Origin of the sequence: Planosporangium flavigriseum (genome assembly GCF_011947225.1) — a bacterium.
Lineage (GTDB): Bacteria > Actinomycetota > Actinomycetes > Mycobacteriales > Micromonosporaceae > Planosporangium > Planosporangium flavigriseum.
On the sequence record NZ_JAATVW010000002.1, the window covers coordinates 56,534 to 114,204 of the forward strand.

The following is a 57,671-nucleotide window of genomic DNA, read 5'->3' on the forward strand; positions in this document are numbered from 1 at the left end:
CGTCGAGTACCTCGTCGGTGTCGACGGCACGATCTCGTTCCTCGAGGTGAACACCCGGCTTCAGGTCGAGCACCCGGTCACCGAGGAGACCGCCGGCATCGACCTCGTACGCGAGCAGTTCCGCGTCGCCGACGGCGAGAAGCTCCGCTTCGACGCCGACCCGACGCCGCGCGGCCACTCGATCGAGTTCCGCATCAACGGCGAGGACCCGGGTCGCAACTTCCTGCCGGCCCCCGGCGCGGTCACCACGCTGCGCCTGCCCGAGGGCCCGGGCGTACGCGTCGACACCGGCATCGAGTCCGGCAGCGTCATCGGCGGCAACTTCGACTCGCTGCTCGCCAAGGTCATCATCAGCGGCGAGGACCGCCAGCAGGCCATCGAGCGCGCCCGCCGCGCGTTGGACGAGATGGTGGTCGACGGCATGGCCACGGCGCTGCCGTTCCACCGGGCGATCGTGCGGGACGAGGCGTTCACCGACGAGCCGTTCCGGGTGCACACCCGCTGGATCGAGACCGAGTTCGACAACCAGATCCCGCCGTTCTCCGGCGGGGCCGGAGCGGACACCGCGGCCGAACCCCGCGAGACCGTCGTGGTCGAGGTGGGCGGCAAGCGTCTCGAGGTCTCCCTGCCCGCCGGCTTCGGCGCCGCCGCCGCACCCGCAGCGGCGAACGGCCCGAAGGCGGCCCGCAAGCGCGGTTCCGGCCACAAGCAGGCCGGTGCCGCCAGTGGTGACGCGCTGACCAGCCCGATGCAGGGCACGATCGTGAAACTGGCGGTGGCCGAGGGCGACACGGTGGCCGAGGGCGACACCATCGTCGTACTCGAGGCGATGAAGATGGAGCAGCCGCTCAACGCCCACAAGGCCGGCGTGGTCACCGGCCTGACGGCAGCGGTCGGCGAGGTCGTGCCGGCCGGCAGCGTGATCTGCGAGATCAAGTAAGGGCTTCCGCCTCAGCCGCCTGCTGACGGGCCTCGGCGGTGATCGGCCGTGCCACCACCGCCGTCCCGTAGGCGCACAACTCCACCCAGTTCGGAGTGATGTCGCGGTTGTCGAAGCGCATCCCGACGACCGCGGTGGCGCCTCGGCGGCGCGCGGCGGTGACCATCTGCGCGATGGCCGACGCCCGGCTCTGCACCAGCACCTGTGCCATCTCCGCACCCTGGCCGCCGTTGAGGGTGCGGAAGCCGGCCACATAGGGATTGCGGGTGCAGGCTGTCACGCCGAGCACCTCACCCAGCACGGCCCGGATCTCGTAGCCGGGCAGACTCTCCGTTGTGACGACTAACACACGTCGAGCGTATATTCCAATTCATCGATCATGGTCATCCGGCGGAGGCGAACTCCGCCGGATGACCACTTCCACGTACGTCAGGTGGCGCTGCGTACCTGCTCCGCGGCGCCCTTCGCCTCCGACTTCGCGTCGGCCGCGGTCCGCTGCACCGCCGTCGTGGCGGTCTCCTTCACCTGTCCGACGGCCGCACGCACCGGCTCCGCCATGTCGGACTTCAACTGCTGCGCCGACTCCATGAGCGGCTCGCGTACCCGGTCGACGAGGTCACCGGCGTTGTCGCGCAGTTGCTGCGCGGCCCGGCGCTCGACATCGCTCTCCGGGATCAGCGACGCCGCGAGCAGCCCCGCGCCGAAGGCGATGATCCCAGCCGCGATCGGATTGCCCTGCGTCTTGCTCGCCACCGCCTGCGGCGCCTGGCGTACCGTGTCCGCCGCGCCGCTGGCCGCGTCGCTCACCTTGGCACCGACCTGACCTGCCATGTCGCTGGTCTGGTCGGCCAGGTGACTGGCCTTCGCGCTCGCCTGGTCGGCCAGGTGACTGGCCTTCGCGCTTGCGTGGTCGGCCAGGTAGCTGGCCTTCGCGCCGGCCTGCCCCGCCATGTCGTGCATCGAGTGGGTCGTTCCACTCGGCGCACCCATCACCTTGTCACTCACGCCGCGCACCTTCTCCTTGACTGCGGTCCAGCGGCGCTGGGCCACGCGGGTGGGGCTGGTCCGGTCGGCCAGCCGGTTCACGTCCCGGGCAAGCGCCGCCCGGGTCTGCTCGATGTCGTTCCTTATCCGGTCGGGTTCTTCAGCCATCGCGCGTCCTCCTTGATCGTCTCGACGGTCTGCCGGGGCATCGGCGAGACGGTGCTCAACTTGTTGCGCCCCTTGGCGTACAGCGCGGCCCCGACGGCCGCCCAGACGACTGCCACGATCAGCGCCGCCCACCCCAGGTCCATGACGTTGCCGAGCCCGAACATGACGGCCAGCGTGAGCAGCAGCGCCACCATGTATCCGGCGAAGCCAGCCCCGCCGAGCATTCCGGCCGCCTTGCCCGCCTTGACCGCCTCCTGGCGCAGCTCAGCCTTTGCGAGCTCCACCTCCTGGCGGAACAGGTTCGACAGGTCGTTGCTGATGTCGCTGATCAGCTGGCCGATCGATGTTTCCTTCTGCTCGGTGTGCAGCGTGTCGCCCCGAGACGGGTACAGGCCGGTCATCGCGGGCCGTCCAGGGTCGCGTCGTCAACACGGGACCGCTTCGAGCCGTCGGAGACTCCGCGTTCGAACGACGTTCCGGCCCCGATCGGTTGCGTCACCGCGGTGGGCCGGCCGGTCCCGGTCGCGAGGTACTCGGTGCCGACGTCCGGTTCCGACGCGGCGGTCGGGTAGTCGCGGGCGGTCGCGGACAACGGCGGTTCCGCGGACACGCTCGTGCTCTTCGGGTTTTCCGGCCCCCAGGCGGTTGTGGTCGTGGGGTAGGTCGTGGAGTACGACTCAGCCCTCATCCGTGGGATGTCCTCCGCACGGACCGCCTCACCCCCGGGCGCGCCGGCCGTCGACGACTGCGACGTCTCCGTCGTCGCGCTGAAGGCGCCCTTGCCGAGGCGCCCGACCACGAAGCCGGTGGCGAGAGCGGTCGCGAGGAACGCGCCGGGACGCCGCCGGGCGAAGTCCTGCACTTCGCTCAGGACGCCCTCCGGGCCGTGCTCGGCCAGGTAGTCGGCCATCTGCCGGCCGCCCAGGGCTACGCGGGAGACCACGGTACGCGCGGGAGAGTCGGTGCCGTCGGACACCATCCCGTCCAGTTCGTCGGCCATGCTGCGGATGCCGTCGACGAGCCGGTCGTTCTGGCTGCGAACCTGCGTGCCCACCTGGTCGCGAAGCTCGGCGGCCACGCCGCGGGCCTGGCTGGACACCTCGTCGGTAACCTGGCGCGCCTGCTGCTTCGCGGTGTCGGTGACGTTGCCGGCCGCTTCCGTGGCGGCGTCGGTGGCTTCGCCGACCGCCTGGCGCACGGGCGCTGCAGCGGCGGGGGCCCGTGCGCCGGTGTAAGCGTCGTCCATGTTGACCTCCCGTGAATTGCGATTCAGGTTGTGCCGTTTGGCTACCCAATTCAGCCGGATCCACACGGACGACTATTCAGAAATTCGGATCAGGCGAGCCGGCGTACGCCTATGTACGACGCGCGCTACCTGCAGGATCACCCGTTTGACGCACGATTGCTTCATCCTCCATATAGGACGCGGAATTTATTGTCCCCGGTCGGCACGGTCTCCGGGATACGCTCACCCCACGGCGCCTTCGGGCACGGGGAGGTACGCGATGACGGACACGACCGGACTCCTGGAAATCACCTCAGCAGCCGAACTGCGGGATCTGCTCGGTGAGCCGATGCCGCGGGCGGCCACCAAGGACCGGGCGCGACTGCACGAACGCGACCGGGAGTGGCTGGCCGCGTCGCCGTTCTGCCTCATCGCCACCGCCGGCACGGACGGCACCTGCGACGTCTCCCCCAAGGGCGACCCGCCGGGGTTCACGTACGTCATCGACGACACCACCATCGCCGTCCCGGAGCGCCCGGGTAACCGCCGCGCGGACGGCTTCCTCAACATCCTGGCCAACCCGCACGTCGGCCTGATCTACCTGATCCCCGGCCGCCGCGAAACGCTGCGGATCAACGGCCGCGCGCGGCTGGTGCGGGATGCGCCGTTCTTCGACGAGCTGGTCGTCAAGGGGCACCGGCCCCAACTGGCGCTCATCGTGGAGATCGAGCAGATCTTCTTCCACTGCGCGAAGGCGTTCATGCGCTCGTCGCTGTGGGAGCCGGCGACCTGGAACCCGGACGTGCTGCCGCCGCACGCACAGCTCGTCAAGGAGGTCCAACGGGCTCCGGAGACCCTGGAGGAGCTGGAGCGCTACTACGGCCCGGAGTACGCCGAGCGCCTCTACGGCTAGGCGGGTCCGCCCGGCGGGTACGGTCTACCGATGCCCGAGGGACACACGATCCGCCGACTCGCCGACCGGCACCTGGAGCTGTTCGGCGGCCAGCGCGTCACCGCGGAGAGCCCACAGGGGCGCTTCGCCGCCGGGGCAGCGCTGATCTCGGGCACGGTCCTGGAGTCCACCGACGCGTACGGCAAGCACCTGCTGCACCGGTACTCCCGTGACCGGACCCTGCACATCCACCTCGGGCTGTACGGGAAGTTCACCGACGGGCCGGACGCCGCGCCGCCGCCGGTCGGCGAGATCCGGCTGCGGCTCATCACCGGTGACCACTGGCTCGACCTGCGCGGGCCGACCGCGTGTGAACTGCTCACCCCGCCCGAGGTCAAGGAGCTGATCGGGCGGCTCGGCGCCGACCCGCTGCGCGACGACGCCGACCCCGACGCGGCGTACGCGCGGATCCGGCGCAGCGCCAAACCGATCGGCGCGCTCCTGCTCGACCAGGCGATCGTCGCCGGCACCGGACTGATCTTCGTGATGGAGACGCTCTTCCGCGCCGGCCTGCCGCCGACGATGCCGGGCCGGTCCCTGTCGCCGGAAGGCTGGCGGGAGATCTGGTCCGATCTGCAGGTGCTGATGCGAGCGGCCGTCGGGGTGGGCAGAATCGACACGGTGCACGCCGCACACACCCCGGAGGCGATGGGTCGCCCACCGCGGGTGGACCGGCACGGCGGCGAGGTGTACGTGTACCGCCGCGCCGGGCAGCCCTGCCTGGTCTGCGACGCCCCGGTGCGGACGGCGCCGCTGGCGGGGCGCAACTCGTACTGGTGCCCGACCTGCCAGGTGTTGTGACCGTGGGCGCGGCGCTGGAGCTCTACTTCGACGGAGTCGCCGAGCGGCGCATCCACGTCCTCTGGAACGCCCTCGCCGCGGCCGAGGTGCCGACGCTGCGACAGCTCAGCCGCCGCCACCGCCCGCACCTGTCGCTCGTGGGCGCGGAACTGCTCGACGCGCCGACGGTCGCCAAGGCGCTCGCCGACCTACCGGCGGCGCCGCCGCTGCGGCTGTCGTTCCAGTACGCCGGGCAGTTCGTCGGCCGGGTGCTGTTTCTCGGGCCGGCACCGAGCACCGCGCTGCTGACCCACCAGGCCGCGGTGTGGCGGCGGCTGTGCGAAGCGGGTATCGAGCTGTCAGAACTGTACGCGCCGGGCGTGTGGGTGCCGCACGCGACGATGTCGATGCGGGTGCCCCGGCCGGTGCTCGCCGAGGCCATCCGTCGCTGCCTGGAGTTCCTGCCGATCGAGGCGACCATCTCGTCGGCGGCCGTGGTCGACCACAAGCGCGACGTCCGGGTCCCGCTGCCGTAGGAGGGCCGGCACACCGCCCTTGATGCGGCAACAGGCGCGAGCCGCCGGCCAACGCTCGCGCGCAGCGCGGAGGGACCGTCGTCCTCAATGACGACGAGAACGTCAATCGAACTCGTGCTGCATCAGCTGGCGGGCCGCCTCCGCGATCGAGCCCGAAATCGACGGGTAGATCGTGATCGTGTGGGCCAACTGGTCGACGCTCAGGTGGTTCTCGACGGCCATCGCGATCGGCAGGATCAGCTCGCTGGCCTTCGGCGCCACCACGACACCGCCGACGACGAGGCCGGAGGCCGGGCGGCAGAACACCTTGATGAAGCCGTCCTCCAGGCCCATCATCTTGGCCCGCGCGTTACCGGCCAGCGGCAGCATGACCGTACGCGCCGGCACCTTGCCGCTGTCCACGTCGGCCTGGCTGACGCCGACCGAAGCCAGCTCGGGATCGGTGAAAACGTTGGAGGCCACGGTCTGCAGCTTCAGCGGCGCGACCGCCTCGCCGAGCGCGTGCCACATCGCGATCCGGCCCTGCATGGCGGCGACGCTGGCCAGCGGCAGTACGCCGGTGCAGTCCCCGGCGGCGTAGATGCCGGGCACGTTCGTACGCGACACTCGGTCGACCGTGACGTACCCGCCGCGGCCGATCTCGACCCCGTACTCCTCCAGGCCCAGGCCGGCCGTGTTCGGGATCGCACCGACGGCGATCAGCACGTGGGAGCCCTCGACGGTACGACCGTCCTCCATCTCGACCACGACGCCGTCCGCGGTGCGCCGGGCGGCCGAAGCGCGGGCCCGACCCATGATCTTCATGCCCCGGGACCGGAAAACGTTCTCGATGACGACGGCGGCGTCCGGGTCCTCGGTCGGCATGACGCGGTCGCGGCTGGAGACCAGCGTCACATCCACACCGAGGGCGAGGTACGCCGACGCGAACTCGGCGCCGGTCACACCGGAACCGACGACGACGAGGCGCTCGGGGAGTTCGGTCAGGTCGTACACCTGCCGCCAGTCGAGGATCCGCTCACCGTCGGGGCGGGCGGACGGCAGTACCCGCGGGGTCGCGCCGGTCGCGATCAGGACGGCCGTGGCATCGACGGTGTACTCAGGCTCGTCATCGGCCGGGGTCACCACCACCCGGTGAAGATGCCCGGCCGTGTCGGTGCCCAGCTTGGCGGTGCCCTGCACGAAGCGGACGCCGGCCTTGGTCAGCTTCGCGCAGATGTCGCTGGACTGGGCCGCGGCCAGCCGCTTGACCCGGCCGTTGAGCACCGACGCGTCCACGCGAACGTTGTCGAGGCTGGCGCCGCGGATGCCGAACTCCTCGGTGTCCCGATAGGCGGTCACCACGTCCGAGCTGGCGATGAACGTCTTCGACGGTACGCAGTCGTGGAGCACGCACGCCCCACCGGCGCCCTCCCGCTCGACGACGGTCACCTCCGCCCCGAGCTGTGCCGCGACGAGCGCGGCTTCGTAGCCCGCAGGCCCTCCACCAATGATCACAACGCGATTCACATGCCAAGGGTAGAGCGCAATCCGAACGGAACGGGCTTCGCACCGGATATGCCACCGACACGCTCCGCACAGTTCTCCCCCGGGCGCGCCGGACGATATCGTCGGCGCGTGCGTCACTACGCCGCGTACGGCTCAAATCTTGACCCCGCCCGCATGCGGGCCTACTGCCCGCACTCCCCCATGGTGGGCGTCGGCTGGATCGAAGGCTGGCGACTGACCTTCGCCGGCGAGGACGTCCTCGGCTGGGAGGGCGCGGTCACCACGCTCGTGGAGTCGCCCGGCGACCGGGTCTTCGTCGCGCTCTATGACGTGCACCCCGAGGACGGCAAACAGCTCGACGAGGTCGAGGGTGTGACGGCCGGCACGTACCGCAAGATCCACGTACGGGTCGCCACGCTCGACGGCGACGTGACCGCGTGGGTCTACGTGTTCACCGGGTACGAGGGCGGCGCGCCGACCGCCTGGTACCTGTCGGAACTCGTACGCGCCGCGGAGAAGGCGGGTGCCCCGGCCGACTACATCGAGCAGCTACGCGGCCGCCCGACCCGCGACGAGAAGTCCTAGCGGAACTCAGGTCCCCGGTTCGCAGACCAGTCGTACGTCCGGCCCGGCCGGGCGGGAACCTGCCACTCCCGGTCGGGGCGGCGGTCGGCGCGCGGGTCCGTCAGCAGCTGCCGCGCCGCCTCCAGCAGGTCGACCAGCTCGTGGCGTTCACCCGGCTCCAGCGTCCGGTAGGCCTCGCCGGCGATCCGGTCGGTCAACGCCTCCGCCCACGCCCGCTTGCGCATCAGCGGGGCAAACGGAGGGAAGGGTGGATGCCAACCGAACGCCGTCGCCCCCGACTCGCCGTCCGGCCCCGCGACGATGGCCTCCAGCGGAGTGAGCGCGCTCGCGCGTACGGCCTGGATGTGCGCGCCTCCGCGATGCTCGCGCATCAGGTGGAGCAGGACGGCCGCCCGGGCGCCGAGACAATCCTCGGGTACGGGCATCGCCCGCCACGCGGCGAACAACGGCATACCGGACGGATCGGCGTCCACCACGACCCGCTCCGCCAGCTCCACCAGGCGGGACAGCCCGGACAACGACGTCAGCTTCTCCCTGCCCCACCGCGCGCACTCGGCGGCACTGTGTCCGGCGACCTCAGCGGGCGGCGCCACCTTGCGAGCCGCTTCCCAGCCGTCCCTGACCGCTTCGACCGCGACGAACGCCATCGCCGCGGCGGCGGTGTCCGGGCAGACGTCTCCCAGCGCCCCGGCGCGGCCCGCCACATAGAACGCCCAGCCGGTCAGGCCGAGCTGACGCGCCTTGCGGGTGGTCGGAGGATCCTGCCTGAACGCGCCGCCGAGTTCGAGTACGGCGTTCTTGACAAAGGACGCAGTCTGGTCGGGCGTCACGCCGCTCATTGTGCCGTTATCGTCGCATTACGTCACGCCTACTGGTCGGTTTCCAAACCGTCCAGTACGGCTTCCGCCTTCTCGATCCGTCGACGCGCCGCGGTCACCCGCCGCTCAGCCAGCGCCCGTGCAGCCTCCGCCTCGGCCAACTCGGTACGCGCCGCGAGCAGCTCACGGTGCGCGGCCGCCCGGGCTCCCCGGCGCGCGGCAGCGGCAGCCCTCTCCGCGGCGCGACGCTCAGCGGCTGCCGCCTTCTCCGCTGCCGCCTTCTCCGCTGCCGCCTTGGCCGCTGCTTCCTCGGTCCCGGCCTCCTTGGCCGCCGCTTCCTTGGTCCCGGCCTGCTGCTCCTCACCACCCTGGATCAGGCGGAGCTTGGGGCGGGGCGTCTCGCCGAATCCGGCGTACGCGACGGTCCTGGCGAGCCGACCGGCGCGTACCTGCTCGGCGACCACCGGATCGGCGAGCGCGGCGGCGAGGGTCGCCTCGATCTCGGCAGCCGGCAGGTTGCCCCGGCCCGCGAGCTGAATCGCCTCGCGGACCAGCCCGGCGACGGCCGCCCGCCGCCGGATCGACAGCTCCCGCAGCTCCTCACCGCGCAGGTCGCGCTGGGCCGAGCGCAGCGCCTCCCCCAGCTCGATCAGCTCGGCCATCAGCTCCGGCCGCTGCCGGGCGAGCCGGTTCACCGCCCACGCGCCGACCGTCGGCCGGCGCAGCTTCGCAATCTCAGCAGCGAGCCGGCGGTCACCGGCCGCCTTGGCCCGCTTCGCGGCGACGTCCCGGGCCGCCACGAAGTCCTCGGGCGGCAGCGCATAGAGCTCGCTCGTCGCATCGGCGAGTTGGTCGGCATTCACTCGCCTATCTTCGCCCAGTACAGAGCTCAGGCGGGCGTAGTCGGGCGTAGTCGGGCGGCAGATAAGTCCACCGATGCTGGCGGAAGGCGCTTTACTACACCGCGATCTGCTGGCCGGGCTCCAGCCGCGCGTACTCCGTACGCGCAAGGTTTTTCATGTTGCTGTCGGTGACCATGAAGCCGGTCTGGCTGAGCACCGCTTCGTGGATGGCGTACGCGCGCCGCGGTGCCACCTGGCGGACGAACTCCACCGCCTCGGCGAGCTTCATCCACGGCCCCGCCACCGGAACGAACAGCGTGTCGACATTGGCGTCGGTGGGCACGTCGAACGAGTCCCCGGGGTGGTAGACGCCGCCGTCGCCACCTGCGGCTTCGACGAAGAACCCGATGTTGGCGACGCGCGGTAGCTCCGGGTGGATGATCGCGTGCAGGCCCCCGTACGCCCGGACGTGGAGCCCCGCCGCGGTGAACTCGTCGCCGGCGACCACCGGCTTGGCCGAACCGGCGAGGTCGCCGAGCTTCGCCACGACGTCCGGGTGCGTGTACACCTCGATGGTCGGCCGCTTGCCGAGCGCATCGGCGAGCTTCTCCACATCGAGGTGGTCGAAGTGCTCGTGGGTAATCAGCACCGCGTCCACCCCGTCGAGGGACTCGGGCTCCGACAGTTGACCCGGGTCGATCACCAAGACACCACCGTCGTGCTCCAGCCGTACGCAGGAGTGGGAGAACTTCGTCAACCGCATCGTGACCTCCTCGCATCGAAACCGGTACCTGCCAGCCGGAACCGCGGCAGAGGCCGGGCACGTCGGACGGGCGGCTGCACCGGAGCTGACCCTACCCACGGAGGAGATATGTCAGTCATACGGCCGTCCGGACGGTTCGCCGCCACGACCCTGGCATGCACGTCGATGGCGATGATCGTCGCCGGCTGCGGGGCGAGCGACAGCAGTACCAAGAGTTCGAGCGCCCCAGCCACGCGGCAGGACGCGGCGCAGGGCAAAAGTGAGGCCGGACCGGCGACGGCCCGGGGCGGCGGCCCGGACGGGAAAGCCGACTCCGGGATCCCGAAGCAGGTCCCGGTCGATTCCCGGGCGCTGATTTTCACCGGCACCGTCACGATCCGGGTCCCCGACGTGGGGCGCGCCGCGTCGGACGTGAGCGCGCTCGCGACCGCCGCCGGCGGTTTCATCGGGGGCGACGATCGCACCAGCGATCAGGATCGCTCCCAGGCCCGGCTCACCCTCCGGGTACCGTCGGCCCGCTTCACCGAGGTGGTCAGCGGCATCAGCAAACTGGGCCGCAACGGCAAGGACGAGAGCCGGCAACTATCCACTCAGGACGTCACCGACGAGGTGACCGATGTGGACGCTCGCATCGCCACCGGGCAGGCAAGTGTGAACCGGGTCCGCGAGCTTCTCGCCAGGGCACAGAACATCAGCGAGATCGTGTCACTGGAGTCCGAACTGGCGCGCCGCGAAGCCGACCTGGAGTCCCTGAAGTCCCGCAAGCGCAAGCTTGACGACCTCACGGCGATGTCGGCAGTCACCGCCGTCCTCCTCGGACCGCAGGCCGCAGTGACGAACAAGCCCGAAACCGGGTTCCTGGCCGGGCTCAAGGCCGGCTGGCACGCGTTCACGGCCTCGATGCAGGTGCTGCTCACCGTACTCGGAGCGCTGCTGCCGTTTCTGCTCGGTGCGGCTCTGCCGGCCCTGGCCGTGGTGTGGGCACTACGCCGGAGACGCCGTCCGCGCCCTTCCCGTCCGGATTCCGAACCGACAGCTCCCGCGTCCCCGGCACCCGCCGCGACGGAGTGACGTGTGGGGGTCAAGCGCGCGGGCGCTTGACCCCCACACGCCTAGAAAGCGCCGGCGGACAGGGCGGCCAGCGCGGTGTGCACCATGACCCGTACCCCGTAGCCGATGGCCCGCTCGTCAACGTCGAACGCCGACTGGTGGATGTCGAACTTCACGTCCGAGCCCGGAATGCCACAGCCGAGACGGATCATCGCCCCGGGCACCTGCTCCAGGTAGAACGCGAAGTCCTCGCCGCCCATGCTGATCTCGGCCTCGACCACCCGATCCGGCCCTAACGCGGCGCCGGCCGCCCCGGCGATGATCGCCGTGGCGAGCCGGTCGTTGACCACCGGCGGCACGCCCCGGGTGTACTTGACCTCCACCTCGGCGCCGGTACCGGCGACGACGTCGTGGATGAGCTTCGTGATCAGTTCCGGCACCTCGCGCCAGGCATCCCGATTGAGCACCCGCACGGTGGCCCGAGCGTACCCCTCGATCGGGATCGCGTTGGCGGCCTCCCCGGCCCGGATGGACCCGAAGACCATCGAGACACCGGCGCGCGGGTCGACCCGCCGGTCGAGCAGCGACGGCACGTCGACCACGACGCGCCCCAGCGCGTGTACGAGGTCCGCGGTCAGGTGCGGCCTCGCGGTGTGGCCGCCGCGCCCGGTGAGCTTCACCTCCACCTTGTCGGCGGCGGCGGTGAACGGGCCGGAGCGCACGCCGACCAGGCCCACCGGCAACTGCGGATAGCAGTGCAGCGCGAAGATGGCGGCCACATCGTTGAGGCCGCCCGCGGCGATCACCTCGGGCGCACCGGACGGCATGTGCTCCTCAGCCGGCTGGAACAGCAGCCGCACCCGGCCAGGCAGCTCGTCGCGCTTGGCGAGCTGGGCCAGGGCCAGACCGACTCCCAGCAGTACCGTCGTGTGCACGTCATGGCCGCAGGCGTGGCAGACGTTCTCGACGGTCGACCGGTAGGGCACGTCCTTGGTGTCCGGCAACGGCAGCGCGTCGAGGTCCGCCCGCAGCGCGATCACCCGGTCGCCCGTGCCGACATCGCAGATCACACCGTTGCCCTTGGGTAACAGCCGCGGCGAGAGGCCGGCAGCGGCGAGTTCACGCGCGACCAGAGCGGCGGTCTCAAACTCCTGACCGGAGAGCTCCGGGTGGGCGTGAATGTGGCGTCGTACGGCTACGAGCTCCGCCCCTCGCGAAGCGAGCCAACGGTCGAGCTGGCCTGGCAGCGGATCGGCCCCGGCCGGCGTTTCGGGCCAGGAGGACGTCAGCGGGCTGCCCGGTGGCAGCGACAACGCACTCGTCACAGTGAGTTCTCGATCTCGTTCGTATTGATCAGCGCGCCCCGCGCGCGCCGCGGACAGCCTAGCCCCGTTATTGTGACGGAGCGCAACATCATTCTCGTAGCGACCGCGTAGCGCTACGTCACGAAAGCCCTGGTAGGGGCGATTTGGGGACGCCGGACTCGCCGCAAATTCGCTATCGGCCACTGACACGTGCGCCACTCCTCCTACAACGCGTGACGGCCGAAGCGGTCACGTATGGATTCATGATCGACAATTATCGCTAGGTCCGACGACGCATTTATCCAGCCGGACCAGCTACAGGTCAACAGAGTGTGACGGCGGCGGGCAGGGGCTGGCACGGCTTTTGGCGTCCAGCCACGCGAGTAGTCCGTCACCGCCTTCACCCGCCTGCCCATGTCGGCAACATTGCGGGTGTCAGGAGTAAGCCTCACTCTCGTTGCCCTGGTATACGGAAGCAAACATCGGACGGTGCGCCCTTTCGTGCCGTTCTCCGGAATCCGCCACGTCAGACACGTAGTACAAGGTTAATTATCCGCTTTGTCATTCCAGACGTTTACTGCAACTTCCGTCACTTTGTCGCCGGCCCGATCGAGCGCCCCCACGAGCCGTCAACAAGGCGTCACCTTGCGCACCCGAGTGCCCAGCACTGTCCACAGGGCACGGTCGCGTTGCCACCGGCGCGGTCGGGTGGCCTACCCGGCGCGGTCGGCGTCATCCACAGGGCACGGCGGCGTCATCCACAGGGTCAGCGACGACTGTGCCCCGGTCGCCATGCTCGACCGCGTGCCTCGACCCCCTCGACGGCCGGCACCGCTCGCCGGCACGCTCTTTCTCGGCCGCGACGCCGTGGCCAGCGGCCTACTTACCCCCGCCGACCTGCGCAGCAAGGCCTGGCAACAGGTGCTCCGGGGTATCTACGCCGACGCCACGATCACCCCGACACACGGGCTCCGATGCCTGGCGGTGACACGGTTCATTCTGCCGCCGGGTGGCGCGATCGCGGGCCGGTCCGCGGCGTACCTGTACGGAGTTCCGCTGGTCGGCGCCGACGAACCGGTCGACGTCCTCGTCCCCTACGGCGTTGACGTGCGTCCTGCCGGCGTACGGGCGCACCACACGCCGGTCGACTCCAGCGACCTGCGCATCCTCCGCGACATCCCGGTGACCACGCCAACACGTACCTGCTTTGACCTCGCTCAGTGGGCTGCTGGCTTGGTCGAAGCTGTCGTCATGATCGACGCGCTCGCCTCGCGTCGCGTCGTTTCGGTGCCGGAGTTGGAGACCTATGCCCGGGAACGGGCTGGACAGCGCGGCTGGCGTCGACTGCTCGACGCGGCGCTACTGGCGGACGCTGGGGCGGCGTCCCCGCCGGAGTCGCGGCTGCGGGTCCGGCTTGTTCGCGCCGGCCTGCCCCGGCCACAGACTCAGGTCGTGATCACGCGGGGTGGTCGGTTCGTAGCCCGCTCGGATCTCGGTTGGCCCGAGTATCAGGTGGCGGTCGAGTACGACGGCGTCTGGCACGCCGAGTCGTCGACCCAGATCCACGCTGACCGGCGCCGCTTGAACGACATCGTCGCGACCGGCTGGGTCGTCCTGCACGTGACCGCGAAGCGCTTACGTGACGATTTCGACGGATTCGTGCGAGAGCTGAGAGCGGTGCTGCGCGCCCGGGGCGCACTGTGACCCGTCAAGATCCGCATCCGCACCGGTCAAGACCCACACAGTTTGGGCCAAACTGCGGCCTCCCGGCACCGATATAGCAGCAGTTTGGCCCAAACTGTTGAGATCTTGAGGGGCGGCGCGGCGTGCGGGGCGTGGTCCGGAGCGAGTCCGTCAGAAGCGGTCGCTCGGCTGGTACAGGCCCCACACCTCGCGCAGGGCGTTGCACACCTCGCCGACCGTGGCCTTCGCCCGCAGCGCCTCCTTCATCGGGTACAGAACGTTGTCCGTACCCTCGGCGGCCGCCCGCAGTTCGGCCAGCGCACGCTCGACGGCGGCGTTGTCTCGGTCACTCCGCAGCGAGGCCAGGCGCGCGGCCTGCGCGGCCTCGATCGTGGGGTCGACCCGCAGCGGCTCGTACGGCTCCTCGGAGTCGAGGGTGAACCGGTTGACGCCGACGACGACCCGGGAGCCGCTGTCGATCTCCTGGGACACGCGGTACGCCGACGTCTCGATCTCGCGCTTCTGGAACCCGGCCTCGATCGCCTCGACGGCCGACCCGAAGTCCTCGACCCGCGCCATGAGCGCGACCGCGGCCTCCTCGATCTCCGCGGTCATCGCCTCGACCACATACGAGCCGGCGAAGGGGTCGACGGTCGCGGTGAGGTCCGACTCGTACGCGATGACCTGCTGGGTACGCAGCGCGAGCCGGGCGGCCTTCTCCGTGGGCAGCGCGATCGCCTCGTCGTACGAGTTGGTGTGCAGCGACTGGGTGCCGCCCATGACCGCGCCGAGCGCCTGCACCGCGACCCGGATCAGGTTGACCTCGGGCTGCTGGGCGGTGAGCTGGACGCCCGCGGTCTGGGTGTGGAAGCGCAGCATCCACGACTTCGGGTTCTGGGCGCCGAACTCCTCGCGCATGATCCGCGCCCAGATGCGCCGGGCCGCGCGGAACTTCGCGACCTCCTCCAGCAGGGTCGTGCGCGCCACGAAGAAGAACGACAGGCGCGGCGCGAAGTCGTCGACGTTCAGCCCCGCCTCGATCGCCGCTCGCACGTACGCGACGCCATCGGCCAGGGTAAATGCGATCTCCTGGACGGGCGTGGCGCCGGCCTCGGCCATGTGGTAGCCCGAAATGGAGATCGTGTTCCACTTAGGAATCTCCTTGCGGCAGTACGCGAACGTGTCCGACACCAGCCGCAGCGACGGCTTGGGCGGGAAGATGTACGTGCCGCGGGCGATGTACTCCTTGAGGATGTCGTTCTGGATCGTGCCGTTCAGCGCGGATCCCGGCACGCCCTGCTCCTCGGCGACCAGTTGGTAGAGCAGCAGCAGCACCGACGCGGGTGCGTTGATCGTCATCGACGTCGAGACCTTGTCCAGCGGAATCTCGTTGAAGAGCACCCGCATGTCCTCGATCGAGTCGATGGCGACGCCGACCTTGCCGACCTCGCCGTGCGCGATGGACGCGTCGGAGTCGTACCCCATCTGAGTGGGCAGGTCGAACGCGACCGACAGGCCCGTCGTGCCGTGCGAGAGCAGCTGCCGGTAGCGGGCGTTGGACTCGGTGGCGGTGCCGAACCCGGCGTACTGGCGCATGGTCCACGGGCGGGACGTGTACATCGTCGGGTACACCCCGCGGGTGTACGGGTAATCGCCGGGTTCGCCCAGCCGTTCGGCCAGGTCGGCCGGAAGATCGGCGTCGCGGTAAACCGGCTTGACGGGGAAGCCGGACTCGCTGTGGCGGGCGCCATCGGACGAAGGGTTACCCTGGGTCATACCCGCTGATGTTAAGCGCCCGTTAAGGCGTTGACCGGCCCGCCCCGGTGAGGGATAGCGCACAAAATCCGGTGCGGGGGCCACCCGGATCCGGCCGTCGCCCCCCGTGGGTGGAGATTATGGTTGCGAATTTGAATCCGGCTTCCCCTGCCGGCGGGGTAACCGGCAAGATATGGGAGTTGGCCGGAAGATCTCGTTTTTCGCCAGCCACCCTCGCACGGTCCCGATCTGACACGAACCCGGAACTACGGTTAGAAGCCAGTGACGACTCAGCTCCCGACGTGGCACGGCGAACCCGTGCCGCCATCCGGCTCCACGGCGACCAGCAGCGCACGGCGCAGTCAAGACTCGGGTGACGACACGACGGCAATGGAATCTCCGATGGACCGACCGTCCGACGACTACGCCCAGGACCGCACCGAGGCGCAGCCGCAGGTCACGACCGACCGCCGCGCCGGCGATCCGCCGGGAAGCACCAGAGGCGCGCCGGGCACGGTGATCGGCACGCGGTACACGTTGCGCACGGCGATCGGGCACGGCGGCATGGGTACGGTCTGGCGCGCGACCGACACGCTGCTGCGCCGCGACGTCGCGGTCAAGGAGGTCCTGCTCCCGCAGGGCATGGCGGCCAGCGACCGGGACGCGATGTATCAGCGGACCCTGCGCGAGGCGCGCGCCGCGGCCGCCCTGTCCCACCCCGCCGTGGTGCAGGTCTACGACGTGGTGACCGACGGCGGCCGGCCGTGGATCGTGATGGAGCTGCTGCAGGCGCGCAGCCTCGCGGAGATCATCGTCGAGGACGGCCCGCTCGCGCCGCGGGCTGTTGCGAAGATCGGTATCGCGCTGCTCGGCGCCCTGGAGATGGCGCACGCGGCGGGCGTACTGCACCGCGACGTCAAGCCGGCGAACGTCCTCATCTGCAACGACGGCCGGTGCGTGCTCACCGACTTCGGCGTGGCACGGATGCCGTCGGACAGCGAGCTCACAACGCCGGGGATGGTCCTGGGCTCCCCGCACTTCATCTCGCCGGAGCGGGCGATCGGCGCGCCGTTCGGACCGCCCAGCGACCTGTTCTCGCTCGGCGTGACGCTCTACACGGCCGTCGAGGGCCGCCCGCCGTTCGACAAGCCGGACCCGATCGAGACGATGCGCGCGGTCGTCGAGGAGCAGCCGGCGTCGACCGTACGCGCCGGCGTCCTGGCCGGCGTGCTGCACGGACTGCTGGAGAAGGACCCGGCCCGCCGCTGGGACGTGCCGACCGCCCGAGAAACCCTGCGCGAGCTGCTGTTCGGCGCGCTGACCAGCAACGCACCGTCGCACCACCAGACGGACCCGTACGCGGTCGTGCGGCCGGTGCCGTACACGCCGCCGACCCCACCGGCGAACCCCGGCGGACAGATCGGCGGCAAGGCGATGCTGGCCCCCGGGGAGAGCGTCAGCGGCGCGATCCGCCGCCGGCAGACGACGGTCTCCCGTACGCCGGCGCAGCGCTCCCCCGCCGAGCCGGCCGCCAGCGATTCCCGTACCGCGGCGCTGCCCGCGACCGGCGAGTTCCCCGCGGCGGCCGGCAACGTGTACGGGGCGCCCGCCGGCACGCCGGATCGGACCCGCCTGGACACGTCGGCCCGGCGTGGTGCCGCGCTGCTCGCCAGCACCACAGCCGGAGTCCGTGAGGCCTCGGGTAGGGCGGTCACCGCGCTCCGCGGCCTGTCGCCGAAGGGGCGCCTGGCCGTGACCGCCGGCGCGGTCGTCGGCGTCCTGCTGCTCGGCATCGTTGTCGGCACGACGATGGCCGGCGGTGGGGACACGGGCAAACCGGTCGCCAAGCCGACGGTGGACACCAACAAGCCCCTGATTCCGGTACAGGAGTACCGCGATCCCAAGGGTGTCGTGGTCAACGTGCCGCAGGGCTGGCGGCAGTCGCCCCCGAAAACCGGCGGCTACATGGACTTCGTCGACCCGGCCAACACCGAGCGGTGGGTGCGCATCAACGTCGAGAAGACCAGCCAGCCGACCGGTCGTGCGGTGCTGGAGGCGGCGGCCCGCCGCTTCCAGGCCCCCAGCGGTGGCTGCCCCGGATACCAGCAGGTGCAGTTCGGCGACACCAAGCTGGCCGGGGTCGACGGCGCCGCGTTCGAGTACACCTGCGCCCCGCCCGGCAAGCCGCTGCGGCACGGGCGGTGGACCGCGATCGTGGTCAACGGGCTGACGTACCAGGTGACGCTGTCCGTGCCGGAGGCCGATTTCGGCACGAGCAAATCGATCAACGACGAGATGACCCGGTCATTCCGGCTCGTTGCCTGAGCTAAGATCCGCCGGGTGACGACCGCCGACGATCTGGCTGCCGCGGCGCGGAGCTGGCTCGACGACGACCCCGACGAGTCCGACCGGACCGAATTGCGGGCCGTCCTCGACGCCCTGCCGGCCAGCGCGGCCGACCTGGCCGACCGGTTCGCCGGCCCGCTGCGCTTCGGCACCGCCGGGCTGCGCGGCCCGCTTCGCGCCGGCCCCAACGGGATGAACGTGGCCGTCGTCCGCACTGCGGCTGCGGGCCTCGTGCGCTGGCTGGACGCGCGCGGCGTGGCCGGGCCGGTGGTCATCGGGTACGACGCCCGGCATCGCTCGCACGCGTTCGCGCAGCTGACGGCCCGGGTCGTGACCGGAGCGGGACGGCGGGCGCTGCTGCTGCCCCGGCCGCTGCCGACGCCGGTACTGGCGCACGCCGTACGCGCGCTCGACGCGGCAGCCGGGGTCATGGTCACCGCCAGCCACAATCCGCCCCAGGACAACGGGTACAAGGTGTATCTGGGCGCGGCGGCCGGCGGGCCGGGCGGCGCCGGGGCTCAGCTCGTGCCACCGGCCGACGCCGAGATCGAGGCGATCATCCGGGAAACCGGCCCGGCGAACCGGATCCCGCTCGGCGAGCCGGGCGAGATGCTGGGCGAGGAGATTGTCCAGTCCTACTTGGACGGTGCGGCGGCCGTGGTCGCGCCAGGTGCTCCGCGTGACATCGTCGTCGCGTACACCCCGATGCACGGGGTCGGCGCCCGGGTGTTCACCGAGGCGATGGCGGCTGCCGGATCCCCGCCGCCGCTGATCGTCGCGGCGCAGGCCGAGCCGGACCCCGAGTTCCCGACGGTGGCGTTCCCCAATCCGGAGGAGCCGGGCGCGATGGATCGCGTCATCGCACTGGCCCGCGAGCGCGGGGCAGACCTCGCGATCGCCAACGACCCGGACGCCGACCGGTGCGCGGTGGCGGTCGCCGACGCGGGCGCTCCGGGCGGCTGGCGGGCGCTGCGCGGCGATGAGATCGGGGTGCTGCTCGCGGACCACCTGATGCGCCGCGGTGCCCGCGGCCGGTACGCGACCACGGTCGTCTCGTCGTCGCTGCTGGAAAAGCTGTGCGCCGCCCGCGACGTGCCGTACGGCGAGACCCTGACCGGGTTCAAGTGGATCGTGCGGGCCGGGGCGCCCGGCGTTCCGGGCCGCTCAAGCGGCCCCGACGCGCCCCTGGTGTACGGCTACGAGGAGGCGCTCGGCTACTGCGTCGCGCCTGAGCACGTACGCGACAAGGACGGCATCAGCGCCGCGCTGCTGGTCTGCGAACTGGCCGCCGGCCTGAAGGCCGAGGGGCGCAGCGTGCTCGACCGCCTCGACGAACTGGCGGCCGAGTTCGGGGTGCACGCCACCGACCAGGTGTCGGTGCGGGTGGCCGACACGAGCGAGATCACCGCAATGATGCGCGCGATTCGGACGCGGCCGCCCACGTCGCTGCTGGGCGAGCCGGTGACGAGCGTGGACGACCTGCTTCCGGAGACCGACGCGCTGGTGCTGCGCACCCGTTCCGCCCGCGTCGTGGTGCGCCCCTCCGGTACGGAGCCGAAGCTCAAGGCGTACCTGGAAGTGGTGGCGCCGGCCACGGACGGCGACGTGCCGACGGCGCGCGAGCGCTCGGCGTCCGCGCTGGTGGCACTGCGCGCCGAGACCCGCGCGGCGCTCGGCCGGTAGCCCTCAAGATCCGCGCAACCTCAGAAGCGGGGCATGCCGCCGAACTGGCGGTCGCCCGCGTCGCCGAGGCCCGGCACGATGAACTTGCTCTCGTTGAGCCCCTCGTCGATCGAGGCGGTGACCACGCGCAGCGGCAGGCCGGAGCGCTCCAGTCGGGCGAGGCCCTCCGGGGTGGCGAGCGCGCACAGCACGATGATCTCGGTGCAGCCGCGGTCGGCGAGCAGCCGGCAGCCGTGTTCGAGCGAGCCGCCGGTGGCGAGCATCGGGTCGAGGACGAACACCGGCTGGCCGGTCAGGTCGGCGGGCAGCGACTCCATGTACGCCCGGGGCTCGAACGTGTGCTCGTCGCGGGCCAGGCCGACGAAGCCCATCGAGGACTCGGGCAGCAGCGACAGGGCCGCGTCGGCCATGCCGAGGCCGGCACGCAGGACGGGTACGAGCAGGGGCGGGTTGGCCAGTCGGGTCCCCTCGGTGGTCGTCACCGGGGTCTGCACGGGGTACGTCTCCACCGGATACGTTCGGGTCGCCTCGTACACCAGCATGGTGGTCAGCTCATGCAGGGCGGCACGGAAGAGACCGGGCTCGGTGCGAGCGTCGCGCATCGCCGTCAGGCGCGACTTGGCCAGTGGGTGATCAACTACGAGTACGTCCACGGGCAGCAAACCTAGCGCGCCCGGGTTTCGACGCGTGCGCGGCTATCCAAGATCGATTGTCGGGGGCGTGCGTACACTGTCCGGCATGACGGCAACGGTGGCGTCAAACCTGTCCGAGGTGGCCCGCTCGGACGCCGCGCTGCGCGCCTTCCTGCACGGCCTGCCGGGCGTCGATCAGGTCGGCGCGGATCAGCGGGCGGCGATGCTCGGCACCCGGTCGATCAAGACGACCGCCAAGGCCTGGGCGCTCGATCTGGCGATCCGGATGGTCGACCTGACCACCCTCGAAGGCGCCGACACCCCGGGCAAGGTCCGCGCACTGTGCGCCAAGGCGCTGCGGCCGGACCCGGCGGACCCGTCCTGCCCCTCGGTGGCCGCCGTGTGCGTCTACCCGGCGATGGTGCCGGCGGCGGCGCCGCTGCTCGCGGGTCGCGCCCATCTCGCCAGCGTCGCGACCGCCTTCCCCGCCGGCCAGGTGCCGCTGTCGGTCAAGCTCGCCGACGTGGAGTCGGCGGTGCGCGACGGCGCCGACGAGATCGACATGGTGATCAACCGGGGCGCGTTCCTGTCCGGCCGCTACCTGGAGGTCTTCGAGGAGATCCGCGCGGTCAAACAGGCCTGCGGCGACGCCCACCTCAAGGTCATCCTGGAAACCGGTGAGCTGGCGACCTACGACAACGTCCGCCGCGCGTCCTGGCTCGCCATGATCGCCGGCGCCGACTTCATCAAGACCTCCACCGGGAAGGTGGCGCCCGCGGCCACCCCACCGGTCACCCTCGTGATGCTGGAGGCGGTGCGCGACTTCCGGGCGGCGACCGGGCGCCAGGTCGGCGTCAAGCCCGCCGGCGGTATCCGCACCGCAAAAGACGCCATCAAGTACCTGGTGCTGGTCAACGAGACCGCCGGCGCGGACTGGCTGCATCCGGACTGGTTCCGATTCGGCGCGTCGAGCCTGCTCAACGACCTGCTGATGCAGCGCACCAGGATGTCGACCGGCCGGTACTCCGGCCCCAACTACGTCACGTTGGACTGAGGCCATGGCTTTCGAGTACGCGCCGGCACCGGAGTCCCGTTCCGTGGTGGACATCCGCGCCTCCTACGGGCTGTTCATCGGCGGCGAGTTCGTCGACGGCTCCGGCGGCCGGATCAAGACGGTCAACCCGGCGACCGAGGAGGTGCTCGCCGAGGTCGCCGAGGCCGGCTCGGACGACGTCGACCGGGCGGTAGCCGCCGCGCGCACGGCGTTCGACCAGGTATGGGGGCCCATGCCGGGCCGGGAGCGGGCCAAGTACCTCTACCGCATCGCCCGGATCGTGCAGGAGCGGGCGCGCGAACTGGCCGTTCTGGAGACCATCGACAACGGCAAGCCGATCCGGGAGTCCCGCGACGTCGACGTGCCGCTGGTCGCCGCGCACTTCTTCTACTACGCGGGCTGGGCCGACAAGCTGCGTTACGCCGGGTTCGGGGAACGCCCCCTGGGCGTCGCCGCCCAGGTCATCCCCTGGAACTTCCCGCTGCTCATGCTCGCCTGGAAGATCGCCCCGGCGCTGGCCTGTGGCAACACCGTCGTACTGAAGCCGGCCGAGACCACGCCGCTGACCGCCCTGGCGTTCGCCGAGATCTGCCAGCAGGCCGAGCTTCCGCCCGGCGTGGTCAACATCGTGACCGGCGCCGGCGAGACCGGCCGGCTGCTGGTCGAGCACCCGGCCGTGGACAAGGTCGCGTTCACCGGCTCGACCGAGGTCGGCAAGCAGATCGCACGCTCGGTCGCCGGCTCACGCAAGCGGGTCACCCTGGAACTCGGCGGCAAGGCCGCCAACATCGTGTTCGACGACGCACCCATCGACCAGGCCGTCGAGGGCATCGTCAACGGCATCTTCTTCAACCAGGGGCACGTCTGCTGCGCCGGCTCCCGGCTGCTCGTCCAGGAGTCGATCGCCGGCGACCTGCTGGACGCCCTGAAGCGTCGGATGGCCCTGCTGCGCGTCGGTGACCCGCTGGACAAGAACACCGACGTCGGCGCCATCAACTCAGCCGTCCAGCTCGAACGGATCCGGCGGCTGTCGGAGATCGGCGACGCCGAGGGCGCCGAGCGCTGGACGGCACCCTGCGAGCTTCCCGACCGCGGGTTCTGGTTCGCCCCGACCGTGTTCACCGGCGTCTCCCAGGCGCACCGGATCGCCCGCGAGGAGATCTTCGGGCCGGTGCTGTCGGTGCTGACGTTCCGCACCCCGGCCGAAGCTGTCGAAAAGGCTAACAACACGCCGTACGGGCTGTCGGCCGGGATCTGGAGCGAGAAGGGCTCCCGCATCCTCGCCGTCGCCGACAAGCTGCGGGCCGGGGTGGTGTGGGCCAACACGTTCAACAAGTTCGACCCGGCGTCGCCGTTCGGCGGATACAAGGAGTCCGGGTACGGCCGGGAAGGCGGCCGCCACGGTCTGGAGGCCTATCTTGATCGCTGAGGAGCCGCCTGCGGAGACGGCCGAGCATGCTGCCCGGCTGGCGATTCGTAAAACGTACAAGCTGTTCATCGGCGGGGCGTTCCCGCGCAGCGAGTCCGGGCGCTCGTACCCGGTGCGCTCGGCATCCGGAGACTTCATGGCCAACGCGGCGCTCGCCTCCCGCAAGGACGCCCGGGACGCCGTCCGCGCGGCGCGCTCGGCGTTCGCCAAGTGGTCCGGCGCCACTGCGTACAACCGGGGCCAGATCCTGTATCGGATCGCCGAAATGCTGGAGGGGCGCCGCGCTCAGTTCATCGACGAGGTGGCCGCAGCCTCGGGAGACGGCGTGTCGGCGGCGTCCGAGGTGGACGCCGCGATCGACCGGTGGGTCTGGTACGCCGGCTGGTCAGACAAGATCGCCCAGGTGCACGGTGCCGCCAACCCCGTCGCCGGCCCCTACTTCAACCTGTCCACGCCCGAGCCGACCGGCGTCGTGGCGATCGTCGCACCCGCCGAATCGTCGCTGCTGGGGCTGGTGAGCGTCGTCGCGCCCGCGATCGTGCCGGGCAACACCGTGGTCGTGGTGGCCAGCGAGGAGCGGCCCCTGCCGGCGGTCACGCTCACCGAGGTGCTCGCCACCTCCGACCTGCCAGGCGGCGTCGTCAACCTGTTGACCGGGCGGGTCGCCGAGATCGCGCCGTGGCTGGCGAGCCACATGGACGTCGATGCGCTCGACCTCGCCGGAGTGCGCGACGCAGGGCTTGCCACCGACCTCGAAATCGCGGCCGCCGAAAACCTCAAGCGGGTACTCCGACCTGTGCCGGCATCGTCCGATTGGGCAGCCGATCCCGACGTTCAGCGCATGCTCACCTTCATGGAGATGAAGACGGCCTGGCACCCTAAGGGGATCTAGACACAGGTTCAAGTCGCCCATTGGGGGTAACCGCACAAGGAGTGCGGTACGACTAGGGTGTCTGTGCGCAAGACTGGCCGTCGCGACGGTCGCGTCGGTCCGCGCATCGATCAGCGATACGGAGGTCGCCGTGGCCCGCCAGCCGTCGGGAACAGGAAGCGCCGAAGAGTCGTCAGCGGCACCCCCGCGAGCCCTGGACGCCGACGCTTTCGAAGAGGACGACCCGATGGATGACGAAGCCGACGACATCAACCCGACGGCCGCCGGCCGGTCCGCCGAGACTGATGCACTGTGGACGGACGTCCGGGTGCAGCCGGTTGAGATCGCACTGCCATCCGGGGTGGGTTACACGCTTCGGGCGTACCGGTTGTCGACCGAGGTGCGCGCGCCCGAGATCAGCGGCCGGGAGGAAGACTTCCCCGAGCCGTCGACCGCTCGCGTGGCCGCCGACGAGGACGAGGCGGAACTGGGCGGGATCGACGAAGCCGAGTTGACCGCCCAGGCGCTGGCCGCAGGAGACCAGGAGGGCCGGCACCGCACCGGCGACGAGGAAGGCGCCGAGCGCGCCGAGGCGGACGTCGAAGCGGCCCCCGAGGAGGAGGCCACCGAGACCGAGGAGGCGGCCGCGCCGGAGGAGGTGCCCGTCTTCCTGGCCGAGGACGGAAAGCTCCTGCTGTTCCGCAGCCCGGAGGGGCTCGTCGAGTACGTCCGGCACGCCACCGAGCACGAGCTCGCCCAGCTTGACACCTGGGCGGAGGTCCGCGAGCGCATCGAACCGGAGGACATCGTCCCGCTCGAGGAGGACCGCTACGAGCTGGACCTGGTGGTGGAGAACCTGCGCGGCGGCCACGACGTGTGGGACCCAGCACTGATCGTCCAGGCCGGTGAGGTCGCCCGGGACGTCGCGTACGCGCTGCGGATACAGGCCGTCATGACCGCGCTCGCGCCAGGGTCACCGCTCGACGATCTGGACGAAGGCCTACGGACGGTCGAAGCGGGTGGCTTCGGGGCCTTCTTCGCACGTCGCCGACTTCGCAAAATTGACCCCCAAACTACGGCGGCGCTGAGCTGGCGCACGGTCATCGGCAAGATCTCTGGCGCTGTGGACTGGCGCGATTGACCCCTGACCAGGGAGCATCATCCCGATGAGCACAGGAGGTGTCTCATACAAGCTAGGCCGGCCGGCCGAGTGGGTATGACACACCACAGCGACAAGGTCGAGTCGTACCACCGACCACGCAGGTGAATAGTGAAAGCTGTAGGGGTTGACCTCTGCGGCTGGCACCGGGCGGGACCAGGGACAGGGGCCGGCCAGGTGTGTTCCAGGCTCATGACGACTGTCCCGAGAGGAGGACGACGCGGTGGCGCTCGTACGGGTGTACTGCGGTCTGGCGTCGGCAGACCTGAACTCCACGCCACCGGGCTCCGAGACCTGGCTCACCGTCGCCGTTGTCGACGACGCCGGCCGCCTCCTCGACATCTGCGACATCAGCGACGACGCCCCCGGCTTCGCGGAACTGGGTTCCCTTCTCGCCGAGCGCTCGAACGGGCTGGAGTCCGTCGCCATCGCCGCCGCCAGCGACGAGCACATCGTCACCCGGCTCCTCACGGCGGCCGGCCGCTACCTCGCATTCACCGACGAGGACTCGGCCGAGGACTACGCCGAGCGCTTCGGTAACCCCGATTCCGCCGACGAGGTCCAGTCCAGCCCGGCCGAGCGGCGGGCCATCGGACTCGCGCGGGCCCTGCAGGCGGGTGTGCTGTCCGCCGTCGCCCAGCCGACCCCGCGGGACCTGATCGCGATCAAGCCGGTCCTCTCCGCGCACGCCGCGGTCACCAACGGCCGGCAGGGCGCCGCCGCGACCCTGCGCGAAGTGCTCCGGGAGCTGTACCCGGCCGCGCTGCGCGCGTTCCCCGACCCCGCCGAGGCGATCCCGCTCGCCATCCTCGACGCCCTGCCCGAGCCCGGTCCGCTCGGCACCAACTCCCACGGGCGCGGCCGCGACACTCAGGCCATTGCCGAACTGGCCGAGGCGGGCGTGGCCGACTCGAACACCCTCACCGAAGCCGTCAGCGCGCTGCGCCTGGCCATCGCGGAGACGCCCCGCCGCACCGGGATGAACCGCTCGATCACCAGCGCTGTCGCCGAGACCGTACGCCAGTCGGTCGCCGCCGTCCGCGCTTGCGACGCGGGCGCGGCTGCCCTGGTGTCGGTGCTCGCCGCCCGCATGCCGGCCAGCACCGGGGCGACGCCGGCCCAGCAGCCGTCCCGTTCCCGTAGCCGCGCTGCCGGCACGTCCGCTGCCGGCACGTCCGCTGCCGGCACGTCCGCCTCGCAGCCGGCGAACGCCAAGGCACAGACCGCGCCGGCCCCGGCAGCCCAGATCGCGGCGGCCACCACGGCCCCAGCGCCGTCGGCGCCCGCCGCCGCTGGCCCCGCTATCCCCGCTGCCACATCGGCGACGCCGGCGGCCACCGGCGCCCACCGCGCTGCCACCTCCGAGATGCCTACCGTCGAGCCCGCACCGCGTACGCGCGCCGCACGGCGAGCCGCCGAGAAGCAGGCCGAGGAGCAGTCGGCCGCACAGACCCCAACGCCCGTACAGACCCCGCCGGTCGCCCCGGTCCCGGTCCACGTGCCGACGCCGCCGGTGCCGCTACAGACGCCTCCCGCACCGATTCCGGTGCCGCCGCCGACGGCGGTGCCCACCCCGGTCCACCCGGCGGCCCAGGCGCAGCCGGAGGCTCCGGCCGCCCGGCCGAAGCAGACGCCATCCGTACCGCCGCCGGGCCTGACGCCGACCTACCCGACGGGGCCGCTGCGGCCACTCGCACCCGAGCCGCTCTCCACCACGGCTTCCAAGCCCTCGACGCCGGAGTTCACGCTGGCGCCCGGGAAGGTCCCGTCCTCGCCGCTACCGGCCGAACCGGCGGCCAGCGCGTCGACGCGGGCCCCCGGATACACCGGCGACGTCGGTACGCGGCCGGCCGTCGACGTACCCCCGCCGGGATCCCGTACCAACTGGCCCTTGGCGGGCGAAGAGGCGCGGGAGTCCGACGACGCCGTGCGGACGGGCATGCCCCGCGTCGACTTCTCCCGCAACCTCGACCTCCCCTCCGGCGAGAACCAGATCGCAGACCTGGGCGAGCGTGAGCATCGGATCGTGCCGCCCTGGCAGTCGAACGACCTACCGGCCGAGCCGCCCGCGCTGCGGCTGGTCGAGCCGGCGCCGCTGGCGGATCCGGCGCTGTCGAGCGAGCCGCTGCGGTACCCCGACGAGGTCAGCGCTCCCCACGTCGAGCCGGCTGCGCTCCGCATGGAGCCGCCCGCGCTCCGCCTCGTGGAGCGCAACGGCGGTCTCAGCAGCGCCCTCAACGCCGCTGCCGACGACCGGCTCGCCAGCAGCACCAACGGCGACGACCTGCCGAGGCGCCGGGTCGAGTTCCGGGAGCCGAGCGCCGAGCAGGCGGAGCCGCCGGCAAAGGATCCGGTCGACGGCGACCTGTTGATCTTCGCTGAGGCCCGGTCGGCCTGGTTCACCGACCACTTCGGCGAGGACGACACCAACCTCGAATTCGGCAACGCGTCCGATGAAGGGTGGCGCGCCGCCAAGCACGCGGCTGAGCCGGCCGTCGGCGCGGAGACCGAGTCGGGTCTGCCCCGCCGGGTGCCGCAGCAGAACCTCGTGCCGGGCTCCCCGATCGGGGCGCCCGAGCGTCCGCTGCGCGTCGTCCGCGACCCCGCGCAGATCGCGGCCCACACGTCCGGATATTTCCGCGGGTGGCGGCGTGGTCAGGAGGTCGGCGGCTACCGGGTCGGTGGGCGGCCGGGACGCGAGTCGTCCGGCGGCTGGGACTTCAGCCGTGACCAGGACGGCGACGACGAGCGCGGCTACGAGTACCGGTCGGCCCGCCGCTGAAACGACGACGTGACCACCCTCCACGCTGGGCGGTGGTCACGTTACTGATCCGGCCCCGGACGCTTCGAGCGTCCGGGGCCGGATCAGTTGTACGAAAGGGAAGCCTCAGGCCGGCGTGGGCGTACGGGTGCGTCGCATCGTGAGCACGTACTCGACCAGAGAGATCAACACCTGCTTGGTCGACTCGCGGGTGCGGGCGTCACAGGAGACCACCGGTACCTCCGACGAGATCGCCAGCGCCTCACGTACATCGTCGACGTTGTGGTACTGCACTCCGTCGAAGCAGTTGACGGCGATCAGGTACGGCAGCCGACGGTGCTCGAAGAAGTCGATCGCGGCGAAGCAGTCGGCGAGACGGCGGGTGTCGACCAGGACAACCGCGCCGATGGCACCTCGCACCAGCTCGTCCCACATGAACCAAAACCGCGTCTGGCCGGGCGTGCCGAACAGGTAGAGAATCAGGTCCCGGTCGATCGTGATCCGGCCGAAGTCCATGGCGACCGTGGTCGTCAGCTTGCCGGGCACCTGCCGGGTGTCATCGACGCCCACACCCGCAGATGTCATGATCGCCTCGGTGGTTAGTGGCGTGATCTCCGAGACCGAGCCCACCAGCGTGGTCTTGCCGACACCGAAACCACCGGCGATGACAATCTTCGCTGACGTGACCCGCCCGGACGACGAGCGGTGCGGCGTCATGTCAGAGCCTCCGAAGTCCACTCAGCACCCTTTCCAGCAGTTCTGTGCCCACCCCGTCGTTGTCGTCGAACGAGGTCGGCTCGTACACGGCGACCAGTCCCTCCGCCGCCATGTCCGCAATGAGAACCCGTGCCACGCCGAGCGGCAGTTGCATCCGCGCGGCGATCTCCGCGAGCGACTGCAGCCGGCCATCGCACAACGTGGCAATGTACTGCTGCTCCTGCCCTTGCGCGTGACCCCGCCCACCGGCGGTACGTCCCCGCACGGTGGTCTCGATCAGCGCCTCGATCGCAATCTCCAGCCTCGGCCGGGTGCGGCCACGGGTGACGGCGTAAGGCCTCACCAGTGCCCCGCTCGGTTCATCACGCTGGGCCATATTCGCCGTTCACCTCCTCACTCCTCGGGCCGGGAATTACACGTGCGGCTGGTCGCTCCAGCGGCCTTTCAGCTTAGAAGCGAAGCGGCCGGCCGCGGCGCGGGTGTCAGTGCGTCACCGACCCGGTCGACCAGCAGCGCCATCTCGTACCCCACCTGGCCGACGTCGCATGCCCGGGCGGCGAGCACCGCGAACGACGAGCCGTCGGAGATCGACATGAGGAAGAGGAACCCGTTGTCCATCTCCACGACGGTCTGCAGCACCGCACCGCCCTCGAAGCAACGGGCGGCCCCCTGGGTCAGGCTGACCAGGCCGGACGCGATCGCGGCGAGCTGGTCGGCCCGGTCCCGCGGAAGGTCACGCGATGAGGCCAGGAGCAGTCCGTCGGCGGAGACCGCGATCGCGTGTGCGACACCGGGTACGCGATCGGCGAAGTTGGTCAACAGCCAACCGAGATCCTGCGTTGTCGTCATGCTTCTTGCTCCTTGCCACCTTGCGAACTTTGTGGTCCGGCCGTGGTGTGCTCCGGGGTTTTCGCATCGCCGGATTTGCTACTCCGGCCGCGCTGAACGCCACGGTGGTACGCCGACAGCAAGCCACGCACAGCTTCCGGCGTGCGCTTGTGCGCGCTGACAGTACCCTTCTCGACCCCACCTGGGACAAGTTGGGACATGGGTACGCGCTTGGGCAGACCCGTAGCGGTGGTGGTGAAGTCCTGCTGCTCCGCAATCGCCGAGGCGGCCTTCCAGCCTTCGTCCGCCGCAGTGCGCCACGCTGGCGACTCCGCTGCCGCCTGGCGCTCCGCCGGCTCCGGCTGGGGTTCGGTCGACGCTACTGCTGGTGCAACGGACTCCTCGGGGACCTCCGTCGCCGCTGCGGGACGGCTCGTCGAGGCCTCGACCGGTGCCTCGGCGGGCTCGGGTGCAGCGGATGGAGTCGCCTCGGACTCGTACGCCGGCTTCTCCTCCGCCGGCGCTCCGTTCGTCGGTGCTCCGTTCGTCGGCACCGTCGGCTCCGACGTGGCACCGGGCTTGTGGAACCAGGCCGACTCCAGCTCCCGGAAGATCGGCAGCTCCATCGTCTCGTCAGCGAACCGCTGGGCGGCGGTGCGCCGGTCGTGCCCGGCCCCGTCCGCCGGCTGCTCAACGTTCTGCTCCCAGTCGACGCGCACCCGCGGCATCTCCGCCGTCATGTCGAGGGCGGCGGAGAACGCCGTCGGCACCTGGGGTGGCTCCGCTCCGGTGACGATCTCGGACTCGGCCTGCTTGGGCACTGGCGGCCAAGCGGGCGGCGTGGCGGGAGCGGCACTGACCGGCCGGCTGCTCCCCGCGTCGACGGGGCGCAGGGCGGTGGGCGCCGATGGCCCGACGGCCGCCTCCGGCAGTGCCGGGACACCGTCCTCGGCCTGCGCCCCGGCCTGTACCGGCCGTTGGCGCGGGATCCCGGTATCGCCACCGGCCGGGCCCTCCGACAGGGGGGGCTCGACGGTCGGGCGCCGATGCGGTAGCGGAACACGGTCCTGCGGCAGCGGAGTTTGCTCGTGCGACAGCGGAGCCTGCTCCTGCGGCCAGGCCGGCGGCTGGGTGACCCCAGCCTCCCCCGCTCCGCCGATGAGATCGGACCACACCGGGGGCTGTCCACGGCCCGGCATCGCGATCGGACCGACATCACCGCCGGTCGAGGGTGCGCCACTCGTCGAGGGCGCACTGCTGGTCGGCGACGCACCGCTGTCCGCGGGCGCACCGCTGGTCGGCCAGGATCCGCCGAACAGGCCGGGTGCCCCCTGGCCACTGTCGGTGAAGGGGCGGGAGTTGACCTGACCGTCCGGGCCGGCGAACGGACCGCTGGCGGAGCCGTTGAGGGCCGGACCGGGTGTGGCGGCACTCTGGTCGGCACCGATCCAGGGGCTCGCGCCGACGACCGGGAAAGCACCAGTCGTGCTGACGGGGTCGCCCGACGGGACGGTGGGCGCGACAGCGGACGACGCGCTTTCGAGCGCCAGCGGCTGTCCGTACGGCGACCGCTCCTGGCCGCCGCTCGCGCTGTCGGCACCTGCCAGCTCTCGCGAACCCGCGACCGGCACGCCACCGCGACCGGCGAGGGCCCGCGGCACCAGCACACTGGCCGGCAGCGTCAGGTCGGCGATGGTGCCGCGCTCGCGCGCCGGCCGCAGCTCGACCTTGACACCGTGCCGGGCGGCCAGTCGCGCGACCACGACGAGGCCCATCATCCGGGAGACGGCGACATCCACCATGGGTGGGTTGGCGAGGCGCTCGTTGAGCTCCCTCAGCTGATCCGGCGAGATGCCGATACCGCGGTCTTCAATGATGAGAACAGCCCGGTCGCCGACCCGCCGCGCCTCCACGACCACCGGCGAGTCCGGCGGGGAGAAGGCGGTGGCGTTGTCGAGAAGCTCGGCGATCAGGTGGACCATGTCGTTGACCGAGTGCGCCGCCATCTCGACATCCCGGTCGATCATGCCGAACTCGATCCGGGTGTAGTGCTCCACCTCCGACTGGGCGGCGCGCAGCACGTCCATCAGCGGCGCGGGTTCGCGCTGGATACGGGTCGAGTCGGCGCCGGCGAGCACCAGGAGGTTCTCGTCGTTACGGCGCATCCGGGTCGCCAGGTGGTCGAGCTGGAACAGCTCGGCGAGCCGGTCCGGGTCCTCCTCGCCGCGCTCCAGCCGGTCGAGGTGGCCGATGAGTCGGTCGACCAGGATCTGGCTTCGACGCGCCAGGTTGACGAACATCGTCGCGACGCTGGCCCGCAGCGCCGCCTGCTCGGCCGCGGTGCGGACCGCCTCCAGGTGGACCGCGTTGAACGCCTCGGCCACCTGCCCGAACTCGTCGTTGCTGCGAACCGGCAACGGCTCGGCGATCTGGGCCGCGAGCTGTTGCGGCGAGGCCTGGGTGGCCAGCTGCGGGTCCCGCAGCCGGGCGACCGCTTGCGGCAGGCCGTACTGCGCGACGGTGAGCGCGCCGTGGCGCAGTTCACGGAGCGAGCGGGCCATCGAGCGGGCGACGATCCAGGCGAAGAGGATCGACAGCATCAACAGCCCGAGCAGCAGGCCGACCTGGAGAACCATCCGCTGCTGCAACCGGTCTCGCAGGTCCGCAGCGTGGCCGACGACGTGCTCGTCGAGTGCGACTTCGACCCTACGAACCAGACTGGCCTGACCGACCATCGCCCGGTCCCACTGGGTCGGGGTGAAGATGTCGGCCGGGAACTCGTCGGTGCTGAGACCGGAGATGATGCTCTGGTAGGTCTCCGCCTCCCGGCGGTCACCGCCGGTCACGGTCTTGTCGTACAGCGTCCGCTGCTCCGGCGTGGCGAACGACTGGAACTGCCGCAGCGCCTGCTCCTGGCCCTTGAGGGTGCCGATGAACGTCACCTTCATCTGGACCGGCATCGAGCGCTGCAGCAGCGCCTGCAGCACGACCACGCGCTCCTGGGCCAGGTGCTCTTTACTCTGGGACAGGGCTGCCGAGGCGCGCATGTCGCCGCCCAGCTCCTGGTCGCCGGCGAGCTGAGCCGCCGAGCCACGAATGGCCACCAGGTCACCGATGAGCGTCTGGTACCGGAAAATGGCGTTGCTCAGCGTCGTCGGCTCAGCGACGTTCTGCTGGCCGCTGCTCTTTATCTGCTCGCGCTGCTTGGTCAGATCCGACAGCTGGGTGTCGATGCGGTTGAGCTGGCCGCGGAAGTCGGCGGGGAGATTGGCGAGCGCGGAGCGGCGCTGCCGGTACCGCTTGTACGCCTCGGTGGTGACGGCCGTCTGGCGCTCGAACGCGGCACGGGAGTCATTGCTCGGGGCACCGAGCAACAGGGTGGACGCGGCCCGCTCGTTCTGCAGCTCGTGCACCAGCGCGCCGCTCTCGGCCGTGAACCCGGACAGCAGGCGTGCCTGGTCGGCATCGTTGGCCCGGTGGTAGTTGTCGATCAGACCCAACATGCCGACCACGACGGTGGCGATGGTGGGAACGACCATGATGAGCCCGAGCTTGGACCAGATTGGCGCATTTCGCAGCCAACCCATCGGCAGGCGCAGACGCGAGAACTTCTCGGTCCCCGCCGTTGGCCGTTTGCTCACCTCACCGCCCTCCGAACCGGCGCCTGACGAACAGCAGGCACCCGCGACCGGCCGACCCAAGTTCGAGCCAGACCTCCGAGATTCCACCACGTCTGATGGCAAGAAGAAAGCCCAGCGGACCCTCCCCTAGCCGCGCTAGTAAACCCCACGATGGCCGTAGGCAGCGAAATCACCCCTCAGGATCCCGTACAGAGGAACAGAAAGTCGTAAATGTCTGGACCGACCTTGTGGGTTCTTTGCCACGGCTTGCCCATAAGCGCCGATGTTGACCAGCGCAAACAGCCTAAACGGCCGGCTGCGCGACCATTACCCCAGGAGCTTGACGTACGCGGGCTTGATGACCTCATTGATCAAGGTGAGCCGCTCGTCAAACGGGATAAACGCGCTCTTCATCGCATTGACCGTGAACCATTGCAATTCGCCCCAACCGTACCCAAACGCTTCGACCAGCAGGGCCATCTCCCGGGTCATGCTGGTGCGGCTCATCAGCCGGTTGTCAGTGTTGACCGTCACACGGAACCGCAGATCCCGCAGCAGACCGATCGGGTGCTCCGCCACCGACGGGGCGGCCCCCGTCTGCACGTTGGACGACGGGCACAGTTCAAGCGGGATCCGCTTGTCCCGTACGTACGCGGCGAGCCGGCCCAACTTCCCGGTCACCGGGTCGATGTCGTCCACGATCCGCACGCCGTGCCCGAGCCGGTCGGCGCCGCACCACTGGATCGCCTGCCAGATCGACGGCAGCCCGAACGCCTCCCCCGCGTGGATGGTGAAGTGGAAGTTCTCCCGCTGCAGGTACTCGAACGCGTCCAGGTGCCGGGTCGGCGGGTAGCCCGCCTCGGCGCCGGCGATGTCGAACCCGACCACGCCGGAGTCGCGGTAGCGCACCGCCAGCTCGGCGATCTCCATCGACCGAGCCGCGTGGCGCATCGCCGTGAGCAGGGTCCCCACTCGGATGGGCGTACCCGCAACCGCCGCCTGCCTGGACCCCTCGGCGAAGCCGGCGAGGACCGCCTCCACCACCCCTGGCAGGGCAAGGTCGCGCTCCAGATGCTGCTCCGGGGCGAACCGGACCTCCGCGTACACCACCCCGTCCGCGGCGAGATCGAGCGCGCACTCGACCGCCACCCGGTGCAGCGCCTCGGCGGTCTGGGTCACCGCCACGGTGTGCGTGAACGTCTCCAGGTAGCGCTCCAGCGACCCCGAGTCCGCCGCCCGGGCGAACCACCCTCCCAGCTCGCCCGCGTCGGTACTGGGCAGCGGGTGCCCGACGGCGTCGGCCAACTCGATGATGGTCGCCGGACGCAGGCCGCCGTCGAGGTGATCGTGCAGCAGCACCTTCGGCGCCAGCCGGATCTCTTCGTAGGTGGGTGCAGGCATCCCCCGACCCTACGGCCATGATGGTCGGGTGCGCGCAGACATACTGAAGTACCTGCGCTGCCCCGTGTGCTCGGCCGCGCTGCACGGCGCGACGGGCGCGGTGCGCTGCGACGAAGGGCACAGCTTCGACCTCGCCCGGCAGGGATACGTCGACCTGAGCGCGGGCCGACTCACCCATCCCGGCGACACCGCCGAGATGATCGCCGCCCGCCAGTCCCTGCTCGCGGCGGGGCACTTCGGCGTACTGACGGAAGCGCTCGTCGCGGCGGTCGGCGACCGGCTACCGGGCCTGGTGGTCGACGTGGGCGCCGGCACCGGACAGCACCTGGCGGGGCTGCTGGAGGCCCGCCCGGAGGACCTGGGCATCGCGATCGACGTCTCCAAGCCGGCGCTGCGCCGCGCCGCCCGCGCGCACCCGCGCCTCGCCGCCGTACGCGCCGACGCCTGGCGCGGCCTGCCGGTGGCCGACGGAGCGGCCGATGTCCTGCTCGACGTGTTCGCGCCGCGCTCGGGGCCGGAGTTCCGCCGGATCCTGCGGCCCGACGGCGTCCTGGTCGTCGCCACCCCGGCACCCGAGCACCTCGGCGAACTCGTCGAGGCGCTGGACCTGGTACGGGTGGACCCGGCCAAGTCCGAACGGCTGTCCGCCACGCTCGACCCATGGTTCGTCCGCGACGACGAGCGGCGCTACCGGTGGTCGCTGCGGCTGACGGCCGACGAGGCGAAGACCGCCATCGCGATGGGGCCGAGCGCCTGGCACACGGACGCCGAACGGCTGGAGAGCCTGGGGGCCGGACCGATGACGGTCACCGCCGCGGTCGACGTGACCCGCTGGCGGCCCCGCTCATGACAGGTCGATCTCGTCCCAGGCGGGCGGCGGGTCATGGTGCGGGCCGGTGAACACGACCGCCCACTCCAGCGCCCAGCGGCGCTGGCCGATCCCGTTCGAGTCGAGCGGGCCCGGCAGTCCGGCCCGCCGGCGCTCCGCCTCCAGGTGCGCCCAGTCCAGGCAGTAGTACAGGTCCAGCAGCGCGGCCGCCTGCCGGGCATCCCGCGGCGCGGTGAGGGTACGCGAGAGCCAGTCCGCGTACGACTCGCCGCGTGGCAGGTCGGGTAGCCGCTCGACGAGCCCGTCCGGCGACGGGCGCAGCGGGTCCAGGTCGAGGGCGATGCCGAGCACCCAGGCCAGCGCGAACACGGCTTCCAGGTGCAGCACGAAGATGGCGGGGTCGCCCTCGCCCGTCGTCACGAACCGCCGCTCGGGCCCGGTCAGCCGGTCGTCGAGGTGGGCGTCGAGCAGCCACCCGAGCGCGAGCGTGGGCGGCATGCCGAAGCAGCGGCCCAGCAGCACGTTCAGTACGGCGACCCGCGCCTCGATCTCGGGGAGCGGGCGCAGGTCGACGGTGTCACCCGGGTCCCACACCAGCGGGAAGTTGGGCGGCGGCAAGGGCAGGCCGAAGCGCCGCAGCTCCGCCAGGCTCGCCTTCCGGACGTCGTGCGGATCCGGCGCGGGTACGGCCATTTACTCGGGGTCGCGCCGGGCCAGGTCGGGCGCGAACGCGGGCCGGCACACGGCCACGTACTCGGCGCCGGAGTCCGGCGGCGTCGCGTACCGGATGCGCTCGCCGGCCCTGGTCACGACGGCCCGGCCGGCCTTGACCTCGACGGTGCCGTCCGGCGTTTCGACGGTGACCCGGCCGCGCAGGACCAACGTGTACTCGTCGAACTCCGGGGTCTGGAACGGCTCGGTCCAGCCGGCCGGCGCGACCATGTGCGCGATCGACACCGCGTCCTCACCCGTGTTCACCCGGCCGACGTACTCGTCGATGACCTTGCCGCCGGGCACCGGCACCCGGGTCGCCTTCTCGATCAGTTCCGCCACGACGCCTCCACCGCTAAGGGCGCCACTCGCGCGCCACCTCGGCCGGCGGGGTGCCCACGCCGGCCCAGCTCAGGGTGCCGTCCGCCTCGACCACGATCACGCGGGAGGTGCGGGCCCGGCCCCAGGCTACCGCCGCAGCCGCGTCGGACCAGGTCGGCGCCTCCTGCAGGATCCCGGACGCCTCGTCGGCGTGGGCGGCGCGCTCCCAGTACGCGGTCCACACCGGCTGACCGCCGGCCACGTCGCGGTGCACGAACACCGCGCCGTGCCCCACGAACTCGAGCAGGCGGCTCGGGATGGTCTCCGGCGCCGGCTCGGCGACCTGCCGGCTACGGCCGAGATCGCCCGCGTCGAACGCGTACGGGAGCAGTTCCGCCATCGACACCGGCCCGGTGGCCGTCTCCACCAGGCACCGCGGGCCGCCGTGCTCCCACAGCAACTGCCGGCAGCGGCCGCAGGGCATCAGCGGCACACCGTCGCCGTCCACGCAGGACACCGCCACCAGCCGGCCACCGCCACTCAGGTGCAGCGCCGAGACCAGGCCGCACTCGGCGCACAGGCCCACCCCGTACGAGGCGTTCTCGACGTTGCAGCCGGTGATCACCCGGCCGTCGTCGACCAGGCCGGCCACGCCGACGGGGAACCGGGAGTACGGCGCGTACGCCCGGTGCATCGCCTCGACGGCCGCCGCGCGCAGCGCGTCCCAGTCCACGTCCACGTAGACGCTCCCCACAGAGTTCGACTGCCTAGAAGAACACCCTTTCTCCTAGATCGCGCAGCTTAACCGCCGCGGCGGTACCGCTGACCGTCGGCAGCCGGCATCCGTAGCCGCTGGGACGCCAGCGCCAGCACCACCAGGGTGGTGATGTGCGGGGCTGCCTGCACGAACTCCGCCGGGATCGCGTCGGTCGTGGCGTACCAGAGGCCGACCAGCACGGCGGCCCCGATCGCGACGGCACCCACGGTCCGGCGCCCGCGCAGCACCTGCCACAGACCGACCGCGGCCAGGACGAAGGCCAGGAACAGCAGCAGCGCGTGCACCGACTGGCTGCCGCCGCGCAACTGCAGCGCGTCGGTGTACCCGAACAGCAGCGCGCCCGACGCGAGGCCCCCCGGACGCCAGTTACCGAAGATCATGGCCGCCAGACCGATGTAACCGCGGCCGCCGGTCTGGCTCTCCCGGTAGATGCTGGACGCGACCATCGACAGGAACGCGCCGCCGAGACCGGCCAGCGCGCCGGAGATGACCACGCCGTAGTACTTGTACCGGTAGACGTTGACCCCCAGCGACTCCGCGGCGTGCGGGTTCTCCCCGACCGACCGCAGCCGCAGCCCGAACGCCGTGCGCCACAGGACCCAGAACGTCAGCGGCACCAGCAGCGCCGCGACGATGGTCAGCGTCGACACGTCGGTCAGCGCGCCGCGCAGGATCCCGGCCAGGTCGCTCGCCAGGAACCAGTGCGCGCGTTCGACGCGGTCGAGCACGCTGGCGCCCGGCACGCTCAACCGCGGCAGCTCGGGCACTGGCGGCGACTGGGTCACCCCGCCGCCGGGCAGGCCCTGGAACGCCAGCTGCGACAGGTACCGGGTGGCGCCGCCCGCGAGGATCGTGATGGCTACGCCGGAGATGATGTGGTCGACCCCGAACGTGACCGTGGCGAGCGCGTGCAGCAGCCCGCCGAGGGCGCCGCCGGCGACCGCCGCCAGCACGCCCGCCCACGGTCCCCAATGAAAGCCGGCCCAGGCCCCGAACCAGGTACCGAAGATCATCTGCCCTTCGAGGCCGATGTTCACCACGCCGGCCCGCTCGGCCCACAGGCCACCGAGCCCGGCGAGGCCGATCGGTACGGCCGACTGCAGCGCCGCGCGTACCGCCCCATGGGAGGTGAGGTCGTTGGCGCCGGTGATCGCCCGGACCGCGGCCAACGCCACGAGTCCGCCAGCGATCACCAGCAACAGGATCGGCAGGCTGAACCGTCGATCGCGCGGCGGCGGCGCGACCGGTGCAGCCGGAGCGGATGCCAGCACAGTGCTCATGCCGGGACCTCACTTGGCTGCCGCGGATCCGGTTCAGAGACCGTCGCACCGGCCCGGCGCTGCTGCCCCCGGCGGCTGATCCGCTCGGCCAACTCGTACGCGACGACGACCGCCAGTACGGTCGTGCCCTGCATGATCGTGACGATCTCCTTCGGAATCTCGTTCAGGTCGAGGATCAGCGCCGACCTGTCCAGGAACGCCCAGAGCAGCGCGGCGAGCGCGATCCCGACGGGTGAGTTGCGGCCGAGCAGCGCGATGCCGATGGCCGTGAAGCCGAGGCCGCCCACCGACGTGGTGTGCGCGTGGCGCTCGCCGAGCAGTTGCGACATGCCGACCAGGCCGGCGACCGCCCCGGACAGGAGCATCGCGTACAGCACCATCCGCCTGGCGTTGACGCCGCTGGCCACGGCCGAGGTCGCGTTCTGGCCACTGGCGCGCAGGTCGAACCCGAAGCGGGTGCGGCCGAGCACGAACCAGTACGCGACCCCGACTCCGACGGCCACCACGATGAAGCCGTTGACCTCGCTGCGCGCGTCCGGGATCAGCGGGATACCGGAGATCCAGGAGTCCTTGGGCAGTAGCGGGGTCGCCACGTCGTTGCTGCCCTTGGCCTGCACGCCCAGGTGGTTGGTGGTCAGCAGGTACGCGACGAGCTGGCCGCCGATGAAGTTGAGCATGATCGTCGAAATGACCTCGCTGACGCCCCGGGTGACCTTCAGCAGCGCGGCCACGCCGGCCCAGAAGGCCCCGACCACCATGGCGATCAGCACGATCACGAGGATGCGCAGGACGCCCGGCAGCCACTGCAGGAACGGCGCCGCGCCCAGCGACGCCGCCGCCAGGCTGGCCAACCGGTACTGACCGTCGACGCCGATGTTGAACAGGTTCATCCGGAACCCGATGGCGACCGCGACGCCCCCGATGTACAGGTCGATCGACCTGTTGAGGATGCTGACGAGGGACTCCGGACGGGTGCCGTACTCGATCATGCTGCTGAACGCCGTCGCCGGGTCCTGGTTACTGATCAGCAGCGCGATCGACGAGATCGCCGCGGCGATCAGCAGGGCGCCGACGGGCGCGAGGAGTCGGGGCAGCAGCCGCACCCACGGTGCACTCATATCGGCCTCCTCACCCGCACCCGGTCATCGCCAGGCCTAGCTGTTCCGGGGTCACGGCCGCGGGATCGGCTTCGGCGACGAACCGGCCCCGGAAGATCACCTTCAGCGTGTCGGACAGGCCGATCAGTTCGTCGAGGTCGGCCGAGATGAGCAGGACGCCCATGCCCTCGCGGCGGGCCCGCTTGATGTGCTCCCAGATCGCGGCCTGCGCGCCGATGTCCACGCCCCGCGTCGGGTGCGCGGCGAGCAGCACCTTGGGCGTGTGGCTCATCTCCCGGCCGACGATGAGCTTCTGCTGGTTGCCGCCGGACAGCGCGGCGGCCGGCACGTCGGCTCCGGGCGTACGCACGTCGTACTCGGCGACGATCCGCTCGGTGTCGCGACGGGCGCCGCGGTTGTTGAGCAGCCACCCCCGCGCGTTCGGCGCCTCGGTCTGGTGGCCGAGCATGCGGTTCTCCCACAGCGGCGCGTCCAGCAGCAACCCCTGCCGGTGGCGGTCGGCGGGGATGTAGCCGAGGCCGGCCTCCCTCCGCTTCCTGGTGCCCCGCTCGCTGACGTCGACACCGTCGAGCGTGACCCTGCCGGTCGAGGGCCGCATACCCATGATCGCCTCGATCAGTTCGGCCTGTCCGTTCCCCTCGACCCCGGCGATGCCGACGACCTCACCCCGGTGGATGGTGAAGCTAACATCCTCCACAAGGGACCGCCCGCCGGCGGTGCGTACCGACAGGCCGGCAACAGCGAGGACGGGCACGTCGGTGACGGTCGACTCGCGCGCCTCCGGGCTCGGCAGTTCGCTACCGACCATCAGCGCCGCCAACTGCCTCGGCGTCACCTCGCCCGGATCGACTGCGGCGACCGTCGTGCCGCGGCGGATCACCGTGATCGCGTCGGCGACGGCGAGCACCTCGTGCAGCTTGTGCGAGATGAAGATGACCGTGAGTCCCTCGCGGGTGAGCTGGCGCAGATTCTCGAAGAGCTCGTCGACCTCCTGCGGCACCAGCACCGCGGTGGGCTCGTCGAGGATGAGCACGCGCGCGCCGCGGTAGAGCACCTTGAGGATCTCCACCCGCTGCCGGTCACCGACGCCGAGGTCCTCCACCAGTGCCTCCGGGTCGACGCCCAGCCCGTACTGCCTGGAGAGCTCGCGGATCCGGCGCGCGGCCGCCGCGCCGATGCCGTGCAACTTCTCGGCGCCGAGCACGATGTTCTCCAGCACGGTGAAGTTGTCGGCGAGCATGAAGTGCTGGTGCACCATGCCGATGCCGGCGCTGATCGCCTGCTGCGGAGAGTGGAAGACGATCCGGTCGCCGTCGATGAGGATCTCGCCGGAGTCGGGACGGTGCATCCCGTACAGGGTCTTCATGAGCGTCGACTTGCCGGCTCCGTTCTCGCCCACGATCGCGTGGATGGTGCCGCGGCGGACCGACAGGTCGATGTCGTGGTTGGCCACGACCCCCGGGAAGCGCTTGGTGATTCCCCGCAACTGCACCGCGGGAGGTTCGTCCGCTCCCGCAGCCGGCGCCGCGGGGGCCGCATCGGTGCTCATCGAATCCCCTCCCTGGCTGCCCCGTTGATGACGCTTGGCGGGGCCCAGGAGCGGACCCCGCCAAGCGTCAGTCGTATGTGCCGCCTCAGCCTGCGGCCGGCTTCTCCGGTACGGTGATCTTGCCGTCGATGATCTGCTTGCGGAAGTCGTCGAGCTTGGCCTTGACGTCGTCGACCTGGCCGCCGCTCGTCGAGTACCCGACGCCCTCGACCTTGAGGTCGAACACCGTCTTGCCGGCGGTGAACTTGCCCTCGCCCATCCCCTTGACGAAGTCGTACACGGCCGTGTCGACCCGCTTGAGCATCGACGTCATGATGACGTCCTTCAAGTCGGGCGTGACGGTGTTGTACTGGTCGGAGTCGACACCGATCGCGAGCTTGCCCTTGCCCTTGGCGGCCTTGAACACGCCGGTGCCGGACCCACCCGCAGCCTGGTAGACCACGTCGGCGCCCTGGTCGTACATGCCCTCGGCGGTGGTCTGACCCTTGGCCGGATCGTTGAAGCCGGAGCACTTGTCGGCGATGGTGGACAGATACTTGGCCTGGACCTTGATGTCGGCCTTGACGGCCTTGGCGCCCGCCTCGTAGCCGGCCTCGAACTTCTTGATGAGGTCGACCTGGCAACCCCCGATGAAGCCGACGTTGCCACTCTTGCTCTTCAGCGCTGCGGCGGCGCCGACCAGGAAGGAGCCCTGCTCCTCGGCGAAGACCAGGTTGGCCAGGTTGGGCGCGCTGACGCTCGCGTCGTCCACGATCGCGAACTTGGTGTCCGGGCAGGCCTTGGCGGCGCTGGCGATGGGGCCCGTGTCCTTGTCGCCGGCGTACGCGAAACCGACCGCGATCACCGGGTTGTACCCGCCCTCGCACAGCAACTTCAGCCGCGCGAGCTTATCGTTCTCGGTCTCGTCCTTGTTCGCTTCCAGCTCGCGGGTCTGGATGTTCAGCTCGCTCCTGGCCTTCTCCAGACCGGCTGCCGCCGCGTCGTTGAAGGACTTGTCGCCGCGCCCACCGATGTCGTAGGCCAGGCCCACCTTGACGGTCTTCTTGGACCCGCTGTCGGTGCCGCTTCCGGAGTTGCTGTTGCCCTTGCCGCCGCAGGCGGCCGTGCCGAGCGCGACAATCGCCACGCCGACGGTCGCGAGCAGCTTCATCCCACGGGATCGGCGCAAGACGATCTCCTTCCGAGTGCACCGCCACGTTGCGGTGTAGCCATCGGACGGGAGCGTACGCGGAAAATCATCTAACGCCGGGTGACGTTATAGGCCTGTAACGTGAGGGGACCGTCAATCCCTCCCTAGCGTCACAGTAGGCGGGATTGACGGTCACCGACCGCAAGAAATTCGGCCGAGCCATCTAAGGTCGGCACTTTTTCCGGGGCGCCGCAATCAGTGCCAGAACGTCGCGACCGCCGCGTTCGTCAGCGTCAGGACGACGATGCCCAGGAAGTGGCCCTTGTTGACCTCCGGCCGCTTGCGGGAGAAGAACACCATCACGAAGATCAGTACGGCGACGACGCCCTTGACGGCCAACTTGGCCGGGTCGGGCTCCTTGTCCCCGCCGCCGCGCAGCGGGGCCGCCAACGCCAGGCCGGTGACGACCTGGATCACGGAGCCCCACAGCATCGGCGCGTTGATGCGAATCCGCCCCGAGAAGTACTGCGCGAGCGCCCCACCGAGCAGCACCGCGAACCCGATCAGGTGCGCGTACCGCAGCACCAGCCGGAGAGCCTCCATACCCGCTCCTTCACCGGTTACGGGCGGCGCGCCAGCCGCGCAGCCCGAGCAGACCGACCGCTGCCCCGACCACCAGGGACACCACGATGAGCACCGCGTGCACCCACAGGAAAGAGGTCGGCGTGCTGCCGTGCCACGAGCGCGGATCGGCCCAGATCGCGACGGCGAAACGGGGCCAGATCAGCCAGCTCCACACGGCCACCAGAACCAGGAAGACCGACCACCGCCGCGACAGCACCACGGCTGCCGAGTATGCCGTACCGCCAGGGCCAGGCCGCCGGCGGCCCAGGCACCGGCAACCATCATCCGTACTGCCGCTGCGACCACACCCGCGGTGCGGATGCGCATCGATGATCTCCTTGCTCTGAGGGGTGGTCGTGGCGGGCACATTAGCAAGATATTTCGATACATGAAAGGGCTTGCAGATATCTTTCGCAAGGGCTTGCGGGCTGGGTTAAAGTGCCGCCATGACCTCCAGCGCAACCGGTAGCCAGGCGGCCACAGCCCACCCCGCCCGACCCGCACCGTCCACTTCAGGCCGGGCCCGGTTGGCCGACATCGCCCAGCAGGCCGGCGTCAGCGAGGCAACGGTCTCGCGCGTCCTGAACGACAAGCCGGGCGTCAGCGCCGATACCCGACAGTCCGTGCTGACCGCCCTGGACGTGCTCGGATACCAGCGGCCGGAGCGGCTCCGCAAACGCAGCGCCGGCCTGGTCGGCCTCGTCGTGCCGGAGCTGGACAACCCGATCTTCCCTGCCTTCGCCCAGCTCATCGAGTCGTCGCTGGCGCAGTCCGGGTACACCCCGGTCCTGTGCACGCAGACCCCGGGCGGCGTGACCGAGGACGAGTACGTGGAGATGCTGCTGGACCGGCAGGTGTCCGGAATCGTCTTCGTCTCCGGCCTCAACGCCGACACGACGTGCGACCCCGACCGGTACCGAAAGCTGATCTCCCGGCCGCTGCCCGTCGCGTTCATCAACGGGTACGTCGAGGGCGTCGACGCACCGTTCATCTCCTGCGACGACCACGCCGCCGGCAGGATCGCCGTCCGGCACCTCGCCTCCCTGGGCCACCGGCGCATCGGGCTGATCACGGGGCCGGGGCGCTTCCTGCCGGTGCAGCGCAAGCTCGCCGGTTACCGGGAGGCCATGCAAGAACTGTTCGGCGAGGTCGACGAGGAGCTCATCGAGCTGACCCTGTTCGGCGTCGAAGGTGGCGACGCCGCCGCCGTACGCCTGATCGAGCGGGGCGTCACCGCGATCGCCTGTGGCTCGGACCTGATGGCGCTCGGCGCGATCCGGGCCGCCCGCGCCCGCGGGCTCGACGTGCCGGGCGACCTCTCCGTGGTCGGCTACGACGATTCGCCGCTGATGGCGTTCACCGAGCCGCCCCTGACGACCCTGCGTCAACCCGTACGCGAGATGTCCGTCGCCGTGGTCCGCGCCCTCGTCGACGAGATCTCCGGCGACCCTGCCCCGAACTCCGAATACGTCTTCCGCCCCGAACTCGTCGTTCGCGGCTCGACAGGACCGGTGAAAACGTGACCCCTTGGTGGGAGACCGCGGCCTGGATCGCCTGAGGCGCCGCCGGTCAGCCGGTCAGCCGGGCGGCGATGTGGGCGAATCCCGCTCGGATCTGCTCCGGGCTAGGCGGCTCGGTCGGCCCGGCGACCACGGTCTCCTCGTGGCCGTTCATCAGGTAGTCGTCATCGGCGAAGTCCGGCTCGCTGTCGACCTCGACGGCGAGCCGGGCCGCGGCGATGTCGCCGCGGATCTGGTCGACCGTCACGTGCGGCTGCAGCGGCTCGACGACCGCCATCAGCTCCTCGTCGGCGACGACCGACTCGGCGAGAGCCATCGCATGCGCGCGCTCGTACGGCCCGCAGACCACCGGCTCCCACTCCTCGTCGTCGTTCAGCGGCCCGAACGTGATGATCCACGGCAGCTCGAGGGCCGGCGAGTCTGGCAGAAGTTCCAACGTCACGAGTGCACCCACGTACTAGATCATGACTCGGATGACCCTGCTTTCACACCAAGTTGTCGCTAAACCAGCAGAACGGCTGACACAGCCCGAGCGACGTCACGCGGCTTCAGGTGTTCGTCCACCGAATCGGGGGCTCGCCGGCAAGCGGCTCCAGGGCATGCTCCGCCTGCTCGGATTCCGGACCCGCCGGCTCCGACTCCGGCCCCGACTCCGGCCCCGCCGCTAGGTCACGGACGGTTCCGTGCGTACTCGTGGCGGCCAGCGCCGCGGCCAGCAGCACCAGCTGGCTGAACAGGTACATGAACACAAGCAGCCCGATGGCGCCGGCGAACACCTGGTAGGCCGGGTTGTGCTGGGTACGGCCGATGTACCACCGGCCCAGCGTCTTCAGTACCAGCATGCCGATCGTGAACAGCAGGGCCGACGGGACGAGGCGGCGCAGCGGCATGGTCAGCCGGGGAACGAGGGCCAGCAGCGCCGCGCCGAGGATGAAGTCGACCCCACCGGCGAACAGCGCGGCTGACTGGTTGAGCAGTACCCGCAGCGCGGACTGGCGCGGCTGCCCGACCAGATTCAGCACCAGGTCCTGTACCCCGCCGGCGATCGACACCGACACGATGAGCAGGACGCCGAGCGCGACCAGGACGGCGACATCGATCAGCCACCGGACCAGCCAGGGCCCCGGATGCTGGTCCAGACCCCAGATCGCCCGCTGGGTCGAGCGCAGCGTCTCCACCCAGCCGATGCCGACGAGCGCGAGGCCCACGGCGGCCAACCGGCCCAGGCTCTGCGCCGTACCGATCAGATCTTCGATCCTGACCCTCGGCAGGTTGGCCTCGAGGTAGGTCCGCACGGCCCCCACGACCAGCGGGTTGTCGCGCAGCACGTGCCCGAGGATCCCGAACAGCAGCATGGCCAGCGCGAACACCGCGAAGAAGCCGTAGTAGGCGTCGGCCGCGGCGAGGCGGTGGCCGTTGACCGTGTCGAAGCGCGCGTACGCCCTGATCAGGTGGTCGAACTTGGGCGACCGGCGGCGCGCCGCGGCGATCCGGTTCGTCGCGCCATTGACCAGGCGCTCGACGGACCGCCGCACGTCAGCCTCCCCCGTTTACCGCCGGTACCTAACGTCCATTGTCGGCGGGATCGTCTGCCGAACCCAGAACGTAGTCCCGGTGCTGGCGCCAGCGCCCACCGGAGCCGTGTTCGAAGAGCGTAAATCCCTTGACCGGGAACCGCGCCTCGAACCCCGCCAGATTCCGGAAGACGGCGTCCAGCTGCGCCGAGGGAACGTCCTGGGCCACCGTCACATGCGGGTGGTACGGGAACTTGTTCGCCCGATCGATCACGTCGATGTCCTGGATGGCCGCGTTGAGCTGTTCGCACTCGCTGATCCCGGCCGCCACCGCCACGAACACCACCTCGGTGATCGGCCGGAACGTGCCCGTGCCGCGCAGGTGCAGGGTGAACGGCGGCCGCGCGGCGGCGATCTCGGCAAGGCGCCGCTCGATCACGGCGAGGTCCGCGGCCTCGATCTCGGTGGGCCCCAGCAAGGTGACGTGCGCCGGCACGTACGCCGCCTGCGGGTCACCCGCCTCAGCCCGGGCCTTCGTCAGCTCGCCGCCCCACGGCTCCGGGATGTCGATGGCGATGCCAATCGTGGTACGCACGTCGGCTCAGCTGCTGGCTGCTGGGGCGAGGAAGCCGATGCGGTCGTACACGCGCCGCAGCGTCGCCGACGACACCGCCCGCGCCTTCTCGGCGCCGATCGCGAGCAGCTTGTCGAGCTGCGCCGGGTCCTCCAGGTACATCCTGGTGCGCTCCTGGATCGGCCGGATGACCTCGACCACCACCTCGGCCAGGTCCTTCTTGAGGTCGCCGTAGCCCTTGCCGGCGTAGGCCAGCACCAGGTCGTCGATCGATCGGCCGGTCAGCGCCGAGTAGATGGTGAGCAGGTTGGACACGCCCGGCTTGGTCTCCGGGTCGTACACGATCTCCCGGCCGGTGTCGGTCACCGCCGACCTGATCTTCTTCGCGATCCGGGCCGGCTCCTCCAGCAGCTCGATCAGGCCGTTGGGCGAGGACGCCGACTTCGACATCTTCGCGGTCGGGTCCTGCAGGTCCGTGATCTTGGCGGTGTCCTTGATGATGTACGGCTCCGGCATCGCGAACGTCTTGCCGAACGTGGTGTTGAACCGCTGCGCGAGGTCGCGGGTCAGCTCCAGGTGCTGGCGCTGGTCCTCGCCGACCGGCACCGCGTCGGCCTGGTAGAGCAGGATGTCCGCGGCCTGCAGGACCGGGTACGTGAAGAGGCCGACGCTGGCCCGCTCGGCGCCCTGCTTGGCCGACTTGTCCTTGAACTGGGTCATCCGGCTGGCCTCGCCGAAGCCGGTGATGCAGTTCAGCACCCAGGCGAGCTGCGGGTGCTCGGGCACCTGGCTCTGCACGAACAGCGTGCTCCGCTCCGGATCGATCCCGATGGCGAGCAGCTGCGCCGCGCTCACCCGGGTCCGCTGCCGCAGCACCTTCGGCTCATGCCCCGCCGTGATCGCGTGCAGATCCACCACGCAGTAGAACGCGTCGTGGCTGTCCTGCAGCGCGACCCAGTTACGTACCGCCCCCAGATAGTTACCGAGATGGAACGAGTCGGCGGTCGGCTGGATGCCGGACAGTACGCGTGGTCGGTGGTGTGGAGCCTGGGACATGTCGGCCATTCTGTCAGCCCGCTCGGGGTGACAGCGCCTTCGGGTCGCCCGAAACGGGGGTTTCAGGTAACCGTACCGGGTCCCCCGGCGTCACCCGGCGAGCTCGGGCGTACCCCCATGGGAATGGTCCGGACCAGTGTGACCCGGGCGACCCGGCGGCCATCGAGCGCCCTGACCACCAGTCGCCACCTGTCGAAGCGCACCTCGTCACCGACGGCCGGCAGCCGGCCCAGGCGGCACATCAGGAAGCCGCCGAGCGTCTCGTACGGGCCCGACGGCAGGGCGAACCCGACCAGTTCCGCGAAGTCGGCCAGGTTGAGCCGGCCGTCGACCTCGGACGGTGCCGCGCCGCCGGCCAGCAGCGGCTCGGGCGCGACGTCGTACTCGTCGTGGATCTCCCCGACCAGCTCCTCGATCAGGTCTTCGAGGGTGACGATGCCGGCGGTCCCGCCGTACTCGTCGACCACGACCGCCAGGTGGTGACGTTCCCGGCGCATCTCCGACAGCGCCGTGAGCACCTGCTTGCTCGTGGGCAGCCGCTTGACCTCGCGAGCGAGCTGCCCGACAACCTGCGCGTCGTCGCGGTCGGGGCGGATCGCGAGGTCGCGGAGGTGGACGAAGCCGACGACGTCGTCGGAGCTGCCGTCGATCACGGGAAACCGGGAGTGCCGCGCGCCCCGTACGACCCGTAACGCCTCGACGATCGGCTGCCGCGCGTCGAGGAACACCACATCCGTGCGGGGCACCATGATTTCCCGTACGTGACGGGCACCCGCCGCGAGCACCTCGGCGATGAGCTGGCGCTCCTCGCCGCGAAGCACCGTGTTCACGGCGACCAGGTCGCGTAGCTCCGCCTCGCTGATCTCCTCGCGGCCGGCGGTCGGACTGGCGCCGAGCAGGCGGGTCACCGACCGCATCCCGGCGTCGGCGCCGCGGACGAGGACGCGGGCCAGGGCGCGGCGGATCGGTCCCGGTGCGCGGGGACGATCGGCGCCCGTAGTGCTGTTGGGCCCGGGGTCCCCGGCGTGGCGCATCCCGGAATTGTAGGCGGGACGGCCTGGCCCGCCCGTACGCTGCGTTAGATGTCCCTTGGTCAAGGGTTCGGGGGTTCCTGGTGAAACTGCTCGTCACGGGCGGAGCGGGGTATATCGGCAGCGTTGTCACTGCGATGCTGCTGGACGCAGGGCACTCCGTGGTCGTGCTGGATGATCTTTCTACCGGCCACGAGGTGGCCATACCCCCCGGCGCGCAGTTCGTGCGCGGTCGGGTGCACGACGTCATCGGCGACGTGCTTACCCCGGACTTCGACGCCGTGCTGCACTTCGCGGCGTTCATCGCGGCCGGCGAGAGCGTGCAGAAGCCCGCGAAGTACTGGGACAACAACCTGGTCGGCTCGCTGCGCCTGCTCGACGCAGTGCGCTCGGCCGGCGTCCGCCGGCTCGTCTTCTCGTCCACCGCCAACGTGTACGGCGACCCGGACTCCGTCCCGATCCCGGAGACCGCGGCCACCCGCCCGCCCAACCCGTACGCGGCCTCCAAGCTGGCCGTCGACCACGCCCTGGCCGGCGAGGCGACCGCCCACGGCCTGGCGGCGGTGAGCCTGCGCTACTTCAACGTCGCCGGTGCCCACGTACGCGCCGACGGCAGCCTGATGGGCGAGCGCCACGATCCGGAGACCCACCTGATCCCGATCGCCCTGCAGGTCGCGGCCGGCAAGCGGGACAAGCTGGAGCTGTACGGCGACGACTACCCGACCGCGGACGGCACCTGCGTCCGCGACTACATCCACGTCTCCGACCTGGCCACCGCGCACCTGCTGGCCTTGTCGACGATGCAGCCGGGCAGCCACCGGATCTTCAACCTCGGCAACGGCAACGGCTTTTCGAACCGCCAGGTCGTGGAGGTCGTCCGGGAGGTGACCGGACAGCCGGTGCCGACGGAGGTGGGGCCGCGCCGCGAGGGCGACCCGGCGGTGCTGGTCGCCTCCTCGGAGAAGGCCATGCGGGAGCTGGGGTGGCAGCCGGCCAAGCCGGCGCTGCCGCAGATGGTCGCCGACGCCTGGGACTTCTTCGCCGGAGCCACGGTGAGGCACAAGACACGATGAGGCATGCCGGGCTCGCCGCTCGCGCGGCCGCGGCACTGCTGGCGCTCGGCGGTGTGCTCACGCTGGTGTCCGGGTCCGCCGTGGCGCGCAGCGCGGCGACCGGCCGCGCGCCGCTCGTGCTCGCGCACCGCGGCGGTGTCGAGAACGCCCACCAGAACACGATGGCCTCGTTCGACGACGCCATCGCGATCGGCGTCGACTACATCGAGACCGATGTGCGCCACAGCGCCGACGGGGTCGCGTTCCTCATCCACGACCCGGTGCTGCCAGGGGGCTGCACCCCGCACACCGGCACGCCCGTACGGTCACTGACCGCCGCCCAGCTCGCGGGGGTGCGCTGCGGCGGGCAGCCCGTCCCCCGCCTGTCCGACCTGGTGTCCCGGCTCCAGCGGCCGGACGCCGCCCGGATCTCGGTGTTCCCCGAGATCAAGGACGTCGACGCGCTCGGCGTCCGGAACACGCTGGCGCCGCTCGGCTGGTCGCGGGTGATCGTGCAAAGCTCCGACTACGACGCGCTGCGCCAGCTCGAACAGTCGAGCCCCGACGTACGGACATGCCCGCTGATCTGGGCTGCGGGCGGACTCGAACCGGCCCTCGCCGTCACCCACGACTGCGTCGCGCCGGAGTTCCACCTCGTCGACGCGGCCTTTGTCGCCCGGGCGCACGCCGCCGGCGCGGTGGTGTACCCGTTCACCGTCGACGACCGTGCCGCGATGCGCAGGCTGGCCGCGCTCGGCGTCGACGGCATCATCACCAACCGGCCCCGGGCCGCCTTCTGGACGGTCCGCTGAGTACGGCTACTCCGCCTCGATGATCATCCCGGCGCCGACCGTACGGTTGGTCGTCTCGTCGATGATGATGAACCCGCCGGTGGTGCGGTTGCGCCGGTACTCGTCGGCGAGCAGCGGCACGGTGGTACGCAGCTTCACCCGGCCGATCTCGTTGAGCGCGAGCCCGTTGGCGCACTCGTCGCGGTGCAGCGTATTGACGTCCAGCCGGTACTGGATGCCGCGCACGATCGCTCGGGCCGAGCGGGTGGTGTGCTTGATGGCGTACTTGCCGCCGACGGTGAGCGGGCGGGACTCGTCCATCCAGCAGACCATCGCCTCGACGTCCTGCGCCACCGCCGGCCGGTTGTTGGGCCGGCAGATCAGGTCGCCGCGGGCGATGTCGATCTCGTCGGCCAGCCGGATCGTCACCGACATGGGCGGGAACGCCTCGGCGACCGGGCCGTCGGCGGTCTCGATCGAGGCGATCGTGCTGGTGAAGCCGCTGGGCAGCACCATCACCTCGTCGCCGGGCTTGAGCACGCCGCTGGCGACCTGGCCGGCGTAGCCGCGGTAGTCCGACACCACGGTCGACTGCGGGCGGATGACGTACTGCACCGGGAACCGCACGTCGACCAGGTTGCGGTCACTGCCGATGTGCACGTGCTCCAGGTGGTGCAGCAGCGACGGACCCTCGTACCAGGGCATGTTCTCCGAGCGGGTGACGATGTTGTCGCCCTTGAGCGCCGAGATCGGCACCACGGTCAGGTCCGGCACGTCGAGCTTGGCCGCGAACGCCGTGAACTCGTCGGCGATGGACTCGAAGACCTCCTGCGAGTAGTCCACGAGGTCCATCTTGTTCACGCACAGGACAAGGTGCGGCACGCGCAGCAGCGAGCACAGGAAGGCGTGCCTGCGCGACTGCTCCAGCAGCCCCTTGCGGGCGTCGACCAGGATCAGCGCCAGGTCGGCGGTGCTCGCGCCGGTCACCATGTTCCGGGTGTACTGGATGTGCCCGGGGGTGTCCGCGATGATGAACTTGCGCCGCGGGGTGGCGAAGTACCGGTACGCCACGTCGATCGTGATGCCCTGCTCGCGCTCGGCCCGCAGCCCGTCGGTGAGCAGCGCCAGGTTGGTGTACTCGTCACCGCGCGAGCGGGAGGTCGCCTCGACGGCCTCCAGCTGATCTTCGAAGATCGCCTTGGAGTCGTAGAGCAGCCGCCCGATCAGGGTCGACTTGCCGTCGTCGACGCTGCCGGCGGTGGCGAAGCGCAGGAGGTCCATGGCCCGCGACGGGGCCTCCGGAGAGATGGTCATTTAGAAGTACCCCTCACGCTTGCGGTCTTCCATGGCCGCCTCGCTGACCTTGTCGTCGCCACGGGTGGCGCCGCGCTCGGTGATCCGGGTCGAGGCGACCTCGTCGATCACCTTCGCGATCGTGTCGGCGTCCGACTTGACCGCTGCGGTGCAGGACGCGTCGCCGACGGTGCGGTAGCGCACCCGCTCGACGAACGGCTCCTCCCCTGGGCGCAGCGGCAGGAACTCGTTGATCGCGTACAGCATGCCGCCGCGGTCGACGACCTCCCGGTCGTGCGCGAAGTAGATCTCCGGCAGCCCGATCCGCTCCCGCGCGATGTAGTGCCAGATGTCCAGCTCGGTCCAGTTCGACAGCGGGAACACCCGGATCGACTCACCCGGGTGGACCCGCGCGTTGTACAGCGACCACAGCTCGGGCCGCTGATTGCGCGGGTCCCACTGGCCGAACTCGTCGCGGAAGCTGAACACCCGCTCCTTGGCGCGGGCCTTCTCCTCGTCGCGGCGCGCGCCGCCGAACAGGGCGTCGAACTTGTACTTCTCCACCGCGTCGAGCAGCACCGGGGTCTGGATCCGGTTACGCATCCCGTCGGCGGGCTCGCGCACCAGCCCGGACGTGAGGGCCTCCGGCACGCTCGCGACGATCAACTGGACGCCCAGCTCATCGACGCGGGCGTCGCGGAACGCGAGCACCTCCGGGAAGTTGTGCCCGGTGTCGACGTGCATGACCGGAAAAGGAATGCGCGCCGGCGCGAACGCCTTCTCGGCCAGCCGCAGCATGACGATGGAGTCCTTGCCGCCGGAGAACAGCAGGACCGGACGCTCGAACTCGGCGACCACCTCGCGCATGATGAAGATGCTCTCGGCCTCGAGAGCATCCAGGTGCGAGACCCGGTAGGCAGCCGTCATCGCATCGCAACCCTTCATTGGGTACGCCTCAGCCAGTTCGCCGCGCCAGTGCGGCGAGCAGCCGGGGCGCCAGGTCCTTGCGGCACACCACAAGATCGGCAAGCAGGGGGTTCGGACGATTGTATTCCAATCCCGACCCGTCCAGTCGGGATGTGTGCAGCCCCGTGGCCGTCGCCACAGCGACCGGCGCGGCCGAGTCCCACTCGTACTGGCCACCGGCGTGCACGTAGGCGTCGACGTCACCGTCGATCACCGTGGCGATCTTCGCCCCGGCCGATCCCATGGGCACCAGTTCCGCGCCCAGGTCCTCGGCCAGGGCGGACAGGAACGCCGGCGGTCGGGTGCGGCTCGCCGCCAGGCGCAGCCGGCCGCCCGCGGCGGCCTGGTGCGACAGCGGCGGGTACGGCGGGGCGGCGGCGCCGGTCGCGAGGACGCGGTGCTGGGCCGGCAGGGCCACCGCTCCGGCCGCGAGCTTGCCGCTCTGCTGGCCGGTGCGCTGCCACAGGCCGATGTGTACGGCCCAGTCGGCGCGCCCCTCCTCGCCGAACTCGCGGGTGCCGTCGAGCGGATCGACGATCCACACCCGGTCGGCGGCCAGCCGGGACGGATCGTCCTTGCCCTCCTCGGACAGCACGGCGTCGGCCGGGCGGTAGCGGGCCAATGCGCCGACGATGAATTCGTGTGCGCGGGCGTCACCGGCGGCGCGCAGCGCGTCCATGTCCCGGTGCCCCATCTCTGCGCGCAGGCTGAGCAGCAAATCCCCAGCCCGCGACGCCAACCAGCGCGCGAATGCGGCGTCACCCGCCGGCGCACCCTCATGGTCGGCGCGGTTGACGAGACTCTGCGTCATGTCACCTTCTCAGTAGGCTCCGTGGACGGCGCCCGGCGCTCGTAACACGATAGCCAGGTCCAATGACAGCGACCACTGCTCCCGGATCGCGGGTCCGGCCTGCCGCCTGCCCCGGCGACAGCTTGGACCGCCGCCGCCAGCTCGCACTATTCACCTTTTGGGTAAAAACGCGCTGCGGGGTTACGCCGGCCGCTCGGGCCGGTCAGCCGGCGTGGTACATGTTCTGCGCGGCTTCCAAGCCTCGCTCGATGACCGCCTCCACGGCGTCCGCCGTACGGTCCACAAAGTAGTCCAACTCCTTGCGCTCGGCAGCGGAGAAGTCCGACAGCACGAAGTCGGCCGGGTCCTGCCGGCCCGGCGGGCGGCCGATACCGAACCGCACGCGGATGAACTCCTTGCTGCCGAGCGAGCGTGACATCGAGCGCAGCCCGTTGTGGCCGCCCTCACCGCCGCCGATCTTGAGCCGGAGCTGCCCGTACGGGATGTCGAGCTCGTCGTGGACGGCGATGATCTGGCCGACCGGCACCTTGTAGAACTGGGCCAGCCCGGCGACCGGGCCACCGGACAGGTTCATGTACGTCATCGGCTTGGCCAGCACGATCCGGGGCGCGTCGACACCGACGCCCAGCCGACCCTCAGCAGTCTCGGCGACGACCTTGCGGTTGCGGGCCAACCGCGCGCCGATACGGCCGGCGAGCAGGTCGGCCACCATGAACCCGGCGTTGTGCCGGTTGCCGGCGTACTCCGGGCCGGGGTTTCCGAGCCCGACCACCAGCCACGGGGCGGCTTGCGGGGACATCACGCTCCATAAGCTTCACGCCGATCCTGGATCGACGCACGGGTTTCGACCGCACGTCGATCCAGGATCGGCGCAGGAGTGGGGCGGGGACGGGTCTAGGCCGCAGCGAAACCCGCGGGCCGGACCGGTCCTGGTGCCGATCAGGCCTCGGCGGCGGGCGCCTCGGCGGGCGCCTCGGCGGCTTCGGCGGGAGCCTCGGCCCCGAGCTCCTCCGCGGTCGGCGCGGCCGAGATCACGGCCACGACCAGCTCCGGGTCGGCCGCGAGCTCGGCGCCCTGAGGCAGCGGCACGTTGCCGGCGAGGATCTGGCTGCCCGCCGCCAGGCCCTCGACGGAGACCTCAAGGCCGCCGGGCAGCCGGGTCGCGTCGGCGAGGATGCTCAGCGTGGCGTGCTCGTGTACGACCAGCGTGCCGGGCGCCGCCTCACCGATCAGCTGGACCGGCACGTCGACCGTGACCTTCTCGCCGCGCCGCACGACCAGCAGGTCCACGTGCTCGTACGTGTCCTTGATCGGGTCGCGCTGGATCGCCTTCGGGAGGGCGAGCGCGCTGCCGCCACCGGTGATGTCGACGTTGAAGAGCTGGTTGGCCCCACCGTGCCGGATCGCGGCGGCGAACTCACGCGCGGGCAGTGCGATGTGGCGGGGCTTCTCGCCGTGGCCGTACAGCACGGCGGGCACCTTGCCGGCCCGGCGGGTACGACGGGCACCACCCTTGCCAAATTCGGTGCGGGGCTCGGCGCTGATCTTGACCTCGGACACGGAAGTACTCCTGTAGTGATCTGTACTGCGGGGGCGGGCGGCGGCGGTGCTCGGGCAAGGGTGCAGAGGGCACAGCCCCGGAGCACCGCGTCGATCACGGAGCCCGCTTGGTCATCGCTCGCGCACTCAAGCGCGTGCGGCCCGCGGACACCCTCGCCGTGGCAACCGCACTAGCTTACCCGAGTCTGACCGGCGATCGCGCCGGGGGCGGCACCTCAGCCACCGCCGGCGTCGATAGCCATCCCGTTACGACAGGCCGCCGAACAAGGTCGTCACGGAGCCGTCGTCGAAGACCTCGCGGATGGCGCGCGCGATGAGCGGCGCGATCGACAGTACGGTGACCTTGTCCAACTTCTTGTCGTCGGTCAGCGGCAGCGTGTTCGTCAGCACCACCTCGCTGATCTTGCTGTTGCCGAGCCGCTCGATCGCCGGATCGGACAGGATCCCATGGGTGGCCGCTACGACGACGTCGGCCGCGCCCTCGTCGACCAGGATCTCCGCGGCCTTGGTGATCGTGCCGCCGGTGTCGATCATGTCGTCGACGATGAGACAGATCCGGCCCTCGACCTCACCGACGACCCGGTTGGCCACCACCTGGTTGGGCTTCAACGGATCCCGGGTCTTGTGGATGAAGGCCAGCGGGCACCCGCCCAGCCGGTCGGTCCAGCGCTCGGCGACGCGCACCCGGCCCGAGTCCGGGGCGACGACGGTCATCGGCCGCCCGGCGTACTTCTCCTGCACGTAGTCGGCCAGCAGGTTCATCGCGAAGAGGTGGTCCACCGGACCGTCGAAGAAGCCCTGGATCTGGGCGGTGTGCAGGTCGACCGTCAGAATCCGGTCGGCGCCCGCGGTCTTGAACATGTCCGCGACCAACCGGGCCGAGATCGGCTCCCGGCCGCGGTGCTTCTTGTCCTGCCGGGCGTACGGGTAGAACGGCAGCACGACGGTGATGCGCTTGGCGGAACCGCGCTTGAGCGCGTCCACCATGATCAACGTCTCCATGACCCACTTGTTGACCGGCTGCGTCACCGACTGCACGACGAACGCGTCGCTGCCGCGCACGGACTCCCGGTACCGGACGAAGATCTCGCCGTTGGCGAAGTCGTACGCGTCCATCGGCGTCGGCGCCACGCCGAGCACCGAGCCGATCTCCTCCGCCAGGCCCGGGTATCCGCGGCCGGAGAAAAGCATGAGGGACTTGCGGTTATCAGCGACGATGCTGCCCATCAGCGGTCTGCTTCCGTCTCGTCTGTGCCGGTCGAAGTCGCGATCATTCTTCGTCAGAGCGCGGCCCGACCTCGGCCGACGTGGTAGCCGGATGACTTACCTCACTGTCAACCGTAGCCTCGGGGCCGTCGACCGCCTTGGCCGCCATCGCCGCCTCGGCCGACGCGGTGCCGGGCCGCTTGCGCGGCACCCAGTCGTCGACGTTGCGCTGCGGCGCCCGGCCAACGCCCAGCGCCCCGGCGGGCACGTCCCTCGTGATGATGCTGCCCGCCGCCGTGTACGCGCCGTCGCCCACGGACACCGGCGCCACGAACATGTTGTCCGCGCCGGTACGGGCGTGGCTGCCGATCGTCGTGCGGTGCTTGTTGACCCCGTCGTAGTTGACGAACACCGTCGCCGCCCCGATGTTGGTGCCCTCACCGATCGTCGCGTCACCCACGTACGACAGGTGCGGCACCTTGGCGCCCGCGCCGATCTCCGCCTTCTTCGTCTCCACGAACGTGCCGACCTTGGCCTTCGCCGCGAGCCTTGAGTCCGGCCGCAGATACGCGTACGGGCCGACCTGGGCCTGCGGGCCGATCTCCGCCCCGAGCACGTGCGCCCGCACCACGACCGCGCCGTCCGCGACGACACTGTCCGCAATCGTCGTGTCCGGCCCGACGACCGCACCTTCACCGACGCTCGTCGCGCCCCGCAGGTGGGTGTTCGGCTCCACCACCGCGTCACGACCCAGCGTCACCGTCACGTCGATCCAGGTCGTCGCCGGATCGATAATGCTCACACCCGACCGCATCCACTCGAGGTTGATCCGGTCCCGGAGCACCGCCCGCAGCACCGCCAACTCGGCGCGGTCGTTGCAGCCGAGCACCTCCGTCGGGTCCACCGCCTGATGCGCCTGCACCGGGTAGCCGTCGGCGACCAGCAGGCCGACCACGTCGGTCAGGTACTCCTCGCCCTGGTCGTTGTCGCTGCCCAGCTTGCCCAGCATCTGCCGCAGGCTCGCCGCGTCGAACACGTACGCCCCAGCGTTGATCTCGCGGATCGCGCGCTCGTCGGCGGTGGCGTCCCGCTCCTCCACGATCCGCTGCACCGCGCCGGTCGCGCCGCGCAGGATCCGCCCCATGCCGGACGGGTTGGGCACCTGAGCGGTCAGGATCGTGGCGGCGGCGCCGGCCGCCTCGTGCGCCTCGACGAGCCCGACGAGCGTCGCGGGGCGCACCAACGGGAAGTCGCCGTTGACGACCACCACGCTGCCGCGGAGATCGTCGACCGACTCGGTGACCATCCGCACCGCGTGCCCGGTCCCCCGCTGCTCCGCCTGCACCACCGACCTCGCATCCGGGGCGATCTCGGCAAGGTGCCCCCGGACCTGGTCGGCGCCGTGGCCCACGACCACCATCACCTGGCAGTCAGCACCGAGGCCCTGGCGCGCCGCTGTCAGAACGTGACCGAGCACGGTACGGCCGAGCAAGGGGTGGAGCACCTTGGGCAGCGCGGACTTCATCCGCTTACCCTCCCCAGCGGCGAGGACGATCAAGGTCCGGGATGGGATTGAATCTGCCTGGT

At 70.7% G+C, this 57,671-nt stretch carries 55 protein-coding genes (2 of these 55 running past the window's edge); 18 read left to right on the plus strand and 37 right to left on the minus strand.

Annotated elements, in window-relative coordinates; translation table 11 throughout:
* Nucleotides 1-940 carry the 3' portion of an acetyl/propionyl/methylcrotonyl-CoA carboxylase subunit alpha gene (locus tag HC028_RS02950; protein WP_168073325.1) on the plus strand. It extends 815 nt beyond the left edge of the window, so 940 of the gene's 1,755 nt are visible here — the last part of the coding sequence; its start codon lies off the left edge, out of view; its stop codon occupies nt 938-940.
* Here HC028_RS02950 and HC028_RS02955 read toward each other — a convergent pair.
* The 4 genes from HC028_RS02955 to HC028_RS02970 form a co-directional block, all read right to left on the minus strand.
* Entirely contained in the window at nt 933-1,289 is a 357-nt protein-coding gene (locus HC028_RS02955; protein WP_168072458.1) for a YbjQ family protein, read from the minus strand. The genes HC028_RS02950 and HC028_RS02955 overlap by 8 nt on opposite strands.
* A gap of 80 nt (nt 1,290-1,369) precedes the next feature.
* Nucleotides 1,370-2,092, minus strand: coding sequence for a DUF3618 domain-containing protein (locus HC028_RS02960; RefSeq protein ID WP_168072460.1), 723 nt, complete (start codon nt 2,090-2,092; stop codon nt 1,370-1,372).
* Nucleotides 2,068-2,493 carry a phage holin family protein gene (locus HC028_RS02965; RefSeq protein WP_168072462.1) on the minus strand — a complete coding sequence of 142 codons (426 nt, stop codon included), beginning with the start codon at nt 2,491-2,493 and terminating at the stop codon, nt 2,068-2,070. Before HC028_RS02965 ends, HC028_RS02960 begins: the two co-directional genes overlap by 25 nt.
* Complete coding sequence (locus HC028_RS02970; RefSeq protein ID WP_168072464.1) at nt 2,490-3,338, minus strand: hypothetical protein; 849 nt, start codon at nt 3,336-3,338, stop codon at nt 2,490-2,492. The genes HC028_RS02965 and HC028_RS02970 overlap by 4 nt, the downstream gene beginning before the upstream one ends.
* Nucleotides 3,339-3,597: 259 nt before the next feature.
* On the opposite strand from HC028_RS02970, the gene HC028_RS02975 reads away from it, so the two are divergent.
* From HC028_RS02975 to HC028_RS02985, 3 genes are read left to right on the plus strand one after another with little or no spacing between them, the layout of a single operon-like run.
* Nucleotides 3,598-4,230: a pyridoxamine 5'-phosphate oxidase family protein gene (locus HC028_RS02975; protein WP_168072466.1), complete on the plus strand. Its 633-nt coding sequence runs from the start codon at nt 3,598-3,600 to the stop codon at nt 4,228-4,230.
* 30 nt (nt 4,231-4,260) lie between these two features.
* A complete protein-coding gene (locus HC028_RS02980; RefSeq protein ID WP_168072468.1) occupies nt 4,261-5,070 on the plus strand; it encodes an Fpg/Nei family DNA glycosylase in 810 nt (269 codons plus the stop codon).
* Nucleotides 5,071-5,072: 2 nt separating this feature from the next.
* Nucleotides 5,073-5,585, plus strand: coding sequence for a 2'-5' RNA ligase family protein (locus HC028_RS02985; protein WP_168072470.1), 513 nt, complete (start codon nt 5,073-5,075; stop codon nt 5,583-5,585).
* 102 nt (nt 5,586-5,687) lie between these two features.
* Here the strand turns inward: HC028_RS02985 and HC028_RS02990 are convergent, their stop codons facing one another.
* Nucleotides 5,688-7,091 carry an NAD(P)H-quinone dehydrogenase gene (locus tag HC028_RS02990; RefSeq protein ID WP_168072480.1) on the minus strand — a complete coding sequence of 468 codons (1,404 nt, stop codon included), beginning with the start codon at nt 7,089-7,091 and terminating at the stop codon, nt 5,688-5,690.
* Between the two features lie 108 nt (nt 7,092-7,199).
* Between HC028_RS02990 and HC028_RS02995 the strand changes: the two genes are divergently transcribed.
* Nucleotides 7,200-7,655, plus strand: a complete 456-nt coding sequence (locus HC028_RS02995) for a gamma-glutamylcyclotransferase (protein ID WP_168072483.1) — start codon at nt 7,200-7,202, stop codon at nt 7,653-7,655.
* On the opposite strand, the gene HC028_RS03000 is transcribed toward HC028_RS02995, so the two are convergent.
* The 3 genes from HC028_RS03000 to HC028_RS03010 all read right to left on the minus strand — a co-directional run bounded on the left by HC028_RS03000 (nt 7,652) and on the right by HC028_RS03010 (nt 10,078).
* Entirely contained in the window at nt 7,652-8,485 is an 834-nt protein-coding gene (locus HC028_RS03000) for an SCO6745 family protein (RefSeq protein ID WP_239075281.1), read from the minus strand. The two genes, HC028_RS02995 and HC028_RS03000, sit on opposite strands and share 4 nt — an antisense overlap.
* Nucleotides 8,486-8,523: 38 nt before the next feature.
* On the minus strand, nt 8,524-9,336 hold the full coding sequence (locus HC028_RS03005; protein WP_168072486.1) for a hypothetical protein: 813 nt from the start codon (nt 9,334-9,336) through the stop codon (nt 8,524-8,526).
* A gap of 94 nt (nt 9,337-9,430) precedes the next feature.
* Nucleotides 9,431-10,078 carry an MBL fold metallo-hydrolase gene (locus HC028_RS03010; protein ID WP_168072488.1) on the minus strand — a complete coding sequence of 216 codons (648 nt, stop codon included), beginning with the start codon at nt 10,076-10,078 and terminating at the stop codon, nt 9,431-9,433.
* Between the two features lie 108 nt (nt 10,079-10,186).
* Here HC028_RS03010 and HC028_RS03015 point away from each other — a divergent pair, with 108 nt between their 5' ends.
* The gene (locus tag HC028_RS03015) at nt 10,187-11,149 is read left to right on the plus strand and encodes a DUF4349 domain-containing protein (RefSeq protein WP_168072491.1); all 963 of its coding nucleotides are present in this window, start codon (nt 10,187-10,189) and stop codon (nt 11,147-11,149) included.
* A 41-nt stretch (nt 11,150-11,190) separates the two neighbouring features.
* Here HC028_RS03015 and HC028_RS03020 read toward each other — a convergent pair whose 3' ends face one another.
* Complete coding sequence (locus HC028_RS03020) at nt 11,191-12,453, minus strand: amidohydrolase (RefSeq protein WP_168072493.1); 1,263 nt, start codon at nt 12,451-12,453, stop codon at nt 11,191-11,193.
* Between the two features lie 783 nt (nt 12,454-13,236).
* Between HC028_RS03020 and HC028_RS03025 the strand changes: the two genes are divergently transcribed.
* Nucleotides 13,237-14,136, plus strand: coding sequence for a hypothetical protein (locus HC028_RS03025; RefSeq protein WP_168072495.1), 900 nt, complete (start codon nt 13,237-13,239; stop codon nt 14,134-14,136).
* 150 nt (nt 14,137-14,286) lie between these two features.
* Here HC028_RS03025 and HC028_RS03030 read toward each other — a convergent pair whose 3' ends face one another.
* Complete coding sequence (locus HC028_RS03030) at nt 14,287-15,891, minus strand: acyl-CoA mutase large subunit family protein (RefSeq protein WP_168072497.1); 1,605 nt, start codon at nt 15,889-15,891, stop codon at nt 14,287-14,289.
* 381 nt (nt 15,892-16,272) lie between these two features.
* On the opposite strand from HC028_RS03030, the gene HC028_RS03035 reads away from it, so the two are divergent.
* Nucleotides 16,273-18,195: a serine/threonine-protein kinase gene (locus HC028_RS03035; protein WP_168072500.1), complete on the plus strand. Its 1,923-nt coding sequence runs from the start codon at nt 16,273-16,275 to the stop codon at nt 18,193-18,195.
* Between the two features lie 15 nt (nt 18,196-18,210).
* Complete coding sequence (locus tag HC028_RS03040) at nt 18,211-19,899, plus strand: phospho-sugar mutase (protein ID WP_239075282.1); 1,689 nt, start codon at nt 18,211-18,213, stop codon at nt 19,897-19,899.
* A gap of 20 nt (nt 19,900-19,919) precedes the next feature.
* On the opposite strand, the gene upp is transcribed toward HC028_RS03040, so the two are convergent.
* Complete coding sequence (gene upp, locus HC028_RS03045) at nt 19,920-20,552, minus strand: uracil phosphoribosyltransferase (protein WP_168072502.1); 633 nt, start codon at nt 20,550-20,552, stop codon at nt 19,920-19,922.
* Nucleotides 20,553-20,637: 85 nt separating this feature from the next.
* On the opposite strand from upp, the gene deoC reads away from it, so the two are divergent.
* The 5 genes from deoC (at nt 20,638) to HC028_RS03070 (ending at nt 27,826) form a co-directional block, all read left to right on the plus strand.
* Nucleotides 20,638-21,585: a deoxyribose-phosphate aldolase gene (gene deoC / locus HC028_RS03050; RefSeq protein ID WP_168072503.1), complete on the plus strand. Its 948-nt coding sequence runs from the start codon at nt 20,638-20,640 to the stop codon at nt 21,583-21,585.
* A gap of 4 nt (nt 21,586-21,589) precedes the next feature.
* Nucleotides 21,590-23,014 (plus strand): aldehyde dehydrogenase family protein, encoded by a 1,425-nt coding sequence (locus tag HC028_RS03055; protein WP_168072505.1) that lies wholly within the window; start codon nt 21,590-21,592, stop codon nt 23,012-23,014.
* Nucleotides 23,007-23,906, plus strand: coding sequence for an aldehyde dehydrogenase family protein (locus tag HC028_RS03060; protein WP_203981155.1), 900 nt, complete (start codon nt 23,007-23,009; stop codon nt 23,904-23,906). Before HC028_RS03055 ends, HC028_RS03060 begins: the two co-directional genes overlap by 8 nt.
* 226 nt (nt 23,907-24,132) lie before the next feature.
* Nucleotides 24,133-25,026, plus strand: a complete 894-nt coding sequence (locus HC028_RS03065) for a DNA primase (protein ID WP_239075283.1) — start codon at nt 24,133-24,135, stop codon at nt 25,024-25,026.
* 241 nt (nt 25,027-25,267) lie between these two features.
* Nucleotides 25,268-27,826, plus strand: coding sequence for a transposase (locus tag HC028_RS03070; RefSeq protein ID WP_239075284.1), 2,559 nt, complete (start codon nt 25,268-25,270; stop codon nt 27,824-27,826).
* A gap of 105 nt (nt 27,827-27,931) precedes the next feature.
* On the opposite strand, the gene HC028_RS03075 is transcribed toward HC028_RS03070, so the two are convergent.
* From HC028_RS03075 to HC028_RS03095, 5 genes are all read right to left on the minus strand, one after another.
* Entirely contained in the window at nt 27,932-28,522 is a 591-nt protein-coding gene (locus HC028_RS03075) for a GTP-binding protein (protein WP_168072509.1), read from the minus strand.
* Between the two features lies 1 nt (nt 28,523).
* Entirely contained in the window at nt 28,524-28,898 is a 375-nt protein-coding gene (locus tag HC028_RS03080) for a DUF742 domain-containing protein (RefSeq protein ID WP_168072511.1), read from the minus strand.
* 68 nt (nt 28,899-28,966) lie between these two features.
* Nucleotides 28,967-29,371: a roadblock/LC7 domain-containing protein gene (locus HC028_RS03085; RefSeq protein ID WP_168072513.1), complete on the minus strand. Its 405-nt coding sequence runs from the start codon at nt 29,369-29,371 to the stop codon at nt 28,967-28,969.
* Entirely contained in the window at nt 29,368-32,991 is a 3,624-nt protein-coding gene (locus HC028_RS03090; RefSeq protein WP_373313819.1) for a sensor histidine kinase, read from the minus strand. The genes HC028_RS03085 and HC028_RS03090 overlap by 4 nt, the downstream gene beginning before the upstream one ends.
* Before the next feature lie 306 nt (nt 32,992-33,297).
* Nucleotides 33,298-34,371, minus strand: coding sequence for an adenosine deaminase (locus HC028_RS03095; RefSeq protein ID WP_168072515.1), 1,074 nt, complete (start codon nt 34,369-34,371; stop codon nt 33,298-33,300).
* Nucleotides 34,372-34,399: 28 nt separating this feature from the next.
* Here HC028_RS03095 and HC028_RS03100 point away from each other — a divergent pair, with 28 nt between their 5' ends.
* Entirely contained in the window at nt 34,400-35,221 is an 822-nt protein-coding gene (locus HC028_RS03100; RefSeq protein ID WP_168072517.1) for a putative RNA methyltransferase, read from the plus strand.
* Here HC028_RS03100 and HC028_RS03105 read toward each other — a convergent pair.
* From HC028_RS03105 to HC028_RS03145, 9 genes are all read right to left on the minus strand, one after another.
* Complete coding sequence (locus tag HC028_RS03105) at nt 35,216-35,893, minus strand: DUF4272 domain-containing protein (protein ID WP_168072519.1); 678 nt, start codon at nt 35,891-35,893, stop codon at nt 35,216-35,218. The two genes, HC028_RS03100 and HC028_RS03105, sit on opposite strands and share 6 nt — an antisense overlap.
* A complete protein-coding gene (locus HC028_RS03110) occupies nt 35,894-36,253 on the minus strand; it encodes a cupin domain-containing protein (RefSeq protein WP_168072521.1) in 360 nt (119 codons plus the stop codon).
* Between the two features lie 13 nt (nt 36,254-36,266).
* Complete coding sequence (locus HC028_RS03115) at nt 36,267-36,971, minus strand: cytidine deaminase (protein ID WP_168072523.1); 705 nt, start codon at nt 36,969-36,971, stop codon at nt 36,267-36,269.
* A 62-nt stretch (nt 36,972-37,033) separates the two neighbouring features.
* Nucleotides 37,034-38,290, minus strand: coding sequence for an ABC transporter permease (locus tag HC028_RS03120; protein WP_168072525.1), 1,257 nt, complete (start codon nt 38,288-38,290; stop codon nt 37,034-37,036).
* Entirely contained in the window at nt 38,287-39,408 is a 1,122-nt protein-coding gene (locus HC028_RS03125; protein WP_168072527.1) for an ABC transporter permease, read from the minus strand. The genes HC028_RS03120 and HC028_RS03125 overlap by 4 nt, the downstream gene beginning before the upstream one ends.
* A 10-nt stretch (nt 39,409-39,418) precedes the next feature.
* Nucleotides 39,419-40,957, minus strand: a complete 1,539-nt coding sequence (locus HC028_RS03130) for an ABC transporter ATP-binding protein (protein WP_168072529.1) — start codon at nt 40,955-40,957, stop codon at nt 39,419-39,421.
* 85 nt (nt 40,958-41,042) lie between these two features.
* Entirely contained in the window at nt 41,043-42,125 is a 1,083-nt protein-coding gene (locus HC028_RS03135; protein WP_203981147.1) for a BMP family lipoprotein, read from the minus strand.
* A gap of 216 nt (nt 42,126-42,341) precedes the next feature.
* Nucleotides 42,342-42,689 carry a hypothetical protein gene (locus HC028_RS03140; RefSeq protein ID WP_168072531.1) on the minus strand — a complete coding sequence of 116 codons (348 nt, stop codon included), beginning with the start codon at nt 42,687-42,689 and terminating at the stop codon, nt 42,342-42,344.
* A 10-nt stretch (nt 42,690-42,699) separates the two neighbouring features.
* Nucleotides 42,700-42,930 (minus strand): SCO4848 family membrane protein, encoded by a 231-nt coding sequence (locus HC028_RS03145; protein WP_168072533.1) that lies wholly within the window; start codon nt 42,928-42,930, stop codon nt 42,700-42,702.
* Between the two features lie 226 nt (nt 42,931-43,156).
* Between HC028_RS03145 and HC028_RS03150 the strand changes: the two genes are divergently transcribed.
* Nucleotides 43,157-44,233 (plus strand): LacI family DNA-binding transcriptional regulator, encoded by a 1,077-nt coding sequence (locus HC028_RS03150; protein ID WP_168072535.1) that lies wholly within the window; start codon nt 43,157-43,159, stop codon nt 44,231-44,233.
* A 46-nt stretch (nt 44,234-44,279) separates the two neighbouring features.
* On the opposite strand, the gene HC028_RS03155 is transcribed toward HC028_RS03150, so the two are convergent.
* The 5 genes from HC028_RS03155 to HC028_RS03175 form a co-directional block, all read right to left on the minus strand.
* A complete protein-coding gene (locus tag HC028_RS03155) occupies nt 44,280-44,684 on the minus strand; it encodes a hypothetical protein (protein WP_168072537.1) in 405 nt (134 codons plus the stop codon).
* Nucleotides 44,685-44,778: 94 nt separating this feature from the next.
* A complete protein-coding gene (locus HC028_RS03160; protein WP_168072539.1) occupies nt 44,779-45,765 on the minus strand; it encodes a YihY/virulence factor BrkB family protein in 987 nt (328 codons plus the stop codon).
* A 28-nt stretch (nt 45,766-45,793) separates the two neighbouring features.
* Nucleotides 45,794-46,339, minus strand: coding sequence for a 2'-5' RNA ligase family protein (locus tag HC028_RS03165; RefSeq protein ID WP_168072541.1), 546 nt, complete (start codon nt 46,337-46,339; stop codon nt 45,794-45,796).
* Nucleotides 46,340-46,345: 6 nt separating this feature from the next.
* On the minus strand, nt 46,346-47,374 hold the full coding sequence (gene trpS / locus HC028_RS03170; RefSeq protein WP_168072543.1) for a tryptophan--tRNA ligase: 1,029 nt from the start codon (nt 47,372-47,374) through the stop codon (nt 46,346-46,348).
* A 62-nt stretch (nt 47,375-47,436) separates the two neighbouring features.
* The gene (locus HC028_RS03175) at nt 47,437-48,408 is read right to left on the minus strand and encodes a hemolysin family protein (RefSeq protein WP_168072545.1); all 972 of its coding nucleotides are present in this window, start codon (nt 48,406-48,408) and stop codon (nt 47,437-47,439) included.
* An 80-nt stretch (nt 48,409-48,488) separates the two neighbouring features.
* Between HC028_RS03175 and galE the strand changes: the two genes are divergently transcribed.
* On the plus strand, nt 48,489-49,478 hold the full coding sequence (galE, locus tag HC028_RS03180; protein ID WP_168072547.1) for a UDP-glucose 4-epimerase GalE: 990 nt from the start codon (nt 48,489-48,491) through the stop codon (nt 49,476-49,478).
* Complete coding sequence (locus tag HC028_RS03185; RefSeq protein WP_168072550.1) at nt 49,475-50,269, plus strand: glycerophosphodiester phosphodiesterase; 795 nt, start codon at nt 49,475-49,477, stop codon at nt 50,267-50,269. Before galE ends, HC028_RS03185 begins: the two co-directional genes overlap by 4 nt.
* A gap of 6 nt (nt 50,270-50,275) precedes the next feature.
* Here HC028_RS03185 and cysN read toward each other — a convergent pair whose 3' ends face one another.
* The 7 genes from cysN to glmU all read right to left on the minus strand — a co-directional run.
* The gene (cysN, locus tag HC028_RS03190; RefSeq protein WP_168072552.1) at nt 50,276-51,562 is read right to left on the minus strand and encodes a sulfate adenylyltransferase subunit CysN; all 1,287 of its coding nucleotides are present in this window, start codon (nt 51,560-51,562) and stop codon (nt 50,276-50,278) included.
* Nucleotides 51,563-52,468, minus strand: coding sequence for a sulfate adenylyltransferase subunit CysD (cysD, locus tag HC028_RS03195; RefSeq protein WP_168072554.1), 906 nt, complete (start codon nt 52,466-52,468; stop codon nt 51,563-51,565). It abuts the gene before it with no gap.
* A gap of 28 nt (nt 52,469-52,496) precedes the next feature.
* Nucleotides 52,497-53,318, minus strand: coding sequence for a 3'(2'),5'-bisphosphate nucleotidase CysQ (locus HC028_RS03200; protein WP_168072557.1), 822 nt, complete (start codon nt 53,316-53,318; stop codon nt 52,497-52,499).
* 202 nt (nt 53,319-53,520) lie between these two features.
* Nucleotides 53,521-54,117, minus strand: a complete 597-nt coding sequence (pth, locus tag HC028_RS03205) for an aminoacyl-tRNA hydrolase (RefSeq protein ID WP_168072559.1) — start codon at nt 54,115-54,117, stop codon at nt 53,521-53,523.
* A 140-nt stretch (nt 54,118-54,257) separates the two neighbouring features.
* On the minus strand, nt 54,258-54,878 hold the full coding sequence (locus tag HC028_RS03210) for a 50S ribosomal protein L25/general stress protein Ctc (protein ID WP_168072561.1): 621 nt from the start codon (nt 54,876-54,878) through the stop codon (nt 54,258-54,260).
* A 246-nt stretch (nt 54,879-55,124) separates the two neighbouring features.
* The gene (locus HC028_RS03215; RefSeq protein WP_168072563.1) at nt 55,125-56,105 is read right to left on the minus strand and encodes a ribose-phosphate diphosphokinase; all 981 of its coding nucleotides are present in this window, start codon (nt 56,103-56,105) and stop codon (nt 55,125-55,127) included.
* Between the two features lie 43 nt (nt 56,106-56,148).
* On the minus strand, nt 56,149-57,671 hold the 3' portion of the coding sequence (gene glmU, locus HC028_RS03220) for a bifunctional UDP-N-acetylglucosamine diphosphorylase/glucosamine-1-phosphate N-acetyltransferase GlmU (RefSeq protein ID WP_308442007.1). Its footprint extends 10 nt past the window's final position; the window shows 1,523 of its 1,533 coding nt (coding positions 11-1,533); the start codon falls outside the window, past its right edge; its stop codon occupies nt 56,149-56,151.

Bases quoted from the DNA above. Each gene is read 5' to 3' on its own strand.
- HC028_RS02960 (WP_168072460.1), bottom strand. From the start codon at position 2,092: ATGGCTGAAGAACCCGACCGGATAAGGAACGACATCGAGCAGACCCGG.
- HC028_RS02965 (WP_168072462.1), bottom strand. From the start codon at position 2,493: ATGACCGGCCTGTACCCGTCTCGGGGCGACACGCTGCACACCGAGCAG.
- HC028_RS02970 (WP_168072464.1), bottom strand. From the start codon at position 3,338: ATGGACGACGCTTACACCGGCGCACGGGCCCCCGCCGCTGCAGCGCCC.
- HC028_RS02975 (WP_168072466.1), top strand. From the start codon at position 3,598: ATGACGGACACGACCGGACTCCTGGAAATCACCTCAGCAGCCGAACTG.
- HC028_RS02980 (WP_168072468.1), top strand. From the start codon at position 4,261: ATGCCCGAGGGACACACGATCCGCCGACTCGCCGACCGGCACCTGGAG.
- HC028_RS03010 (WP_168072488.1), bottom strand. From the start codon at position 10,078: ATGCGGTTGACGAAGTTCTCCCACTCCTGCGTACGGCTGGAGCACGAC.
- HC028_RS03015 (WP_168072491.1), top strand. From the start codon at position 10,187: ATGTCAGTCATACGGCCGTCCGGACGGTTCGCCGCCACGACCCTGGCA.
- HC028_RS03030 (WP_168072497.1), bottom strand. From the start codon at position 15,891: ATGACCCAGGGTAACCCTTCGTCCGATGGCGCCCGCCACAGCGAGTCC.
- HC028_RS03035 (WP_168072500.1), top strand. From the start codon at position 16,273: ATGGACCGACCGTCCGACGACTACGCCCAGGACCGCACCGAGGCGCAG.
- deoC (WP_168072503.1), top strand. From the start codon at position 20,638: ATGACGGCAACGGTGGCGTCAAACCTGTCCGAGGTGGCCCGCTCGGAC.
- HC028_RS03055 (WP_168072505.1), top strand. From the start codon at position 21,590: ATGGCTTTCGAGTACGCGCCGGCACCGGAGTCCCGTTCCGTGGTGGAC.
- HC028_RS03065 (WP_239075283.1), top strand. From the start codon at position 24,133: ATGGATGACGAAGCCGACGACATCAACCCGACGGCCGCCGGCCGGTCC.
- HC028_RS03075 (WP_168072509.1), bottom strand. From the start codon at position 28,522: ATGACGCCGCACCGCTCGTCGTCCGGGCGGGTCACGTCAGCGAAGATT.
- HC028_RS03080 (WP_168072511.1), bottom strand. From the start codon at position 28,898: ATGGCCCAGCGTGATGAACCGAGCGGGGCACTGGTGAGGCCTTACGCC.
- HC028_RS03085 (WP_168072513.1), bottom strand. From the start codon at position 29,371: ATGACGACAACGCAGGATCTCGGTTGGCTGTTGACCAACTTCGCCGAT.
- HC028_RS03095 (WP_168072515.1), bottom strand. From the start codon at position 34,371: ATGCCTGCACCCACCTACGAAGAGATCCGGCTGGCGCCGAAGGTGCTG.
- HC028_RS03105 (WP_168072519.1), bottom strand. From the start codon at position 35,893: ATGGCCGTACCCGCGCCGGATCCGCACGACGTCCGGAAGGCGAGCCTG.
- HC028_RS03120 (WP_168072525.1), bottom strand. From the start codon at position 38,290: ATGAGCACTGTGCTGGCATCCGCTCCGGCTGCACCGGTCGCGCCGCCG.
- HC028_RS03125 (WP_168072527.1), bottom strand. From the start codon at position 39,408: ATGAGTGCACCGTGGGTGCGGCTGCTGCCCCGACTCCTCGCGCCCGTC.
- HC028_RS03130 (WP_168072529.1), bottom strand. From the start codon at position 40,957: ATGAGCACCGATGCGGCCCCCGCGGCGCCGGCTGCGGGAGCGGACGAA.
- HC028_RS03140 (WP_168072531.1), bottom strand. From the start codon at position 42,689: ATGGAGGCTCTCCGGCTGGTGCTGCGGTACGCGCACCTGATCGGGTTC.
- HC028_RS03150 (WP_168072535.1), top strand. From the start codon at position 43,157: ATGACCTCCAGCGCAACCGGTAGCCAGGCGGCCACAGCCCACCCCGCC.
- trpS (WP_168072543.1), bottom strand. From the start codon at position 47,374: ATGTCCCAGGCTCCACACCACCGACCACGCGTACTGTCCGGCATCCAG.
- HC028_RS03175 (WP_168072545.1), bottom strand. From the start codon at position 48,408: ATGCGCCACGCCGGGGACCCCGGGCCCAACAGCACTACGGGCGCCGAT.
- HC028_RS03185 (WP_168072550.1), top strand. From the start codon at position 49,475: ATGAGGCATGCCGGGCTCGCCGCTCGCGCGGCCGCGGCACTGCTGGCG.
- cysN (WP_168072552.1), bottom strand. From the start codon at position 51,562: ATGACCATCTCTCCGGAGGCCCCGTCGCGGGCCATGGACCTCCTGCGC.
- cysD (WP_168072554.1), bottom strand. From the start codon at position 52,468: ATGACGGCTGCCTACCGGGTCTCGCACCTGGATGCTCTCGAGGCCGAG.
- HC028_RS03200 (WP_168072557.1), bottom strand. From the start codon at position 53,318: ATGACGCAGAGTCTCGTCAACCGCGCCGACCATGAGGGTGCGCCGGCG.
- pth (WP_168072559.1), bottom strand. From the start codon at position 54,117: ATGTCCCCGCAAGCCGCCCCGTGGCTGGTGGTCGGGCTCGGAAACCCC.
- HC028_RS03215 (WP_168072563.1), bottom strand. From the start codon at position 56,105: ATGGGCAGCATCGTCGCTGATAACCGCAAGTCCCTCATGCTTTTCTCC.